The sequence below is a fragment of the Facklamia sp. P12932 genome (assembly GCF_050409545.1).
Classification (GTDB): Bacteria; Bacillota; Bacilli; order Lactobacillales; family Aerococcaceae; genus Facklamia.
The window spans coordinates 115,344-172,842 of sequence record NZ_JBNUPG010000003.1 but is presented as its reverse complement, the minus strand read 5'-3'; the positions used below and the strand labels follow the sequence as shown (position 1 = coordinate 172,842).

At 36.8% G+C, this 57,499-nt stretch carries 48 protein-coding genes and 1 pseudogene (1 of these 49 running past the window's edge); 3 read left to right on the top strand and 46 right to left on the bottom strand.

The window, feature by feature from the left end; genetic code table 11:
• Positions 1-209: 209 nt before the first annotated feature.
• From ACQV2P_RS02435 to ACQV2P_RS02395, 9 genes are all read right to left on the bottom strand, one after another.
• Complete coding sequence (locus ACQV2P_RS02435; protein ID WP_428894585.1) at positions 210-893, bottom strand: response regulator transcription factor; 684 nt, start codon at positions 891-893, stop codon at positions 210-212.
• Positions 893-2,293, bottom strand: coding sequence for a sensor histidine kinase (locus ACQV2P_RS02430; protein ID WP_428894584.1), 1,401 nt, complete (start codon positions 2,291-2,293; stop codon positions 893-895). Before ACQV2P_RS02430 ends, ACQV2P_RS02435 begins: the two co-directional genes overlap by 1 nt.
• A 41-nt stretch (positions 2,294-2,334) precedes the next feature.
• The gene (locus ACQV2P_RS02425) at positions 2,335-3,786 is read right to left on the bottom strand and encodes an alanine/glycine:cation symporter family protein (RefSeq protein ID WP_428894583.1); all 1,452 of its coding nucleotides are present in this window, start codon (positions 3,784-3,786) and stop codon (positions 2,335-2,337) included.
• Positions 3,787-3,801: 15 nt separating this feature from the next.
• Positions 3,802-4,551, bottom strand: coding sequence for an alpha/beta hydrolase family protein (locus ACQV2P_RS02420; protein WP_428894582.1), 750 nt, complete (start codon positions 4,549-4,551; stop codon positions 3,802-3,804).
• A 16-nt stretch (positions 4,552-4,567) separates the two neighbouring features.
• On the bottom strand, positions 4,568-5,836 hold the full coding sequence (glyA, locus tag ACQV2P_RS02415) for a serine hydroxymethyltransferase (protein WP_428873663.1): 1,269 nt from the start codon (positions 5,834-5,836) through the stop codon (positions 4,568-4,570).
• A gap of 185 nt (positions 5,837-6,021) precedes the next feature.
• On the bottom strand, positions 6,022-7,224 hold the full coding sequence (locus ACQV2P_RS02410; RefSeq protein ID WP_428875860.1) for a M20 metallopeptidase family protein: 1,203 nt from the start codon (positions 7,222-7,224) through the stop codon (positions 6,022-6,024).
• 12 nt (positions 7,225-7,236) lie between these two features.
• Positions 7,237-8,346, bottom strand: a complete 1,110-nt coding sequence (locus tag ACQV2P_RS02405) for a M20/M25/M40 family metallo-hydrolase (protein ID WP_428873661.1) — start codon at positions 8,344-8,346, stop codon at positions 7,237-7,239.
• A gap of 13 nt (positions 8,347-8,359) precedes the next feature.
• The gene (locus tag ACQV2P_RS02400) at positions 8,360-9,025 is read right to left on the bottom strand and encodes a hypothetical protein (protein WP_428894581.1); all 666 of its coding nucleotides are present in this window, start codon (positions 9,023-9,025) and stop codon (positions 8,360-8,362) included.
• Between the two features lie 20 nt (positions 9,026-9,045).
• Complete coding sequence (locus ACQV2P_RS02395; RefSeq protein ID WP_428874755.1) at positions 9,046-9,747, bottom strand: DUF5058 family protein; 702 nt, start codon at positions 9,745-9,747, stop codon at positions 9,046-9,048.
• Between the two features lie 191 nt (positions 9,748-9,938).
• On the opposite strand from ACQV2P_RS02395, the gene ACQV2P_RS02390 reads away from it, so the two are divergent.
• On the top strand, positions 9,939-10,862 hold the full coding sequence (locus ACQV2P_RS02390; RefSeq protein WP_428881831.1) for a LysR family transcriptional regulator: 924 nt from the start codon (positions 9,939-9,941) through the stop codon (positions 10,860-10,862).
• 64 nt (positions 10,863-10,926) lie between these two features.
• Here ACQV2P_RS02390 and galU read toward each other — a convergent pair whose 3' ends face one another.
• The 28 genes and pseudogenes from galU to tig all read right to left on the bottom strand — a co-directional run bounded on the left by galU (position 10,927) and on the right by tig (position 45,352).
• The gene (galU, locus tag ACQV2P_RS02385; protein ID WP_428894587.1) at positions 10,927-11,799 is read right to left on the bottom strand and encodes a UTP--glucose-1-phosphate uridylyltransferase GalU; all 873 of its coding nucleotides are present in this window, start codon (positions 11,797-11,799) and stop codon (positions 10,927-10,929) included.
• A 26-nt stretch (positions 11,800-11,825) separates the two neighbouring features.
• Positions 11,826-13,328 (bottom strand): lipopolysaccharide biosynthesis protein, encoded by a 1,503-nt coding sequence (locus ACQV2P_RS02380; RefSeq protein WP_428894580.1) that lies wholly within the window; start codon positions 13,326-13,328, stop codon positions 11,826-11,828.
• Positions 13,312-14,763 (bottom strand): O-antigen polysaccharide polymerase Wzy family protein, encoded by a 1,452-nt coding sequence (locus ACQV2P_RS02375; RefSeq protein WP_428881833.1) that lies wholly within the window; start codon positions 14,761-14,763, stop codon positions 13,312-13,314. Before ACQV2P_RS02375 ends, ACQV2P_RS02380 begins: the two co-directional genes overlap by 17 nt.
• Positions 14,763-15,776 (bottom strand): glycosyltransferase family 2 protein, encoded by a 1,014-nt coding sequence (locus ACQV2P_RS02370; RefSeq protein WP_428894579.1) that lies wholly within the window; start codon positions 15,774-15,776, stop codon positions 14,763-14,765. Before ACQV2P_RS02370 ends, ACQV2P_RS02375 begins: the two co-directional genes overlap by 1 nt.
• A gap of 24 nt (positions 15,777-15,800) precedes the next feature.
• On the bottom strand, positions 15,801-16,826 hold the full coding sequence (locus ACQV2P_RS02365) for a sugar-transfer associated ATP-grasp domain-containing protein (RefSeq protein WP_428893108.1): 1,026 nt from the start codon (positions 16,824-16,826) through the stop codon (positions 15,801-15,803).
• A gap of 13 nt (positions 16,827-16,839) precedes the next feature.
• A complete protein-coding gene (locus ACQV2P_RS02360; RefSeq protein WP_428894578.1) occupies positions 16,840-17,847 on the bottom strand; it encodes an ornithine cyclodeaminase family protein in 1,008 nt (335 codons plus the stop codon).
• Positions 17,848-17,861: 14 nt separating this feature from the next.
• Positions 17,862-19,103, bottom strand: a complete 1,242-nt coding sequence (locus ACQV2P_RS02355; protein ID WP_428894577.1) for an ATP-grasp domain-containing protein — start codon at positions 19,101-19,103, stop codon at positions 17,862-17,864.
• A gap of 20 nt (positions 19,104-19,123) precedes the next feature.
• Entirely contained in the window at positions 19,124-19,714 is a 591-nt protein-coding gene (locus tag ACQV2P_RS02350) for a sugar transferase (protein WP_428881839.1), read from the bottom strand.
• Positions 19,715-19,719: 5 nt separating this feature from the next.
• Positions 19,720-20,952, bottom strand: coding sequence for an ATP-grasp domain-containing protein (locus ACQV2P_RS02345; protein ID WP_428894576.1), 1,233 nt, complete (start codon positions 20,950-20,952; stop codon positions 19,720-19,722).
• Between the two features lie 2 nt (positions 20,953-20,954).
• Positions 20,955-22,148, bottom strand: a complete 1,194-nt coding sequence (locus ACQV2P_RS02340) for a DegT/DnrJ/EryC1/StrS family aminotransferase (protein ID WP_428894575.1) — start codon at positions 22,146-22,148, stop codon at positions 20,955-20,957.
• Positions 22,149-22,270: 122 nt separating this feature from the next.
• On the bottom strand, positions 22,271-23,248 hold the full coding sequence (locus tag ACQV2P_RS02335; protein WP_428894574.1) for an acyltransferase: 978 nt from the start codon (positions 23,246-23,248) through the stop codon (positions 22,271-22,273).
• Between the two features lie 28 nt (positions 23,249-23,276).
• Positions 23,277-23,858, bottom strand: a complete 582-nt coding sequence (locus ACQV2P_RS02330) for a YdcF family protein (protein ID WP_428892012.1) — start codon at positions 23,856-23,858, stop codon at positions 23,277-23,279.
• Positions 23,859-23,890: 32 nt separating this feature from the next.
• A complete protein-coding gene (locus tag ACQV2P_RS02325; protein ID WP_428894573.1) occupies positions 23,891-24,223 on the bottom strand; it encodes a hypothetical protein in 333 nt (110 codons plus the stop codon).
• 8 nt (positions 24,224-24,231) lie between these two features.
• Positions 24,232-24,531: pseudogene (locus ACQV2P_RS02320) on the bottom strand (DUF3307 domain-containing protein); the annotation flags it as partial.
• A gap of 73 nt (positions 24,532-24,604) precedes the next feature.
• Positions 24,605-25,267, bottom strand: a complete 663-nt coding sequence (locus ACQV2P_RS02315) for a SatD family protein (RefSeq protein ID WP_428893114.1) — start codon at positions 25,265-25,267, stop codon at positions 24,605-24,607.
• A 284-nt stretch (positions 25,268-25,551) separates the two neighbouring features.
• On the bottom strand, positions 25,552-29,457 hold the full coding sequence (addA, locus tag ACQV2P_RS02310) for a helicase-exonuclease AddAB subunit AddA (RefSeq protein ID WP_428894586.1): 3,906 nt from the start codon (positions 29,455-29,457) through the stop codon (positions 25,552-25,554).
• Entirely contained in the window at positions 29,453-33,055 is a 3,603-nt protein-coding gene (locus ACQV2P_RS02305; protein ID WP_428894572.1) for a PD-(D/E)XK nuclease family protein, read from the bottom strand. Before ACQV2P_RS02305 ends, addA begins: the two co-directional genes overlap by 5 nt.
• A 72-nt stretch (positions 33,056-33,127) precedes the next feature.
• Complete coding sequence (gene pepT / locus ACQV2P_RS02300; protein WP_428873639.1) at positions 33,128-34,354, bottom strand: peptidase T; 1,227 nt, start codon at positions 34,352-34,354, stop codon at positions 33,128-33,130.
• A gap of 14 nt (positions 34,355-34,368) precedes the next feature.
• Positions 34,369-35,172 carry a Nif3-like dinuclear metal center hexameric protein gene (locus tag ACQV2P_RS02295; RefSeq protein WP_428873638.1) on the bottom strand — a complete coding sequence of 268 codons (804 nt, stop codon included), beginning with the start codon at positions 35,170-35,172 and terminating at the stop codon, positions 34,369-34,371.
• A complete protein-coding gene (locus ACQV2P_RS02290; RefSeq protein WP_428873637.1) occupies positions 35,153-35,896 on the bottom strand; it encodes a tRNA (adenine(22)-N(1))-methyltransferase in 744 nt (247 codons plus the stop codon). The genes ACQV2P_RS02295 and ACQV2P_RS02290 overlap by 20 nt, the downstream gene beginning before the upstream one ends.
• 62 nt (positions 35,897-35,958) lie before the next feature.
• The gene (locus ACQV2P_RS02285) at positions 35,959-36,654 is read right to left on the bottom strand and encodes a YjjG family noncanonical pyrimidine nucleotidase (RefSeq protein WP_428894158.1); all 696 of its coding nucleotides are present in this window, start codon (positions 36,652-36,654) and stop codon (positions 35,959-35,961) included.
• Positions 36,655-36,837: 183 nt separating this feature from the next.
• Positions 36,838-37,680, bottom strand: a complete 843-nt coding sequence (locus ACQV2P_RS02280) for an aldo/keto reductase (protein ID WP_428892007.1) — start codon at positions 37,678-37,680, stop codon at positions 36,838-36,840.
• A gap of 124 nt (positions 37,681-37,804) precedes the next feature.
• Positions 37,805-38,947 carry an RNA polymerase sigma factor RpoD gene (rpoD, locus tag ACQV2P_RS02275; RefSeq protein ID WP_428873634.1) on the bottom strand — a complete coding sequence of 381 codons (1,143 nt, stop codon included), beginning with the start codon at positions 38,945-38,947 and terminating at the stop codon, positions 37,805-37,807.
• Positions 38,948-38,959: 12 nt separating this feature from the next.
• On the bottom strand, positions 38,960-40,801 hold the full coding sequence (dnaG, locus tag ACQV2P_RS02270) for a DNA primase (RefSeq protein WP_428894571.1): 1,842 nt from the start codon (positions 40,799-40,801) through the stop codon (positions 38,960-38,962).
• A 34-nt stretch (positions 40,802-40,835) separates the two neighbouring features.
• Positions 40,836-42,092, bottom strand: a complete 1,257-nt coding sequence (locus tag ACQV2P_RS02265) for an MFS transporter (protein WP_428873632.1) — start codon at positions 42,090-42,092, stop codon at positions 40,836-40,838.
• An 11-nt stretch (positions 42,093-42,103) separates the two neighbouring features.
• Entirely contained in the window at positions 42,104-42,697 is a 594-nt protein-coding gene (yihA, locus tag ACQV2P_RS02260; RefSeq protein WP_428894570.1) for a ribosome biogenesis GTP-binding protein YihA/YsxC, read from the bottom strand.
• Positions 42,698-42,713: 16 nt separating this feature from the next.
• Entirely contained in the window at positions 42,714-43,958 is a 1,245-nt protein-coding gene (clpX, locus tag ACQV2P_RS02255) for an ATP-dependent Clp protease ATP-binding subunit ClpX (protein ID WP_428875885.1), read from the bottom strand.
• 113 nt (positions 43,959-44,071) lie between these two features.
• A complete protein-coding gene (gene tig / locus ACQV2P_RS02250) occupies positions 44,072-45,352 on the bottom strand; it encodes a trigger factor (RefSeq protein ID WP_428884808.1) in 1,281 nt (426 codons plus the stop codon).
• 210 nt (positions 45,353-45,562) lie between these two features.
• Between tig and recU the strand changes: the two genes are divergently transcribed.
• Together recU and ACQV2P_RS02240 are read left to right on the top strand one after the other, a co-directional pair.
• Positions 45,563-46,165 carry a Holliday junction resolvase RecU gene (gene recU / locus ACQV2P_RS02245; RefSeq protein ID WP_428873701.1) on the top strand — a complete coding sequence of 201 codons (603 nt, stop codon included), beginning with the start codon at positions 45,563-45,565 and terminating at the stop codon, positions 46,163-46,165.
• 29 nt (positions 46,166-46,194) lie between these two features.
• On the top strand, positions 46,195-48,666 hold the full coding sequence (locus ACQV2P_RS02240) for a transglycosylase domain-containing protein (RefSeq protein ID WP_428884809.1): 2,472 nt from the start codon (positions 46,195-46,197) through the stop codon (positions 48,664-48,666).
• Positions 48,667-48,783: 117 nt separating this feature from the next.
• On the opposite strand, the gene ACQV2P_RS02235 is transcribed toward ACQV2P_RS02240, so the two are convergent.
• From ACQV2P_RS02235 to der, 9 genes are all read right to left on the bottom strand, one after another.
• Complete coding sequence (locus tag ACQV2P_RS02235) at positions 48,784-49,512, bottom strand: DnaD domain-containing protein (RefSeq protein WP_428875889.1); 729 nt, start codon at positions 49,510-49,512, stop codon at positions 48,784-48,786.
• A gap of 19 nt (positions 49,513-49,531) precedes the next feature.
• Positions 49,532-50,830: an asparagine--tRNA ligase gene (gene asnS / locus ACQV2P_RS02230; protein WP_428874784.1), complete on the bottom strand. Its 1,299-nt coding sequence runs from the start codon at positions 50,828-50,830 to the stop codon at positions 49,532-49,534.
• A 15-nt stretch (positions 50,831-50,845) separates the two neighbouring features.
• Positions 50,846-51,322, bottom strand: a complete 477-nt coding sequence (locus ACQV2P_RS02225; RefSeq protein ID WP_428873705.1) for a hypothetical protein — start codon at positions 51,320-51,322, stop codon at positions 50,846-50,848.
• A 36-nt stretch (positions 51,323-51,358) separates the two neighbouring features.
• The gene (locus ACQV2P_RS02220) at positions 51,359-53,893 is read right to left on the bottom strand and encodes a 3'-5' exonuclease (RefSeq protein ID WP_428884810.1); all 2,535 of its coding nucleotides are present in this window, start codon (positions 53,891-53,893) and stop codon (positions 51,359-51,361) included.
• 26 nt (positions 53,894-53,919) lie between these two features.
• Positions 53,920-55,134, bottom strand: a complete 1,215-nt coding sequence (locus tag ACQV2P_RS02215) for a CCA tRNA nucleotidyltransferase (protein WP_428894569.1) — start codon at positions 55,132-55,134, stop codon at positions 53,920-53,922.
• Positions 55,135-55,138: 4 nt separating this feature from the next.
• Positions 55,139-55,669 carry a YpiB family protein gene (locus tag ACQV2P_RS02210; protein ID WP_428873708.1) on the bottom strand — a complete coding sequence of 177 codons (531 nt, stop codon included), beginning with the start codon at positions 55,667-55,669 and terminating at the stop codon, positions 55,139-55,141.
• A 33-nt stretch (positions 55,670-55,702) separates the two neighbouring features.
• On the bottom strand, positions 55,703-56,899 hold the full coding sequence (locus ACQV2P_RS02205) for a tetratricopeptide repeat protein (protein WP_428873709.1): 1,197 nt from the start codon (positions 56,897-56,899) through the stop codon (positions 55,703-55,705).
• Positions 56,900-57,059: 160 nt separating this feature from the next.
• A complete protein-coding gene (locus ACQV2P_RS02200; RefSeq protein ID WP_428873710.1) occupies positions 57,060-57,335 on the bottom strand; it encodes an HU family DNA-binding protein in 276 nt (91 codons plus the stop codon).
• Between the two features lie 132 nt (positions 57,336-57,467).
• On the bottom strand, positions 57,468-57,499 hold the 3' end of the coding sequence (gene der / locus ACQV2P_RS02195; RefSeq protein ID WP_428873711.1) for a ribosome biogenesis GTPase Der. Its footprint extends 1,282 nt past the window's final position; the window shows 32 of its 1,314 coding nt (coding positions 1,283-1,314); the start codon falls outside the window, past its right edge; the stop codon is at positions 57,468-57,470.

The window sequence follows — 57,499 nt, the reverse complement described above, 5'->3', positions numbered from 1 at the left end:
TAATATTTTTCATGGGAGCTTCCTTTCGCTAAGTTGTTTGTATATCTTTAGTGTAACAGAAGCTCCCTATTTTTATTTGTTTTATGTCACATATGTATTATCGTCTAACAAAAAGCGAAGAATTACGATAAAATACTTTAAGACAGAAATTTAGATAAAACTATAGATGAAAACCTTCCTATAAAACAAAATTTTATAAGAAGGCTTATCTAAAGTGATTTACGATATGTTGAAGGAGTTATGTGATTGAGTTCTTTAAACTTACGATAAAATACAGTTTCTGACTGAAAACCAACCGAATGAGATATTTCGCTAATTGACATATTAGATTCTTGCAATAGATCCTTTGCCCTATTAATTCGTTGAGATGTAAGATAGTTCATTATAGTTTGATTTGTATGATTTTTAAATAAGCGACAGAGATTGCTAGCTTTCATAAAATAACGATTGGCTAAATCAGTTAAATTTAAATCAACTTGATAATAGTTTTTATTCAAATATAGTATTAAATCGTCGACAATTTCATTTCCATAAAGATTCATATTAAATACCCGATTTACAGCTGCAACAAATTTTTTCCGATCAATCGGTTTTAATAAAATGTCTTTAGCATTTAATCGCAAAGCTTCTTGAGCATATTCGAATTCATTATAAGCAGTGATTACAATGTATTGGAATTCAGGATAAGTCTCCATAACTTCTAAACCTGAATGATAGGGCATACGAATATCAACGAAAATGAGATCAAAATTTGCATCTTCTAACAATTTCAATGCATGTTTACCATCGCATATATATGCATCCACACTCATAGGTAATTTTTCCATCTCGATAATTTTACTAATAATATGATATACAGATTCTTCATCATCAATTATTGCTACAGAAAGCATTACATTACCACTTCTTTCGGAAAGCGAATAGTCATTTGAGTAAATTCTGGATTGGATTGTAACGACATAGTAAAATTTTTTTGAAAATTATTATAGAATTTCTGATATACCAAAGATAATCCATTATCAGTACCTATCGCTAAATTAGAATTAATATTTCTTACGCCGTTCATATCTAGTGTATTTCCATTATTTTGCACGATTAATTCAATTTTTTCTTTATTTATTAAATGTATAACCAAATTAATAATTTTTCGTCCATCATAATTTATAAAACCGTGTGAAAAAGCATTCTCTACAATAGGTTGTAAGCAGTTTATTGGAATTCCATTTTGTAAAACAGTATCATCAACTTCAATATTAAATTCAAAATTAGGATATCTTGATTTTTGAAGCTGAATATAAGCGTTTAAATACTCAAGTTCTTGACGAATTGAAATTAACATACCGGAATTATCTGATGTGTATCGTACCATATCAGCAAAGAGAACAATCAAATCATACAAACGGACATTGTCTTCTTTGATCGCTAAGTTAGCCATGTAATTTAAGGTGTTGAACATAAAATGGTTATTAATTTTTAAAGAAGAACTTTTTTCTTTTTCAAAATTTAATTGTTGAGCCATTGTTTTAATAATATTTCTCTTATTTTCTAACTGATGTATACTATCATTTAATTTCTTTTTTACAGAATGATGGATTGCGTAGCTTTCAATACTATCTATTAAACTGTTAAAAAAATTAAAGATACTCTTTTTTGTTGAGGTTGGCATTTCATCTATCAATAAACTTTCTGAATTAAAAATTATGATCCCCAGCACTTCATCATGAAAAAAAATCGGAAAAAGAAAATACTGCTTAAAAGTTGTTGATTGACCTGGCGATAAATTTATACTGTCTATTAATTGAAAAATAGAAGTTAAATCGTCGTATTTGATGGGTTTATTACTACAATATTTGATATCCTTAACACCATTGATAATACAATAATCTAATATAACTTGATCCTTCATTTCAATAATAATACTTTCAATAGCCTCACCTAATAAATCTTTCGAAATAGATGTGGATTGTTCTTTTGTATGATTAATATAGTTATTATTCGATAAACGAGGAATCGAAACCACCAAATCAACTAAAGGTTCATCCATATTATTAGTTGTCGAATGAATTGAATTATATGGAAATAATAGATAATCACCAGCTTTTAATTGAAAAGTTTGGTCATTTACTTGATAAGCGCCTTCTCCACTTATAACATAGATAAATTGTTCGTTTTCATAATGGATATGTGGTTTTTGATATGTATGTGGGTTGATTAAAGAAATACCAATATTGATATTATGGTGTAATCCATCCAGCCATTGTACTTTCCCCCAATAAAATTCTTCAATTTCCAATAAATCACCTACCCTCAACTTCTATTATGATTAACTAACTTTTAATTCTTGGCATTTTGCCAGAGTTCTGCACCTGAATGAATACCAACTGATCGAGGATCAAATGTTGGATTTTGAATACCTCTATTCAATTGATCTGTATAGTCATTAAGGATTTTAACACCTTTGTGACCGATAAATATTAGAGCAATAATATTGGTCCAAGCCATTAAACCATTTCCAATATCAGCTAATGCCCATATTGTATCAGATACTACTAAAGTTCCGCCAAAAACTGCTCCTAAAAAAACAACTTTTAAGATAGTATAACCTGTCTTATTATCACCTATAATATAAGATAAACTACTCTCTGCATAAAGATAGAAAGCCGTTAAAGCAACAAATGCAAAAACTAAAATAGCTAAAGCTATAAATATATTACCAAAATTAGGAATAGGAACAACTGATTGAATAGCATTAGCTACAAAAGGATTACCATATTCTAACCCTTTGACCCCTTCAAAAACTATTTCTTTCTGGTCATTAATAACATTATAACTTCCTGTCATAAGAATCATAAAAGTAGTTGTTGTACAGACAAAAAGCGTTCCAATATATACACTCATACCACCTAAAAGTCCTTGTTGAGCGGGATGAGAAACTTGTGAAGTCGCAGAAGTGATTGCGGAAGTACCGATACCAATTTCATTCGCATGAACACCCCTTCTAATTCCCCATTGAAGAGCACTACCTAACATCGCTCCAAAGACTGCATCTTGACCAAATGCTGAACTAAAGATTAGACTTAACGTTTCACCCAATTTATCAATATTCATTATTATGACAATAATTGACATGATCACATATAACAAACCAGCTACTGGAGAAATTTTTTGACTTGTTCTTCCGATACGTTTTAAGCCTCCAAAAATCACAATGCCTAAAATTAATGTAAAAATAGTGGATAATAGTATAACTGGTAAGTTCATGGCCGAATGTAAACCTTGAACAATATAATAAGATTGTACGCCTGACATCAACACAGTTAATGAGACAGTAGTTATGATTGAATAGAGAATAGCAAAAACGCGACCTACTTTTCGGTTTGAAAACCCTTCAGCCATATAATTGGCAGGACCACTTTTATACTCATTATTAATGACTTTTTTATAAGTTTGAGCTAATGTTCCTTCAATAATAGCAATACTAGATCCAAAAATTGCTAATACCCATAACCAGAAAATAGCTCCGGGACCACCAAAGTAGATACCAGCCGCCATTCCAGCAATATTACCAACGCCCACTGTACGAGCAGCAGTAAAAATAAAAGATTGAATGGGAGAAAGACCTTGTTCCGACTCTCCACGCTCTTTTAGTAATCGCAACATTTCCTTAAATTGAGTAAATTGTGGAAACTTCATAACGATTGAAAAATATAAACTAGCTAATAAAATCATGAAAATTATTGGTAAGCCCCATATCTTACCAGCAATATCATTTAATATTCCAGACATTATTCTCAACTCCTTTTAAATTTCTTTGAGGTATTCAATTGTTTTAGCGAAAAGATCTTCTTGAAGAATGATATCATCGTATGTATGTCCCGCATTTTCTACGATATGAATTTTTCCATCTTTGGCAAAATGATAATACAACCATCCATTAATAGGTAAAACATCTTGATCGTGCGAACCATGGATGACACGAATAGGAATATTTAATTTTTTAACTATTTCTAAAGGATGTATCTGATCGATATTTTCAAAGAATTTCGGACTGACTTCATCTCCTTCAATAGATATATAATTACCTTGCATTCCGGCTTGAAAACGTTCTGAACCTAATAGATGTTGAAAATTCCACAGCGGATCAGATACTGGTGACCAAAGTACTAGACCATCTGGATCAATCTCATTACTGAGTAGGGTAGCAGTTGTCCCGCCCATACTGTAACCTAAGAGAATGATTTTTTCCCAGCTATATGACTCTTCTAAAATTTCAAATACTTTGAGATAATCCTTAATTTGATCTTCGATTATCATATAGTCTTCATTTCCCTCACTGTCTCCGGATCCAATGCAATCCGTTCGACAAACAGTATACCCCAACTGAGTTAATTGCTGTGTTAATTTAGGTAACATCCGGTGAGGTGTAATCTTGTGCCCCACAAAACCGTGACAAAAAAAGATTAATGTTTTATTATCAATCGATACTTCTGGAAAGTGAATGATTGACACAAGTTCTAGTCCTCTGCTTTTAATTACCTTTGCTTCTAACATATGCGACTCCTTTCAATTATTTCCCGACTATGTATTCAATCTCTTCTTTAGAATATAAAGGGAATTGATTGACTAATTCTCTTACTTGTTTTTTTAATGATTCAAAAGATTTTTCATTTATTAAACATTCAGCCGTTTTATTCATAAGTTCAGCTATGAATAACATCTCATCTTCTTTCATACCACGCTGAGTTGTTGCCATTGTTCCTATTCGAATTCCGCTTGTTTCATTTGGACCTAAAGGATCTGAAGGAATTTGATTTTTATTTACAGTAATTCCAATCTTATTTAAAGCTTCATCCATTTGCTTTCCAGTAATATTTTTTTGTCGTAAATCAACTAAGAGCAGATGCGTATCTGAACCATTTGCAACAAGACGGAAACCTTTATTCTCCAAAGCTTTAGCCAAAGTTTTAGAGTTCTTCACAACTTGTTGCATAAGGGTTTGATACTCTTGACTTTGACAATGCTTGAACAACCAACATTTTGCTGCCATGGTTGTTAAATGCATTGATCCCAAAGCAGCAGGAAATACACCATGATCAATTTTTTTAGCATGTTCTTTTTTGCATAATATGATTCCAGATCGCGGTCCTGAAAAGGTTTTAGTGGTTGAAGCGGTAATAAAATCAGCATATGGTACAGGTGAAGGAATCACCTTAGCTGCAATTAAACCAATAATATGTGCAGCATCAACCATCAAATAAGCATTTACTTTATCAGCAATAGCTCTAAATTTTTCATAATCTAATAAACGGGGATAAGCCGATCCACCAGCGATAATTAACTTTGGCTGATGCCGAACGGCTAACCTTTCAAGTTCGGAATAATCTACTTGCTCATTTTCATTATTAAGAGGATAGTGAACAAAATTATAGAATTTATTCATAAAATTAGCTTTTGATCCATGAGATAAGTGACCGCCTTGATCTAGCTTCATTGATAAAACCGTATCTCCTGGTTCAAGAACAGCCGCATAAACAGAATAGTTAGCAGTTGTTCCAGAATAAGGTTGAATATTCACATGTTCACATTTAAAGAGTTCTTTTGCACGTTCAATGGCTTCTATTTCTAGTACATCGGCACATTGCGCTCCTTGTTGATAACGTTTACCAGGATAACCTTCAAGTGTCTTATTGGTGAATATAGAACCCGATAATTCCATTATCTCAATAGGAACAGTGCTTTCTGACGCGATCATTTCAATATTTTTCTCTTGTCTTTTTAACTCATCAATAACGATTTCATAAAGTTTAGGATCTGATACTTTCGTCTTATTTAACATATAAAACCCTCCTTATTTCTTCGTAAGCGCTTACTAATTATGTTTATTTTAAGAAAAATTATTTCAAAATTCAATCAACTAAATTATCTATTTTATGCTAAAAATTATCATTTATATATTAAAATTATAATAATAAAAAATTGTTAATACAAAAAACCGGTGAAAAATCACCGGTTTTAATCATTCTATTGTAAATAATCAAGGGTTGCTAAAATAAAGGCCTTAAAGGCTAAGATGAGCTTGCTTTCATCGATATCGAATTTAGAAGAATGGTGACCATGGAACTGGCCTTCAATCTCTCTTGGGTTGGCTAAAAATAAGAAAGTTGCTGGAAGCTCTTTACCATAATAGGCAAAGTCCTCAGCCCCCATTAAGGCCTCTGCTGATGGAATAAGGTAATCATCGCCTAGTCCTGCTTGTAAAGCTTTAACAGTATCTAAAGTAGAGGCTTGATCGTTTACTAAGACGGGGTATTTATACTCATAAGACAGGTCAATTTTTACATCATAAGCGACTTCCAAACCTTTGGTAATCTTATCCATTCGCTGATGAACAAATGCTCTCAAATCATCATTTAAAGTCCTTACGGTGCCTTCAATGAAGACTTGATCAGGGATAATATTTTGATTAAAGCCCCCTTCAATATGGGTCACAGAAACGACTACTGGATCACTGGCTTTAATATTCCGACTCTTAATGGTTTGAAAGGCCATTATCAATTCAGCAGCCACTGTAATCGGATCTTTGGAAGATTCAGGATAACCGGCATGAAAGCCAAAGCCTTTGATTATAATCTGAAAACGATCCATCGAGGCCATCATAGGACCAACACGATAAGAAATATGACCCGGAGCAATTGCTTTATCTAAATGACCGATATGAAAACCTAATACCCGTGTTACATCCGGATTTTTAAGGACACCTTCTTGAATCATTGGCTCTGCCCCTCCGGGGTATTCTTCACCGGGTTGGAAGATTAGTTTAACCTTACCTCCAAATAAATGACGGTGATGGGATAAAAAGTCAGCGACGGCTAGAAGCGTAGCCGTATGTCCATCATGGCCACAAGCATGCATATTACCGTTTCTCGAAGCAAAAGACAAGCCCGTTTCCTCTTGGATGGGTAAACCATCCATATCGGCTCGAAGTCCCATTACTCGATCATTTGGACTCCCTTCTTTGCTTCCTTCTATGACGACAGCCAAGCCATTTCCGTTGACATAATGGTCTTCAACCGAAAGACCCATTCCTATGAGTTGACTGCGAACATAATCCACTGTCTTAGGCAAATCTAAGCCTAACTCAGGAATCTGATGTAAATCACGTCTCCATTGAATGATTTTTTTTTCGTATTGATCATTTCTTTCAAATAGTTCTTTGCTTGGCATTAAACCACCTACTTAATCTTTACTTAAATAATTGATCAACGCTTTAGTCGTTAGGATCATTTCATCCGTATCTAGGTATTCTTCCGTCGTATGAACCAGCTCCATTCCCACACCGACAATGGCTGAGTTAAAACCTTCTTCGGCAAAAAAGTTGGCATCCGATCCTCCACCGATAATTTGAGGCTCTGCTTTGACACCGACTGTTTCGTAGGCTGCGACAATTTCTTTGACGAATTTGAGGTCATCTTGACTGGCAAGGGCTGGGTAGTCACGACGCGTTTCGATGGTATAGTCGTTTGTATACTGCTGGATAATGCCTTCGTAGGCTTGTAATAATTGGTCGACCTTTTCTTCTTGATGCGAGCGGATTTCACCGGTAAAGATACAAGAATCTGGCACCACATTATTAGGGAAATCAGAAGTAATTTGCGACACATTGGCGGTTGTTTCGTCATCAATCCTTAAGAGCGGCATTTGGCTAATGACTTTGCTCGCTACTTGGATGGCATTAATGCCCTTTTCTGGTTCGATCCCCGCATGGGCCTTACGCCCTCCAATGGTGATCTCAAAGCGGTAACAAGTCGGTGCTTGGTAGGCGACCTTATTGGCCTTGCCGGCATTGTCAGCTACAATTAAGTTTTTAGCAGGATTGATATGCTGGTAGACACTTTCCCAATTAATATTCCGCGCACCTAACATCCCCTGCTCTTCACCGGGAGTGACGATTACATAAATATCTTGGTGACTAATCTGATGCTTAACAATGTATTCCACAGCGGTTAAAATAGCGGCCAGACCGGCCTTATCGTCCCCACCTAAGGTCGTCGTCCCATCTGAGGACCAAATATTGTCCTTTTTAACGATTTTTAAGTTTTTATTGGGCTGAATCACATCGGTATGAGCATTTAGTGACACGCCCTCGCCTTCTATGTCTCCTTTAATTTTCGCAAAGATAACTGGCGAATTGCCACCGTAGGTATGCTGGCTTTCGTCAAGATGAATCTCGGCTCCAAGATTTTCAAGAAATTTAATGACATAATCTGCCATTTCTTTTTCCTCTTTAGAGGGCGAATGAATCATCAACATTTCTTCAAAAATTTCTAAATTACGTTCAGCAATCATAGTATACCTCCTATTAATTTAATTGACCTTTTTCTAATTGTTTACGCGCAAATAAAATAGTAGTAAAGATAGATGTTAAAGTAATAACAAAAGATGGATTTCCTGGAATGAACTGAACAATGTAGATCATAACGGTTGAAATCAACAGTGCAAAAAGACCGGTCTTGTATGACTTGACCATAAATTGGCCAAAGATTGCCCCATAAATGCCTGGAATGATTAGCTCAAAATACTTCGCTAAGTCGGCAGGTAAGGTAGTAATCACCGTTTGTCCTAAAATGGTCGCAAAAATCACAAAGAAAACAGCCACATAGATGGATACAGCTAAACCGATTGTCCCCATCAAAGCCCCTTCATCTGTCCCTTGCTTGTAGCCTGAGGCTTCCGATGAAATGGCTGCGGCAGGAATCTTCATATTGACCCCATTACCTGATAACATGGTTAAATATAAGCCTGATGTACCAACAATTGGGAAGTAAGTTAAAGGTTCACTCAGATAGAAAGCTCCAGAAACAGACATTTGTGAAATAGCTCCGGCGATGATGGCGGCAAAACCTGGATTATAACCAAAGACAAAGGTCATGGTTAGAGGGGGTAGTAATACGGAAATCACTCCCAAGACCATGGTTAAGCGACCAAAATTAGTTATACTTTTGGTGAATTTTTCATAGGCTCCCATTCTTTTTCCTCCTTATAGATCTATACAAAGAACATGCCACATAAGGCACCGGCAAACATGGCAATCGTTAGTGACCAAGACTTTAACCATTCGTATTGGTCGCTTAGTTTTTGGCAGATAATCATAATCACTAAAGCCGATAAAGAAGCGACGGCGTAGGATGGATTGACATTAATTTTTACGACATTATTCATGACAAAGTAGGCAAAAGACCCTAACATGGCACCGACACTGACTGCTGGTAATAAGGCCTTTCGTCCACCTGTCATAAAATCATTAATAACATTCATGCGATGGCCAAAGAAGAAGGTCACAATTAGCCAAGGGATAACCCCTAAAGCCGGCGTCCATAAGGCATTGGCATACACCGTTGGATCCATCATTGGAGAGAGTTCTCCGCCTGCTGCTTGCGCACCAAAGGTGGCGGCCATGGTTTCATAGTTGGTACCTCCAATAATTGACATCCGCAAGGCTGAAACTGGCGCACCTAATGAGACAATCAAGGATAAAATACTCCCTACAATCCCTAAAGCCGGTCCAATACTGGCCATGGCTGCGACTCGTAGGCCTTTTTTAACGCGCTGTTGATCCATATTTAATTCTTTGGTTGCCTTCATCGCTTTCTTTAGGATGTAGGTCCCTTGAATCAACACTAAAGCAATACCAATTCCACTAACCAGATACATCAAAGGATGGTTGGCAAATTTTAGATGGTCTGACATACAGATTCCTCCCTATTAAATTTTAAAAAAAGACTTCAACTATGATAAACTTATTGAGAACCGTTCTCTTTTAAAGATAGCGCTTACATCTTTAATTAAATTTTACCATCATCCTCTAGCAATTAAAAATAGATGATAACAATACCACCTATCCTCATTTACTTATAATCAAACTATTAGGAGCCTAGACCATGGACATTCATCATATTCAATACATTTTGGAAATCGCTAAGACGGGTTCAATCAGCAAAGCTTCTCAAAATCTTTTCGTTTCACAACCCTATTTGAGTTCAATATTAAAAAGGTTTGAAGAATCGATTGGTTTTACTATTTTCGATCGTACTCACAAAGGGGTTCAACTAACGAATGATGGCCAGCAAGTTCTTAATGATTTGGAAAAACTCGATGCCCTTTATCAGTCAATTGAAACCAAATATCTAACACCGACTAATTACTTCTCTTCGCTTTCTATTTCTGCCAGGAGGTCTTCTTATATTGCTTTTGCAATCGCCAAAATGATCAACCGCCTGCAAGAGGAACATCATAACTTATCGATCAAATTTTCTGAAACAACCAACTTACAAGTCATCGAGGATGTTAATAGTGGCAATGCAGATATTGGTATTATTCGTTTTTATACGGAGAACAAGGAGCATTTTGAAAATCAATTAAAAGCGCGTTATATTGAGTGGAAGCAGCTTTCCTCCTTTCCTCGAGTCGTTCTGATTTCTCAGCAGCACCCACTGGCTAAAAAAGAGCATTTAGCACTTAAAGACTTAGAACCCTTTACAGAAATTATCCACGGTGATTTTGAATGGGATGATTATACTGAGGCCTATTTATGGCAGAAAAAAATTAATTCCTCAAAGAAATTAATCCAAGTTTATGAGCGAGGTTCACTGCTTGACTTTATCGCCACCATTCAAGGCAGTTACACTTGGACCACAGCTACCTACCCTACCATTCTGGATAAATACAAGCTAATTGAAAAAAGCGTCTTACCGAGTCATTCGGAATGTTTAGATTATATTATTTATAAGGCGAAGCTTGAAAAATCAGTCATCCTTAAACTAGTCGAAGAGAAAATCGATGAAACGATCCAATTATTTAATTAATAAGTAGGGCGAAAATAAAAATCCCTAGAGCTAACTTCAACTCTAGGGGGTTAATCTATTCATCTTATTCTTCCAACTTCTCTCGCATATACTGACGGATTTCCTCAGCGAATTCGCGGTGGAGGGCGAAGTCAATGGTGGTCTTAATAAAACCGATTTTCTCCCCGACGTCATAACGAATGCCTTTGAAGTCATAGGCATAGACCGGTTCGACTTGGTTTAACATTTGAATGGCATCAGTCAGTTGGATCTCTCCGCCGGCGCCGACTTGTTTCTTGGCTAGAAAATCAAAGATCTTAGGCGTTAAAACGTATCTTCCCATAATGGCTTGATTGGAAGGGGCTGTTCCTTGCTTAGGCTTTTCAACAAAGGTTTTGACCTTGTATAAGCGCCCATCTTGTTCCAAGGGATCAATAATACCATAGCGATGGGTTTGGTCTTGAGAGACCGTCTGGACACCGATAACGGAGGAGCCGGTTAAATCGTATTCGTCCATTAATTGTTGAATGGCTGGTTGATCACCCTCTTCTGATACCACAATATCATCACCCAGAAGAACGGCAAAGGGCTCGTCACCAATAAAGCTTCTGGCGGTATAAATGGCATCGCCCAAACCTTTCATTTCTTTTTGGCGAATAAAGTAGACGTTCGCTAGGTTGGAGGCCTTTTGAACCGACTCTAACATAGCAATCTTCCCCTTGTTCATCAGGTCTAATTCTAACTCGGTATTCTTGTCAAAATGGTCTTCAATGGCTCGTTTAGACTTCCCTGTAATGATAATAATATCCTCAATACCTGCTGCCACTGCTTCCTCTACGATATACTGAATGGTTGGTTTATCAATAATCGGTAACATTTCTTTCGGCATGGCTTTAGTAGCTGGTAGAAAACGCGTTCCATAACCAGCTGCTGGAATAATGGCTTTACGAACTATTATTCATAATATTCATCCAAAATATTTATTTATCTTTTTACGAAGCCAACAAGATTTATAATTAGCTTTTTCTCATAATCATTCATAGTTAAATAACAATTGATTAAATAAAACGAAAGAAATAATACAAGCTTTAGAATAAAATTAAATAAAGAAAATTCATCAATTATTAAATTTATCAAAAACCCAACAAGCACCGAAGGTATTAAACGTATCGTAATAAATATAATTTCCTTCCAAAAACGGATAATATCTAATTTAACAATGGAATAATAATACCAATTTAAAATAAATCCACTTGTTATTAGCATTGTAATTCCCGTTGAAAGCGCAGCACCGAGCGCTCCCATATATTTAGATAAAACTAAAGTGGATAATATATTAAGTATTGCTGAGAACAAATATATTTTAGCTCGAAAACTATACTTATTAATTACTTGTAAAATATTTAAACCTATATGTTGAACAATATCTATAGTAAAAGGAATCATAACTATGAGTGCAATATAGTAAGATTCTTCAAAATTAGATCCAACCCAAATATGAATAAATTCTTTTCCAAATAACATAAACCCAATAACAATCGAAAACAATAAATAATAAGAAATCCTTCCAACTTTTATAAAAAGATTAGACATTAATTGTATTCCATCACTCTTCTGATTCAATCTTGATAGTTCAGGGTAAAAAACTGTAGATGCTTGTATCCCTATTAGCATGTAATTATAGTAAATTTGAGAACCAATTGAATATACAGCGACGATAGTAGGTGAAAACATACTACCTAATATTAACTGATCAGTTTTCCAAAAAATCTGATCAGCTATACTAGATAACAATATGCTAGTTGAAAAAAACAACATACTCCTTAATAAAGTAGGATTAGAGATCTTTCTAGGAATAGTAATCCTTATATGTTTTTTGAAATATAAATATCTTAAAAGACATAAAATTAAATTTATGCATAACTGAATAACCACTATTGTAACTGCATATGGAAAGATTTTTAAAAAAAATGAATACATCAGAGGTTGAATAAGTTTTGAGACGATTAAAATTAATCTCAGAAAGGTAAACTTTTCATAAGAGGTAATAGCAGCTAAATAAATTGAATTTGATAAAGAGAATATTAAGTTTAAAAAAAGGAGTATTATCATTATTAAACTTTCATTCATTTGACTATGTAATAATGATTCCTCATAAAAGAATTTAAATAACGTTAAAAAAAGAACACAAATTAGCACTAAAGCAAAAGATAAATATCTATTTATTTTTCGCGAAATTGATAAAACAATCTTCATATCTTGTTGACTTTTTTTGGCTACAGCTTGCGAAAAATATTTCAGTGTTCCTCCTGAAATACTTGTTTCAAAAATAGCAACGTATGAAATTAAAGCTCCTACAATTTGATAGACACCGTATTCTTCTTCACCAACAAATTTTAAAATTATAGGCACACTAATAAAGCTAACAAATATATGAGTTGCCATATATATATATGACAATGTAACCCCTTTAATTCTTTCTTTCATAGGAATTTCCTTTTAAAATTATTGATCTGTAATTATTCTTACTTAATATTTGCCCTAAATATTTTACAAACAAATATATGAACAATATGTATATCACATTGGTAAAGCTAAATGTACTTGATATAAAGGATAAGGCGGTAGATCTTGGTGCATAAAAAATTCTAGATAACATGAAAAAAGAGAAATATGACAAAACAATATTACGACCAAAGTTCATATCATTATATCTTAGTACTAGACCATAAATAATATTTATAAAATATACCCCAAATAATCCTAATGTGTGATAGGCCTCTGCAATATAATTAGAACCTAAACCTCGTCCTAATTTGTAAGTATAAGGTAATACTAAATATGATATAGAGTCTCCAAATGAATTTCCCCAAAAAGCTGATTCAATTGTTTGAGGTTTATAATAAGTAAAGTCAAAAAACATCTTGGTTATTTCATTGTATTTTAAAAAATCAATTATCGGTCCGAATAAATAAGGTTGATCAGGTAAAACATCTTGAAAGTATTTCCCATATTGAATAACAGTAATGCTAACCCCCTGATCTTTAAAGAAAGACAAGAACGATTCACTCAGATCAAAAGAAAGTGGCTCTCCATTTCTAAAGTTACTTATATTATATAAAAGCAATATAAGTAAAGGAAAAGATAAAACAGCTGTTATAACAAACTTTTTAGTAATCCATTTTTGATTGTCATCTATAATATTTCTTATTAATATATAGAAGAACACTATCATAACAGATAACATAAAATCTGTTCTCCTTCCAGATAATAAAGATACACTTCTTACTAATAGGAAGACAGTTGAAATAATCAATACATTTTTCTTTTTAGGAAATGTTGATAGATATAAATAGAAACTCATTATAAAAAATTGAGATAATCTAACCAATATACTGTTAAACGAACTTCCACCTCTCAAGTAAAGCGACTCATATGAGTTTTGAGAAACAAATTCTACATTTTCTCTTATTAGTAAGATCATAGGTATTAAACCAATTGTAAAGAAAATAATAGATATTAATCGAATGAGATTTAAAGAGTTGATATTTTTATTTGGAGCATTATTCTTTCTTTGAAAGTTGAAAATAGCATAACTTAAATAAACAGTAAATTGCGAAATGAGTAGTAGTATATAAGTGTGTAATAGAATATCTTCATTAAAATTGTATAAAGGTTCTTTTTTAATAATGTAACTAAGTATGCTCCCTCCATATAAAAATACAAACGAAGTTATTTGATAACATAATAAGCTAGGTTTTATATTTTTTATAAAAATTGAATAATAAGAGACCATTAACCACATTACAAAAGAAAAAAGAAAAACATATAAAGAATTTCTTAAAAGATAGGATGATATTCCAGCGAGAAAGACACTAGTGCATAAAATATTAAAATATAAATTTTTTCTATCGAAGTTCATTATAACTTCTCCTTCAACTTAATATACAAATATATAATCAAATAAAAATTACTTCTCAGTATCAGATAAGATATACCTATAGTTCTAAAACCTTTTGAAATATTAGTTAGCTCATTCATTTCTTTCATAAAAGAATCTACTATAATATTTTTTAATAATTTCTTTTTTTGTTTAAATTCTTTGACACTGAATATGATGTTTTCACATGCTAAATATGCATAAACATAAAATTTATAAGACAAATCTTCTTTAAGTAATATATCTTTCTTATCTACTGAAAATCTTATCAAATCTTTAAAGATTTCTTTAACGACATCCCAATAATTCTCTGTATATGTATGTGTAATCGAGGAATGAACTTGTCTGTAAACAGAAAACTTTTTACTATACATAACATACATATCATTGATATAGTAATGAACTTTAACTAAAAACTGAAAGTCCTCTGATCTATAAACATTCTCATCAAAAAACAAATCATTATCTATGATGATACTTCTTTTAATCAATCGAATGAAAAGATAAGATGGTACATTAAATTTAGTATTGGATCTAACCATTTTTTCCAAGAACTTTCTTGAGTCTTTAGAATTATAGTGCCCCTCTTTTATTTTAAAAGTCGTATTAATTTTATTGTTTTTTCCATCTATACTAAACCCGAAAATTATCATTTCAGGCAAATAATCATAGATAATTTCCTCTAAAGTCTTCAAAGAATAGTCCACTAAATAATCATCCGAATCTATAAAATATATATATTCTCCTTTTGAATATTTAATTCCCATATTTCTTGCTGCACTAGGTCCTTGCTTTTTACAATTATAAACTTCAATTCTATCGTTATTATTAGCTAATTCTTCAGCAATTATTAAAGTATTATCCACAGAATTATTATCGATCAAAATTATTTCATAATTTGAGAAATTTTGTTTCGTAATACTATAGACAGTTTCCTGAATATATTTTTCGCTATTATACATTGGTATTATGATGCTAATTAAAGGACTATTCATTAAAACTGCTCCTAACTAAATCTTTTAATTAATATATTTTTTATAGTCTTCCCACTTTCCAATCTGATCCGGCATTTGAGTGATATCAGGATCAGAAGCACAGTTCCCCTCAATGATACAAATTGTTCCATCCTCTTTAATAGAGACATCCCAACCTATATATCTAATCTCAGGATTAATTAAGGCTGCATTTTTTACAGTAGCTTTTACTTTCGTCCAATAAGGTATATGAAATCCTATAATTTCTTTATGTGAATAGGGATGTACAATAAATTTTTCATTCAATTTATTAATACCTTGAGTATAAACAATACCAAGCTCGATATCTATTAAAGCTGCTATTCCTAGATGATGAAAATTATCTGTAAAGCCTTTACCAGATCCAGCCCTAAACACAGCATGTACTATTTCCACTTCTTCGTTATTAACCACCGTAACGAGTCTTATTGTGTTAACTGATGAAGGATTGAATTTTTTCATTTCGGAATGTTGATGGATGATTTCCTCAATTATTAAATTATTTTTTTTGAAATCCAAAAAATCATTAATTAGACTTTTACTCTCTTGACTTTTATATATACCTATACCGTTGCCACCACTTCCTACTTTGATCTTATAAATAAAAGTAGGATGTTTTTTTACAAAATCTAAAAATTCTTCTTCACTTGCAATACTAGTATCTAACCAATCACGTCCAAGAAAATTATCGTATAATGAATTAAAATGACTTTTATCATCTATTAATTCATTGGTCAGACTTCCGTTAAACTTCTTCACCATATAAAGCCATTTCCTTCCAACAATAAAACGTTTACGATCATTATATTTTCGATAATAGAAATTATATTGAAAATAATCATTTATCCCAGCGCCTAGGAAAATTACAGAAAAAATAAAATCAACTGCAATATGCAGTCTCTTTAAAAAGCTCATTTCACTATCTATAAATCGATCAATCAATAAATTATATTTTTTAAAACGACTTCTTAAATATGAGATGCCTTTATCATCATTATATCCTGTAATTCTAATATGATCTTCGTTACTCAACTACTCTCCCTCCCTAGCTATCTTTAAATTGGAATTTAAATGCATCTTTTTTATCCCTATAGCACTCGTAAACATAGTTGGCTATCATAACATCTATGTATGCTAAACCAACAGAATTGAAATAGATAAACTCATCTTCATTCTCTCTTCCAATTTTTTTACCAGCTATAATTTCTGATAAATCAGCGTATATATTTTCATCAGTAAGCAAGCCACTCTTGTACATTTTGCTTATTGTCTGACTTCCTCTGTGCTTCACATTTTCCCATTTATCGCACACAATTTTTGATGCCGATAACGCAACATTATATTCATCTTCGTAACCACCTACATGAACATAGGTAGCGCCTGATTTTATCCAACTCTCTTTAAGTAACGGTTTTTGAGCGCTTGTAGCAGTGACAATAATATCAGAATCAAAAACTGCTTTTTCGAAATTATCTTCGCAATTAATATAATTTACATTTGAATATTGCTTTCTAACATCTTTAATAAAGTTTTCATTTGATTCGAAAGAATTTGAGGATACAAAACAGCTAGCAATAGTTGGAAATAAATCTTTAATAATTTTAAAATGTGCTCTTGCTTCAGCGCCTGACCCTATAAAGCCAATGGAGTCAGGGTTTTTCTTTGATAAATATTTCAAAGCGCAAGCTCCAACTGATGCTGTTCTTATACTGGTTAAAGCTGCACAATCCATAACTGCGATTGGTTGTCCAGATTCAATCTCGGATAAAATCATTAATCCATTAACATTGTCTAATCCATACATAGGATTATTAGGAAATACAGAAACCCATTTGACACCGGCGACCTTCTCTTCAATAAGTGTAGCAGGCATACAATTAATTCTGTTTTGGATCATCTCATCGAAAATTTGTGAATTTTTTTCTGGAAGAATGGTTTTTCCTTCAGTATATCTCAAAAAAGATTTTTCAACTAACGAAATTAAAATCTCTATATCATTTAATACCTTAGTAACTTGATTATTTGTTATTAAAATTGTATCTTTCTTTTTCATATATTATCTCCTATTTAGATAATTCTAAATAACATATCGTCATTTTCTGTATTTTTTACACTAATATGATTGAGAATATCATCAATAATTGCATTAATTTCACCTTTACTATCAGCTAACAAATGTAAATAACAAAAAACTTGGTGGACATTTCCTGAAGATTCAATCAAGTCTCCCTCGACATGACATTGGGCAAGTGCGTGAAAGCCATCTATTTGATTTAAATCATCTAGTCCACTTACCTTCATAATTGTACCGGGATATATATGAATAGGAGCTATACAATAAATCTTATTCGTATTTTTCAAATCATATTGAAAAGATTTTTCTGAATTATTAAGTGTATGATTTATTAGTAAACTTATTTGATTTAAACCAGTAAAATATTCTACTGGATGGTAGGTCATTGAACCTCCAAACCGATAACCCATCTCATTAAAAATTAAATCTTTTCCATCTGAAAAAGCTTCTATCCATATCGGTCCATTTTTAAAGCCTTCAGATTCCAACATATATGAAACTTTCTTTTCATATTCATTAAAGAATAATTTTTGATTGTTGGATGGGAAATATTGGAGTGCCATAACTGGGGCTCCCTCAGAACTGATTTTTCTTGAAATTTTATCAGACATTCCACTAAAATATGCCTTACCATTAATCATGGTATAGTGGATAATAGTACTATCCATATTTATATATTTTTCAACAAGCACATCATTTGAAATAGAATTATTATAAGCCTTCATAAAACCCGAAATAAATTCTAATGAGTTATTACAAATAGTTATTCCAGTCGATCCATTATTATCTACTGGTTTAGTCACAACTGGATAAGGTATTGTATTAGCTTCGCTGAGATAGTTTTCTATATTAATATTAAAAAAAGGAGTAACATTTATTTCATATTTCATACACATTTCTTTAAATACTCGTTTATTTGTAGCAATATTCCAAAGTCTTTCACTGCAATAAAAAGGAATATTAAATTCTTCACTTAGTTGTATAGCTATTGGCATATTAGTTTCACTCGCTCCAACATATATACCGTTAATACTCTCATTCAATATAATTTCACTTAAAGCTTTATAGTCTTGTGTACTAATTTCAAAGGATTTATTTGCTATATTTTTGCATATTGCATAGTCTTTATTCTTTTGATCAATTGCTACTGTATAAATATTGTTAAAGTTTGCATACTCATATGCATCTTTGAAGAAAGGCGATGCACCAAGAATCATTAATTTGTTTTTTGCCATTTAAAACATCCTATCTTTTTCTAATCCACAAAAATATTCGATTTTTTAAAAACGCTCTTTATTGTTTGTATAAAAATTTTTAAGTCAAGCATAAGGCTTAATTCCTCAACATATTTACCATCTAATAAATATTTCTCTTCTTGAGATATCGAGTTTCTATAAAAAGCTTGACTATACCCTGTAATTCCTGGTCTAACTTTTAATCTTTTTTTTCTAATTTCATCCATTTCTCTATAATCTTTTGAGACTATAGATGGTCTAGGCCCTATAAAACTCATATCCCCCTTCAAAACATTGAGGATTTGTGGAATTTCATCAATAGAACTTTTTCTTAGCAGTTTTCCAAATTTAGTCAATCGATTATCATTAGAACTATTAAAAGTAGACCCATCTGGATTTCTAATATCAGGAGAGTCAACATACATTGATCGAAATTTGTACATAGAAAACACTTTGCCGTTCTTTCCCCTTCTAAAAGCGTTGTAAAAGATCGGACCCGGATCATCCAAGTAAATAATTGTCCCAATAATAATAATTAAAATAAAGACAAGGGGTAATAACAAAAATGCCAACAAAAAGTCTAAAATATTTTTAAAATATTTTTTATACATTTATATCATTTCCTTTGTTTATCAACATCTATTTTTAGATAGTTCAAAGCTTTATCACAAATATCATTTGCTTCTTGACTAGTCTGAGCTTGAGCTATTACAAAACCAATTCTGTCAACGCTGTTAGAAACTTTTTTTACTTCTTCACCAATACCCCTTAGAATATTAATCTGTATAACACCTTTTATGTTTTTTGCAAGTTCTAAACCACTTATATTTTTAACAATACCACTCGGTACCTCTATATACTTAATGGCAGAAGCTTTTTTAAAGCTTACATTAATATCTACTTGCTCCCCAATTGCAAGTCTAATAGTGGCTTCAACCATATCTACACCTGTAGATAAAGGAACTAAATGAGTACCAATATTATCCCCACCCAATCGAGCTCCAATCTCAACTATTTTAGGCCCTTGATTTGTCACCATAATTTCTGTATGTGAGGGACCAAATTTAATCCCTAAAGCTTTATTGGCTTCTTTTGCTAAAGTAATGATCTTTTCTTTTGTATTTATCGGCAATTCTGAAGGCTGAGAATGACCCATTTCAACAAAGTTGGGTGCTCCAGTTGTTATTTTATCAGTAATTTGAATAATATGACAGTCTCCATCAATAGAAAAAGTTTCTACACTAACTTCTTTACCCACCATAAATTCTTCAATAATTACTTCTCCAGTCCTTGAAAAAGATGAACTATATTCAAATGCTTTTCGACAATTTTCATCTGAGGTGTCTTCTAATAAGAATACACCCCTACTACCCGAACTATCTACCGGTTTAAATATAAAATTTTCAATTAAATTAGTATTTTGATGTACAATTTTGATGGATTCTTTGGCTGAATTAGCAATAGCAAAAAATGGTATAGCCACATGATGATCCTTCAAGGTAGTTCTCATATGTTTTTTACTTGTAGTTTTTAATGCAGTATCTTCGCTAATTCCGTTCAAATTCAGTTTCTTAGCTACATAAGATACTGTTCTCATGGGCATATCACTCGCTAGTGTCATAATTCCATCGATATTGTTTCTAATAGCTGCTTCATAAACAAGCTCTTTATCGATTGTACTTATAAATTCCTTTGTTATACCCTTAATTTTAAAACCTACTGCATTTGGGTTCATATCAACGACAACAACATCTAAACCCATTTTCATTGCTTTTAAAATAGCAGGTAACTGTAAAATACTAGCACCTAAAATCATAACTTTTTTCTTTTTTATTATACTAAATGTCATAATTATAAATATTCCTTAAATGTATCAATGATATATTTGACTTCACGATTCTTTAATAAAGTATGAAGTGGCAAGGTTATTTGATTCTGATATTGTCTAAATGCATTAGGATAATCATCAATTTTAAATCCTAAATTTTTATAGGCAGTCATCATAGCTAGCGGCTTATAATGAACGTTAGTAGCAATTCCTGCTTCTGCCATTTTTACAATTAAATTATTTCGCTCTGATTCTTTATATCCATTTACTCTAACTAAATACAAATGGCGACATGATTCACTTTCTCTATTTTCGTGTGACAGAATTTTAACTGGTAAATTGGCTAAACCCTTATCATATATTTCAACGATTTTCTTACGACGGTTTAGAAGTTCAGGATATCTTTTTAATTGAGCTAGCCCAAGAGAAGCACTAATATCTGTCATATTACATTTAAAATAAGGCGCTACTATATCGTATTCCCATGAACCTAATTTAGTTTTAGCCAAAGCATCTTTATTTTGTCCGTGAAGAATTAATAACATAAATTCTTTATAAATTTCGTTTTGATTTATTGGGATATCCTTTCTCCAAGTAAGCGCTCCGCCTTCACCAGTTGTGAAATTCTTAACAGCGTGGAAAGAAAAGGAAGTAAAGTCAGCAACTTCTCCAGCATTCTTTCCTTTATAGGTTGATCCAAGTGCATGTGCTGAATCTGCTAGTATAACCACACGATCAAAAACCTCTTGCTTAGTTCCTTTAGAAGGACTAAATTTATGTTTTTGATTTTCAACAATTTCATAAATCCGATCATAATCACACATTACTCCACCTAAATCTACCGGAATGATAACTTTCGTTTTCTCGGTAATAGCAGCTTCTAATTGATCATAATCCATTTCAAATGAGTCTGGAGCAGTATCTACTAGCACTATTTTAGCACCAACATGATCAATTACACTTGCTGATGCTGTATAAGTATATGCTGAAGTTATAACTTCATCGCCTGGTCCCACACCTAACAACCTTAAAGTCATTTCCATGCACGCTGTTGCCGAATTCATAACAACCGCTCGATCAGTATTACAGTATTCTGCTAATTGAGATTCTAATAATTTTGTTTTAGGACCAGTTGTTATCCATCCAGATCGTAATGTATCAACAACTTCTTTAATTTCAAGTTCTGTAATATCCGGAGGAGAAAATGGGATTTTCATAATATCGCTCTCTTTCTATAAGTATATGATGCTTTATATTCACCGTTAAAAGTATAACACAAGAAATCTCATTTTGAAGGCATTCTTCGTTTTTCTTTCAAATATTACATTTATTACATAACCTAGCTAAGCCAGCGTTTAAAAGGCTCACGGTCGACAACTTTTATTAAGAGATAAAGGCATATTAATAACCCACTTCCAACCACACTAACATAGATAAGAGGGGGCATCGATAAGCCAATTTTTTCAACCGTCCCTTCAAGTAATTTCAAGAAAAGAACATGAGAAAGATAAATTAAGAAAGAATACCGGCTAAACCATAGGAAAAGCTTCTCAAAAGGCAACCTATATAACATAAAAGTCAAGACCAAACCGATCGAATAGAAAGTAACCAAAGGTCTTGTATTGGCAATCACTGCTCCCCCACTTAGATAAGATTCTTCAATCAACAAGCCTAGCATTATTACCGTATAAATCAAGATACCATAACGATAAACTTGAAAGCTTTTAAGCTTAGCTTGAAAGTCCCGGCTTAACCAAATGCCAAAGAAGAAGCAAAAAGCATAGCTATAATAGTCTTGGACCTTATCATAAGGAATATAGCCTAGTAGGTGATCACTGACATCTTGGAAGATGAAAAGACCCACGAAGGCTATGGCTAAGTACTTGTTATCGGCAATTTTAGATAAAAGTGGGTAAAAGATATAAAGTCCCACAATTAATGGAACAAAATACAAGTGATAGGAAGTCTTCCCTAGCAAGAGAAACTGCAAGAAGGTCAAAAGACTCAATTCTTCACCTACCAACCAGAAATTAGCCCAAGCATAGATTAAAGACCAGCACAAATAGGCCGGGATAATTTTTATGAGGCGGTCTTTTAAGAAGGCGGGGTAATCAAGTTGTGAATCCAAAGCATCGGTCCGATCCAAACCCCAACCTGAAAGCATTAAAAAGACAGCTACCGCAAAGCGTGTCGCTTGATTAAGGGCTAGGATCCATAATTTATTTTCTCCTAATAAAGGGGCTGTAAGATGAATCAAGAGGACCGCTATCGTTGCAAGCCCTCGTAATAAATCAAATGGAATAAAACGTTTTGTCATTTTTGTCTACCTTTTCTAATTCAATTATTTATTGGTCAATCCAATAATAGAGTTCTAGATAATAGCCGATGTATTTATAGACTTCAGAAGCCATTATCCTTAAGGCCTGGCGACTGTCTTGATAAAGGACTTCCTCACCCTGAGCATTCTTTAAATAAGCACTGACATAATAAAAGTGCATATCCTTTCCCCGACTCGCACGCTCAAAAGCCAATCGAGTGCGCCGGCTATGATAGTCGGTCGTAACTACTAAGGCCGTTTGCCATCCCCTTTCTTCCATGATGGCGATAGAATTGGTCGCATTGGTCCAAGTAGAAGTTGCTTCTAATTCTCCAATCACTTGGTCTTCCGATAAACCGGTGTCAGTTATAAAGTCAATTAAGGGTTTGGTGCCGATAAACTCATTTAAGGGAGAAACAATCATTGAGTGTGATGTGACATAGCCTTCTTGGATTAATTCAGCTGCCTTCAAGGGACGAACTATTTCCCCACCTGGTACAATCACCACCTCAGCTTCAACCACTTCTTGACCAATGTCTAAATGATTAGCCAACCAGACTAGATAGGTCACTAGCGCTACAAGAAGGATAAATAGAATCTTTACTTTCATGTTTGGGGCCTCCTTTTTTCATTTAATAGCTGCTAACTAGCTAAGACTAAGAAATAGACACACAGGGCATACAGAATACTGTATAAGCTTCCCATCAAATAATACTCCGCAACCCCCTTGTCTTCTTCTAAACGTTTGAAACGCGCAATGGATTTGGCCGTATAAATTAAACCAATCGCATTCACCTGGCCCATGCCTAAAAAGATCAAGGAACGAATCCGCTCCAAATGACCGATTAAAGCGCCCACCCCTTGTAGACCTTCTTGCTGAACGGCCTGACTTTGAGGATAAGGACTGAAGGCTAGTTTAAATAAAACATTAGCCAGCTTGCCGACCAAAAGGATCGCTAATAACCCCGTCAGCATTTGACGGTTCAAAACGCTGAGAAAACAGACCCTGAGGAGTTAGTAAAAAACACTTGGCCTAACAGAATGATGAGGACAATATGTAGGATTTGATCAATTAAGAAAGTATATAAGCGATAAGAAGGCTGAAGCTTGTCAAAGCCACTCTTTATACAGTCGATCAGACTGTAACTAATCCAAAACATCAGATAAGCATAAAAGGCCGGCCAAAAGACTTGATAGTATAAGCTCCGGATTAAGGGATAGAAGAAAAAGAGGCCATGAATCGCTAAATGAGTTGCCAAGGCTTGCCTGTTAGGCTGCTTGTCTACAGCTAATTGAGGACTTTATAATTGAAAATCACCTAAAAAGTGCAGGATTAAAATCATGATTGTCCATTGATTAAAGGGACTCATGATTCCCCTCCAAAAATTCTGCAATCGTTTCTCGACCCCTCAAGTAGATCTTAATATTACCCAGTGATAAGCGCTTGCTCAGACTGCTCTGACTGATTTGAATCGTTTGGGCAAAATGGGCCTGATCAAATTCCGCTTGGTAGATCCCTTCTTCAAGCATCAACTTGAAAGTCTCCCGTTGCAAGTCGGTCCATTGGCTTTTCAAGGTTTCACTCAAGAGAAACAGGCTATTGACCATCTGATTAATCGAGTCGTCTTGGGTCCTGAGCGCCAGATGACACTTGTTACCATAATGATTACGGTGGACAGCTTCAATCGCCTCCCGCGCTCGCCAAAAGGCTGGACCATCGGCTCCGATACTTCGTTCAGGATCGATGGCCGTCGTGATCTCACCGATACCGATTCCCAGCCGAAAAGGATGGGGCAATGTGACGTATAAGTCATCTAAAAAGTTCAGCCAGTTTGAATCCAACTTCATAATCACTTGAAACTCATCGCCAACTGTTAAGGTCAATTGAGAAAGCAACTGCTTTTGATACTTCTGATTAAGGCGCTTGAATATGTCTTGCACTTGCTTTTGGAATACCTTGCGTTCTTTGATTTGCTTAGACTTAATAAAATCCCCGATAATAACCACATCCGTAGCCATCGAACTCCTCCTTCCTGCCTACTGCCTACTTACTTCATTTTTTTCCATTGTTAGAAGAAACTTACGATCATAACTGGTTAGGTTCCCCTTTCCTTGAGGAAAGTAATTGATATTTCTTTCCTCATTCAAGGAAATTTATTAAATTTGCCTTGTTTAGGGAAAGTTTACCCTAAACAACCTTTAAAAGCAAGCGATTCCTTGCGAGCATTCATCTGAAAAAAAGCATCCGCTTTTGGTTTAGGTCAAAAGACCCATGCTTCTTTTGCGAATGCTTAATAAAACGATTACTGATTCATCTGTTCATCCATCGCAACCACCTGGTCGAAGCCTAAGGCCACGATATAAGTACCGATATTAGGTAGTTTAAGGTGGCTAGCTAAGGCGTCCTTGTAAAGATTCAACTGGTAGCGATACTTGTCTTTTAACCCTTCCAATTGTTCTTGTTTGGATTGACTCAGATGCGGACGGTAGCGGTCCGTCTTGAAGTCAATCAAGACAAAACCTTGATTAGGTATCACATAATAGCTATCAATTACGCCGTGAACCAGAATCGAATCTTGCTCCATCTGCATACTTTGCTTGCTCTCAGTCAGATTGGCGAACAAGTCCTTAGCCGGTACCAGGTAAGAAAAAGCTTGTTCCCGTTTAAGTTGATCGCTGTTTTCTATCATTTGTTGGCCGATCGGACTTCGGAGGAAGTTAAGAATTGTTTCCAGGTACAGATGTGGCCGATCTTCTGCTTCCATCAAACCTCGCTCGATCATCGATTGGATCTGGTCTTGTAAGATCTGGTTATAATCGGCTGGGTCAGCTAATTTAAAGGGACCAAAGTCCACCTGCTCCATCAGATAGTGGTTCAAAGTTCCTATCCGAGCTGCATCTAGCGTTTTGGACTGCATAAAGCTTGGGGCTTCAAAGGTATCTTGCGTATAGCGAATCCCTTGAATCCCTTGATCTATATCAATGGATGCATCTAGCTCATGCATAGATTCCTTCCGCCGGTCTGTATAAAAAGAAAGAGCTGGATGCGGTGGTTCTTCGAACAAACGTTTTAATTCCGAAACAGATTGATAGGCAGCTGTCTGACTGGCTAATTGATAAGGGTATTGAGCAGTTAGCAATTCTTCAAGCTGGTTGATCCTCTCATGCTTGTGCTTGGGTTGATCGAAAGCTTCGCCCTTTTGTAGCGCCTTCAACCAGGCCGGCGGGCTGGCTATTGGATGGCTAGCCGTCACGCTAGGTACATTGGCTTGAATTTGGTCTTCAGTATAGATACGTGTGATAAAGTCTTGAGCAGTAATTGTGGCGAGTGATTGATGGTTTCTTTGAGCGAGGGAAGTCGCCTGATGAATCCAATCCAAGAAACTATTAGCTTGTGATCTGAGTTCTAGGGCCACTTGCAAGCTGTCAGGGTCAGTCATCATTTGATAATGGTCGCCCTTTTCTTGCCATTTTTCCCTACTCTCAATCGAACCCACTATCATTAATTTCTGCTCGGTTCGCGTCAAAGCTACATAGAGTACCCTTAATTCTTCGGCTTTTGCTGCTTGATCTAGAAGCATTTGTCGCGAGGTTTTACTGATGGATTGATAATAGACAAAGTCATCCGTTTGGTAGTGGTTCATACCCACTCCATAATGCTTGGTCGCCACAATAGCTTTTTGGCTATCCATTAAATTAAAGCGGTGATTACTGTTAATTAAATAGACAACCGGGAACTCACTCCCCTTAGAAGCATGAATGGTCATAGCCCGCACCATATTTTGATCCTTGTCTAATTGTAGGGGTTCTGCCAAGTCTTTGTCTTGTTCTAAAAGAGTCTCAATATAGTGGATAAAACTTGCTAAACTGCCTCCTAAACCTTGATTAATGGTTTGAGCTTTTTGATAAAAGGCATGAAGATTAAGCTGACGTTGGCGCCCCATATCTAAGCCCACCACATAGTCTAAGAAGGAAGTGTCTAGATAGATTTGCCAGATGACTTCATCAATAGCCTGGTGGCCAGCAAAGTCACGCCATTTTGCAAGTTGGGTAAAAAAGTTTTGCACTTTCTTTTGTATGGCTAATAATGGCTGATCCTTTTCAAATGCTTGACTCAATAAGCCTTCTACCGCTTGATAGAAGGAAGCTTGTGGATGATTAACCCGAATCAAGGCTAAGTCATTGTCACTCAAGCCTACAAAGAAAGACTTGAGAATAGCGACCAGAGGAATATCCTGCATGGGATTATCGATTAATTTTAAGAGGGCTAAAATTAACTGAATCTCTTGTCGCTGGAAATAAGTCTCAATGGCTTGTGAAGTAAAAGGTAGCTGGTAATGGCTGAAGGCTGCCTGCAAATTGGCAAAGCTGGATTTGGTAGAACTTAGCACCACAATATCCTTAAAGGTCATCAAACGATCCTTACCCAATTCTTTATCATAGATTTGATAGCCTGCGCGCAACTTGGCTTGTATATCTTGAGCAATTAGATGGGCTTGGTAATCAATTCCCTTGTCTATTAATAAATCAGGACGATCTGCTTGCATTTGATCTTCTTCGTCTGAGCGTTCCTTGCTATGTAAGAGCAATTCAATGGCATAGTGGTCTATTTCCTTTGCAACTGTGAAGTCCTGGTTGCCGGTCATCAAACGCTCATTTTTACCATAGGTCATTTCTCCAAAGGATTCATCCATCAAGCGTTCAAACAGATAATTGGTAAAGTTTAGGACTTGGTCCCTTGAGCGGTAATTCTTATCCAAGATAATCAAGTGACCTTGGTCACTGGTTTGGTAAGTACGGTATTTTTGGAGGAATAGGGATGGTTCTGCCATCCGAAAGCCATAGATAGACTGTTTGACATCTCCTACCATAAAGAGATTGCCTTTGGTCGCTTCCACCCTTTCACGTGATAAGTAGGATAAGATGGCTGCTTGGATTTCGTTAATGTCTTGATACTCATCCACTAAGACTTCTTCAAAGAGGGCTTGAAAATATTCAGCTGCCACCGATGGCTTACGTTTACCTAATTGAGCATTATAAGGCGCTAAAATCTGCAAAGTTAAGTGCTCAAGATCTGAATAATCAATCCACCCTTCTTGAAATTTATAGTCTTGCATGGCTTGGTAAAATAATTTACTTAGATCGCTTAATTTTCTTAAGTAGGGTTGAATCGCCGCTTCGACTTCCTGCATAGTTTGGTAAGGATAAGGAAAGTAAGACTGAATCTTAACTAAAGTATCCTTACTAGCCTGACGGTATTGCTTAATTATTTGCAGTGTTTCTAAGTCTTCTTCATGGGCTTTTCCTCTTGAACTCGGCCAGCGGCTAAAGCTTAGGTTATCTAAAAGTTGACTAAAGTGGGCCATATCGTTTTGTAAGAAAGCTTCTGTTAATTCGACCACGCGCTGGCCTTCTGCAGATAATACTGGTTCAAACTTATCTAGCGTCGGCCTTGAACAAGAAGCTAAGAGACTCAAGCCATCTTGATAAGAACGATCAGCAAGCTTTAACTGTGCTTGAAGTTGGATTTTTAGACTTTCTTGATAGAGTTCACTCTTCCAAAAGCTTTCCAAACCATCGGTCTCAGCCACCATTTGGTCCAACCAGATTAAGGGTTCCGGATTGGCGCGGGCAAACTCATAAATATCTAAAACAATTGAACGCAAGGCTTGATCATCACGACCACTGGTTAAACGAATTAATAGGTCTTGATAATCGGCTTGTGTGACTGCCAGTTGAGAATCGGCTTGACTAATTTGATCAATAAGCTTGTCCCAGACTTCTTCCACCATGACTTGCTTTTGACTTTCATCACTTAAGAGGTTGAAGGCTGGATTAATAGCTTCCAGATAGAAGAAGTTTTGAATCACAAATAAACAAAATGAATGAAGTGTTTGGATGTGGGCACTAGGCAGCTGATTAATTTGACTAAGCAAGTATCGCTTTTCTTCCCCGTCTAGCGATTGGTTCACCGCTGATTTTAACCGTTTCTCCATTCGTTCTTTCATCTCATTGGCCGCAGACTCAGTAAAGGTCACGACTAAGACTTCTTTCAATTCGGCATAACGTGTCAGTAGATGATTCATAATCCGTTCGATTAAGACCGTGGTCTTACCTGAACCCGCTGACGCAGCGACTAAGATATTATTTCCCCTTTGATGAATAGCCTGCCATTGTTCGTTGTTAAATTTACTATTATCCGGTTTAATCGGTAGGGTTTCTATGATGATCGCCTCCTTCGCTTGCTGCTTTGTTAAGTAATTTTTCCTTCATATGAGCCAAAACTTCTTTTTTATTGACTTGTTTATGGCGGTAACGGTGGAAGGATTGTGTTCCATCGAAGCCTGTAATCACTCGGTATTGAGCATTTAAGGAGAGGGTATAAGGATTTTCGTAAAAAGGAGCTAAGGCAATATCACCACTTTGAATAGCCTCAGCTGCTTGTTGGAATTGATAATGCGTATAATCTAAGAGTAAATCGACTTTTTCTTTAGTAAAGAAAGGACTTCTAGCATGATAGCCCGTCTTGGTATAAGTCACCGGATAAATGCGACTTTTACTAGCTTGGTGATCAAAGGATTCAACTATTTGTAAGTCATCCGCCTCAATGGTTACAAACCCTCTCAATGTTCGTTGACTTAAAAGCGTCTTAGTCTGTTGATCAACTTCTCCTTGGGCATAATGTTTGTCCGCTTTATAAAAACTTGGTAAAAGATGCTGGTAAAAAGCACCCAGAGGCTGGTAATCAGGAAAATTTTTCAAAGCTACTGCTAAATAAGTTAATAATTGTAAGTCTAAGCCATAATAAGCATCCACTAAGTCAAAATCTTTTTTACCTGACTTATAATCGACCACTTGTAACAGTTTCTGCTGACCTTTTTGAATACGATCTAAACGGTCGATCTTCCCTCTTATGCTTAGCAATCCTCCCGCAGCCAATGGGTATTCAAAGCCAGCCACTTGACTATTGCCCCCTGTGCCAAAGACTAATTCTGAGGCTAAGGGTTGGTAATGAGTCAAATTGTTTTGTTCTTGCATTAATTGGACAAAATAAAACAGGCGTTGATTTAATAGATGATGAATCGCCTGCATCCGCGGATGTTTGCTGAGCACTTGGTAATTAGGATCTTGGTTTAAAGCGTCAATCACTCCACCTAATAAGTCCTTAACTTCTTCTTCTGACAAGTCAGCTAAAGATTTCCCTTGGGCTTGTACCAATTGATTGAACTGGTCTAAGGCCTGGTGGAAGTAGTCACCTGAAAGCGCAGCATCCAGTTCAAAACGTTCTCTTTCCTTCAATCGTAATCCATAGCGTAAAAAGTGGGAATAAGGGTCAGCAAAAAATTGTTCAATCCGAGACACCGATAGTGATAAGTTGCGACCGAAGAGTGCTAAGGCTAAATCGCTATCAATCTTATCCGGTAGGTCATTAAAATAAAAGGTTTGAATAATTAAGTCGACGATGCCACTTGCTTTAAGGCTTGCTTTGTTTTGCCTTTCATAATCTACCATCAACTTTAATAATTCTAAGAAAGCGGGCTGAGGGCTTTTACCCTGCATAAAGTCTTGATGGATTTGATATAAAATAGGGGCCTTGTTACTGGCATACCGTCCAAAATCGGCTAGTCTTAAAGGCGTTTCTAAAGTTAGATCCCTACTATAGTCAGCTTGGTGAATCAGTTTAAGATTGGCGATGTCTGCCGCTTGTTGCAACCATGGTGAAAAGTTACGGACTTGGTCGCCTTGATGAATGGCATAGGAAATAATCAATTGATCCGTCGCTAACAGTAAGACTTGATAAGCTAATAAGTATTCCATTTGATACCCTTGATGTTCCTGATCGGATAAATATTGATGGGCTAAAAGTTCTTGATTGATAGCTTGGCGATGACTGGGGGTCAACAAACTATCCCTAGCCTGTTTAGCTGGCAAGGCTTTTTGATCCATACCAATCACAAAGGCAATTTTACAAGGTTGAACTTGAGGGGACAAAATATTTGAAATCATCACTTGGTCCAAAGTAGGTGGAATGATATGATAGGTCGCTGCTGAAAGACCAGCTTCTAGGATTTCAAAGAAGGTGGCTAGGTCTAAATCTGCTTGTCCATAGATTTGGTGGTATTCATCGAGACTATTGACCAATACCTGCCAAACTTGTTCATCTTGGCGCGATTGTTCAATCTGACCCTTTTGAAGTGCTCGGTCCCTTAAATCCATAAGAGCTTGCCTGATGCCGATTGCTTCTAATTTTTGATAGAAGCTAGCGGCTAATCCATTCTGGCCTTTGCTGCTTTTTAGGGCTTTTTTATTAAATCCAAAGTGTTCAACCAGATAGGTCCTAATCCAGCTAAAAGCCTCAGCCAGTGTAAAATCATAGACCTGTCCTTCAGCTGAATGAAAAAAAACATCTTCCGTCATAAAGAGCCAGTCATAGGATAGATTAGCAAAGCGATAACCCTCATACTGATAGGCTATTAAATAATTCTCAAAGGAATAGACCAAGCGCTCTAAGTCTTGGTCAGCTAATTCAGCAAAAGCCGAATGAAACTGCCCCAGCCTTACCAAAGGAGATTTTAAAACTTCTAAAATATCAATCAGTCGCCAGTTATAGCGGTCCAGGCGAATGAGATGCTGGATAAGGGTAAAAAGTGGATGGTCGGTCATAGCCTTAGCATGGTCAAAGAAATAAGGAATTTGATTGGCCGCTAGAATCGGAGCAATCATGGATTGATAGGCTTCTAAATCTCGGGTGTAGACTTGAATGTCTTTATAACGGTAGCCTTTTTTTGTAACCAGATAATGAATGCGGTTGGAGACATACCGTAATTCACTCTGGATGGAATCAAATTGTAAAAAGCGGTGGCTGTTAAAGTCCCTATCAGCTCTTTGGTGGGTAGCTGATGGCAGTAAGTCTTGTTGGGCTTTAAAGGCTTGCGCTAAGCTCAAAATCGAATCTTGGTAGTTAAAAGCCTGGTCTTTAATTTCCCAATCGGGTTCAATCGCTAGTCCCATCTGCTGAGCTAAACTGCGAATGCGGTAGTAGGTTGCATAAGGTAAGGCGGTAGTCATCAAGGCTTGATTAGCCCTTAATTCAGCGCTCTTGATGGGTAAGACAATCTTAACTTTACAAGCATGCTTAGCCAAACTTAAAAGTAATTGCATTTCCTGGCTATTAAAGTAATAGTAGTGGTCCATTACAAAGAGATACTTATTTAAATTTTGATGGTTGATATAGTCCATCAAGTCTTCCTGCTTGGCAAAATTATCAATCCGAAAATCACTCAGTGCCTTTAGAAAGGCTTGATAAAGCATTTGTAATTCTTTTTGCTTTTCTATTTCCAAATCCATCCAAGTAAAATCTTGCGCTGGCTCAACTTGCAAATCTTCCACTTGAATATTGCCTTCGATAAATTCTTTAAAAAGAACGACTAAGTCTTCGATAAAACCTTGATAGTGAGCCTGCTTTTGGTAAACCACTAAGTTTTCCCGGTATTGGCTTAAGACTTGCCGTACAATCATCGACAGACCTAAGTCACTAATCTCATGACTGGGCTTTTGATCTTTCATCAAGAACCAGTTTAAGCGTGAAAAAGAAGCCACCTGCAAATTAAAAATAGAGCTGGCTTGGTCCACTTGATGGTCACGGATTTCTTCTAAGACAAACTTTTCCATTTCAAATTTCAAGTGTTCTGGCACGATATAATAGACTTTTAAGTCAGGTGTTTCTTTCAATTGGTCCATGATGGCTTGAATAAGAAGGCTTTTTTTATTTTGACTCAAGTCGCCGGTAACAAATTGAATCGTCACGCTATCTCCTCCTTTAGGTAGAAGAACAGGCTGGATCCCTGCTCCAGCCTGTAATTATTATTTAACTTTTGCTTATTGGGCATTTAATTCCGCAATTTTGATAATTACTTCTGTCGCCTTAACCATGGATTCAACTGCTACGAATTCAAAGCGTCCATGCATGTTTTCGCCACCGGCAAAGATATTTGGGGTTGGAATCCCCATGAAGGAAATCTTCGAACCGTCGGTTCCACCACGGATAGGCACAATGTTAACAGGAATATCTAAAGCTTCCATGGCTGCTTGGGCTAGGTCAACCGGTGTCATATCCTTTTCAATGATTTCAGCCATGTTGTAATATTGGTCTTTCATTTCCAATGTGATAGGTGGTTCAGCATATTCTTTGTTGATGTTAGCAACGATTTCTTCCACCTTGGCTTTACGCTTTTCAAAAAGATCACGGTTGAAGTCACGAATAATTAGCACTAATTCTGCTTCATCGACCGTCCCTTCTACACTTAAGACATGATAGAAACCTTCGCGGCCAGAAGTTTGCTCTGGTACTTCTGCTTGTGGAAGATCAGACATGAAGAGATTCATAATGGTTGTGGCATTAATCATTTTGCCTTTAGCAGTTCCTGGGTGTATATTTTTACCACGAATTTTCAATACTGCTTGAGCCGCGTTAAAGGATTCATATTCTAACTCGCCAACCGGTCCGCCATCCATGGTATAAGCAAAGTCTGTCGCAAAACCTTCTGCATCAAAGTGATCTGCTCCACGTCCAATTTCTTCATCCGGACCAAAGGCTACACGGATTTTACCGTGTTTGATTTCTGGATGTTGGATTAAGTATTCCATGGCGGTCACAATCTCAGCAATACCGGACTTATCATCAGCCCCTAACAGAGTAGTTCCATCAGTGGTAATGAGGGTTTGACCTTTATAAGGTGGTAGGTTAGGAAATTCACTAACTCTCATTACCCAATCTTCACTCAAGTGCAGATCTTTACCGTCGTAGTTTTCAAAGACTTGTGGCTGCACATTTTCAGAATTAAAGTCGGCTGTATCTACGTGAGCAATAAAGCCAATGCTGGCTACTTCTTTATCAGTATTAGCCGGTAAAGTAGCTGTGACAAAGGCATTTTCAGGATTTAACACCACTTCTTCCATACCGATTGCTTTTAATTCATCGACCAAAAGATTTAAGAGGTCAAATTGAATGTCAGTCGATGGAATGGTGGTTGAATTCTCATCCGAGCGAGTATTAATCTTAGCGTAACGAATTAAACGTTCTTTAGTTTTTTCAAATAAGTCCATAATCATTCTCCTTTTTATTCATAAGTAAAGGGATCAGTGGAAACTGTGGAAGCAATCACTTCAAGATCCCAACCCTTTTGTTCGATAGCTTCTTTTATTCTGGCCACTTCGACCTCAATAAATAAATGCTCAATATAATGACTGGCATCAATAGTCATAAAGGGCTTTTCATATAGATCATGCCCTGTGTGGAAGCTGATATCTCCGGTAATAAAGACATCGGCTTGGACCTTTTCGACCTGGTCCATAAAGCTGGCTCCGGCTCCGCCTACAATAGCAACTCGTTGATAAGTGGCTTGCGGGACTTTTTCAATCACTGTTAAAGCAGGTCGTTTGAAGACTTGCTTGACATAGGCAAAGAGTTCATGGCGCGTTAGAGCTCGAGGCAAGTTGCCTATCCGGCCAATCGCTACCTGTCCTTCTTCTAGATCGATTAAGGGTTTAATATCAGTTAACTTCATAGCTTGAGCCAAAATATCATTCATGCCACCAGGGGCGGCGTCATAATTGGTGTGCATGGCAAAGACATTGATACCTGCTTGAATGGCTCTTTGATACATTTTTATCTGGGGCTTAGACTGGTCGAAACGCTCGATTGCTTTGAAGAGGGGCGGATGGTGTAAAATCAAGCTATCTACATCTTCTTCAATAGCCTCTTCAACCACTTGTGGTCGCATATCCAAAGCGACCATCACCTTTTTAATCGCTTGTTCAGGATGGCCAAAGTGTAAGCCGACCTTATCCCACTCTTCGGCATAAGCCGCAGGATATTTTTGATCGAGATAAGCCATTAACTCTTTAAAAAAGAGCTTTGTCATAGTCTACCACCTCCTCTATTTTATCTATTTCGGCTTGAATAATGTCTACCTTATTTTTGCGGTCTTGGGCCATTTGCTCATATTCTACTCCATGAAACAACTGATTAAGAATAAAATGGTGGTGGTTTAATTCATTATGCCAGTAATCTTCAAAGATTGGCCCCCTTTGAGTCAAATGTATGGGACCAAACATGATTTCTTTATCAGTGTAAATTGCTTTTTCTGCTTGCTTTTGAGCAACCATTACTTCATAAAATTGCCCCTTTTCATCAATAAAGCATTCGTTAAGAATATGGTAATAATGATCTTGTAACCAGGCTCTGACTTTGGCAACTGCTGTGTTAGCTTGTAAGACTAAGAGTTTTGGTAATTTTCCTGCATGATAACCTGCTTCTAAGATGGAGACAATCAAACCACCTCCCATACCACAGATAGCTGCTGTATTAATGGCATCACTGGCTTCAACTGCCGCAAAGCCATCGCCAAGACGGACGATGATTTTATCTTGCAATTGACTTTCATTGACTTGTTTCACAGCCGATAAATAAGGTCCTTCCACTACCTCACCTGCCACTGCAAATTCTATCTGTTTGTTTTTAAGTAAATTACATGGTAAATAAGCGTGATCACTACCGATATCTGCCAACCGAATCGGCGCTTGACCATATTGAACGATATATTGCGCAACTTTTTCCAGTCGTTGAGATAGTCTTTCGATATTCATCCGATACTCCCTTTCATAAGTCTATTATATACTAGAAAAGCATTTTTGAGACTACCTATTTTTTATCTGTAGATGATTTTGGCTAAATCATTATAGTTATCGACCACATAATTGGCCGGTAAGTGGGACTGTTTGTTTTCATTCAAATGATTAAACCAAACACAATCAATCCCTGCGTTTAAGGCGCCTTGAATATCAGCACTCAAGGAGTCGCCAATAACGAGTGTCCTTTTAGAATTGAATTCTCTTATATTTTCAGCGACATAATCGAAAAAGCCTTTAGAAGGCTTCACATGGCCAATCTCTTCTGAAATAAAAATTGCTTCAAAATAAGGATTCAACTTTGCATGTTCTAAGCGCGCCCTTTGAATAGCAGAAATACCGTTGGAAATGGCAAACAGACGCTTACCCTCCTTAAGACAAGCATCGAGGAAGCTTCTTGCACCTTCAATTAGCTGGGCTTGTCTGCCTATACACTTTTGATAGGCTTGAGCCAATTCTACCCCGTCCCGCTGATAACCAAAGTGATCAAATAATAAGGCAAAACGACTAGAAATTAGTGTTTGCCGATCAATTAACCCTAACTCTAACTTGTCCCATAAAGAATGATTGAGCAAAACATAGTAGTCAATAAAACGAGGAATAGCTTGCTGGGGAACCCCTTCTTGGCTTAAGAATTCAAGTAAGGCTTGGTCTTGGGCTTGATTAAAATTAAATAAGGTGTTATCTAAATCAAATAATAATAATTGATAAGTCAATTGATCCTTCCTTCCATTCTTAAAGTCACTATTATGCGCTTATTATAAACCAATTTGTCGATAATATATAGCTTACTTAAGTAAATATTTAATAAATTTTTATTATTCAGCTAGACACACTCAATCATAAAAAAGGCCGGAAAGCTATTAAAGCTTCCGGGTCATCTGTTTAAAGATCCTTTTTTAAAAGTCAACTTGATCAGGGTCGCTTTGTGTTTTCACCCCCTCTAATTGATCCAACTTTTTGCGGTCTTCTGCTTCTAGCTCAAAGTCAAAAATGTCTAGGTTCGATTCGATATTAGCCGGTGTTTTTGATTTGGGTAAGGGCAGAAAGCCTTTATCAAGCGACCATCTTAGGGCAACTTGCGCAACACTTTTCTTATATTTTTTTGCTATTTCTTCGACTGGCACTTGCTTAAAAAGACTACCACTTCCTAGCGGACTATAGGCTTCTAGAACCATATCATGTTGTTGGCAAAAATTAACTAAATTCTCTTGCGTAGTTCCCGGAGCGAGTAAGACTTGGTTAACCATGGGCTTTATCTTGACAGAGGCTAGTAAAGCAGCTAAGTGATGAACCATGAAATTGGACACCCCAATGGCTTTTAGTTTTCCATCTTGATATAATTCTTCCATCAACTGCCAAACTTCTTGATTAGCTTGCATCCATGCCTTGTCCTTGCGTAAGTGAACGGGATTAGGCCAGTGAATTAACAAAAGGTCTAAATAATCTACTTGCAACTTTTGCATGGATTCTTCCACCGCTTGCTTGGCTAGACTGTAGGAATGCTTGTCATTCCAAATTTTAGTAGTTAGAAAGATCTCTTCACGTGGAATACCTGAATCTTTAATGGCTCGACCGACACTGGCTTCATTGCCATAGACTTGAGCAGTATCAATGTGACGATAGCCTACCTTTAAGGCATGAAGGACACTTTGATAGGCTTCTTCACCTTCTTTTAACTTCCAAGTACCAAAACCAATTTTAGGAATCTTGACACCGTTCTTTAATAAATAACTTTCCATTAATCTTCCCCCTTTTGCCTACCTTAAGTATAAAACGATTAAAGCGCTTTCGCAAGTAAAGGCTTAAACACGAAAAACTCCTTCCGCTCACTTAAGCGTATGAAGGAGTTTTTCTTGTCTTATTCTATTCGATAAAGTCTTTTAATTGTTTAGACCGACTAGGATGGCGTAATTTTCTCAAAGCTTTAGCTTCGATTTGACGAATACGCTCACGCGTTACACCAAAAACCTTACCGACTTGTTCAAGGGTGCGAATATTGCCATCATCCAAGCCGAAGCGTAAGCGTAGAACATTTTCTTCACGGTCAGTTAAGGTATCCAACACATCTTCTAACTGTTCCCTTAAGAGGGCTGAAGCCGTATGATCTTCTGGACTTAAGGCGCCTTCGTCTTCAATAAAATCACCTAAGTGCGAATCGTCCTCTTCACCAATGGGGGTTTCCAAGGAGACCGGTTCTTGAGCAATTTTTAAGATATCACGTACTTTTTCAGTCGGTAAATCCATTTCTGCTCCGATTTCTTCAGGCGTCGGTTCTCTACCCAGGTCTTGTAACAATTGTCTTTGGACTCTTACTAATTTGTTGATGGTTTCCACCATATGAACCGGGATGCGAATGGTTCGCGCCTGGTCGGCAATGGCTCGTGTGATGGCTTGACGAATCCACCAAGTAGCGTAAGTTGAGAATTTGAACCCTTTAGTATGGTCAAACTTTTCAACCGCCTTCATCAAGCCCATATTCCCTTCTTGAATGAGGTCTAAGAAGGACATACCACGACCCACATAACGCTTAGCAATCGATACTACTAAACGAAGGTTGGCTTCAGCCAGTTCTTGCTTAGCTAATTCATCGCCTTCTAAGATACGCTTGGCCAATTCGACCTCTTCATCTGCATTTAATAGATCGACACGACCAATTTCTTTTAAATACATACGAACAGGATCTGCTACCTTTATTTTTGAAGCGGCTGCTTTTTGGGCGGCTGTTAGGACTTCTTCTGGTTTAACGTCTTCTGCTCTAACCATTTGTTGCTTGGTTGGTCCACCATCATCACCTACTACCGCAATCCCTTGGTCTTCCACCTTTTGAATGAGCTTATCAATGCCATTGGCATCTAATTTATATGGAATGGCTAATTGATTGCTCAAGTCATCATAGTGAACTTGACCGAGAATTTTCTTTTCTTTTATCAGCTTTTCAGTGGCCTGGTCTAAAGTCAGCTTTAATTCATTTTTACTTGCTTTATTGTCTTTCTTTTCTTTTGCCATAAAGTAAGCCCCCTATTCTTTTGTCTTTAATTTTCTTTGCAACACCATTAAGCGATTAATCACCTCGGTTGCCTTATCGGCTTCTTGCTGTTGGTGATATTGTTTAAATTGGGTCTTTAATTCTTCTATTTCTTGTTCTAAAAAGGCGATTTGGATGGTATTTAAACAGTCGGTCATCGCTTGATCTTGATAACCAATCGGTTCAAAATCCCACATTACATTCGTTAAAAGACTATTGACTTGAACCTCTTCAATATTACCAACTATTCCTGTTAAAGGCAATTTGTTGCCTTGATAATAGTAATCCGTCAAGGCTAGAAAGGCCTTTTGTGAAAAGTCATGGTAGAGAAATGGCAGCTCATTTAATTTTTCTAAATAATTCCAAGCCTCTTGATAGTACATTAAAAAGCCTAACCATAATTTTTCACTTTGAAAGGCTTTAAAAGAATCTACTTTTAAGGCCTGCTGATCACTTTGTAATTGCGGAGGTGGTTGATGATGGTTGATAGCTGGTTGCTTTTTACCAGTCTTTCTTTGACCCCCACTCAAGCGCAACATTCGCTCTTGCAAGAAGCTTTCTGCTATTTGAAATTCTTCAGCAAGTTCCACCAGATACAATTGTTTCTCGACGGGTGATTGGATTTTGTTTAAATCAACTAATAAACGGTCGATATATTCCGCCACAGCAGCTTTATCATCCATTTGAAAGAATTGCTTGTGATAATTTTTGAAAAAATTAAAGGAAGTTTGTGCTTGGTTTAAAAGTGTTTGGAAGGATTCTTTTCCCCTGGCTTTCAACCACTCATCAGGGTCCATCCCTCTAGGTAAAAGGATTGATTTAAATTGGGCTTTGGGAAAATCTTTTCCCAATTCAAAGGCTTTAGCTGTAGCTTTTTGCCCTGCTTCATCGCCATCAAATACAAAGAGAATTTCATTGGCTAATTTGGTCAAATAAGACAAGTGATCATGGGTCAAGCTAGTCCCCATGGTAGCTACTGCCTGTTCGAATCCTGCTTCGTAAAGTGCAATCACATCCATAAAACCTTCACAAACTATAATTTGTTTTAACTTGCGAATGGCTGGTCGTGCCAAATCAAGATTATAAACCAGCTGACTCTTATGAAAAATAGTGGTTTCAGGCGAGTTAACATACTTACTCTTGCGAGAGTCCCCTGCTTGATAGAGGCGTCCAGAAAAGGCTAAAACCTTTCCTTGATTCGATCTCAAAGGGAAGATAATCCGTCCACGAAAGCGGTCGATAATGGCTGGACTATTTTCAGCTTGGTAAAAAATACCCGAAGTCAGTAATTCTTCTTCAGTGAAAGACTGATCCTTTAAATAAGTCCATAAGAGCTCAGAATTATCAGGCGCTAACCCTAAAGCAAAGGCGTTAATCGTTTCCTTCTTTAAGCCACGATCGCTTAAATAAGCATAAGCTTGATTACCATTTTCTGTAGCAGTTAAAAAGTAATGATAGAATTGACTAGCTTTTTCATAGATCGCATACAATTGTTTATCTTGATGAGGAATTGGACTATAATCATCTTCAGCTAATAAACTTGAATCCAAAGGGTAGTCTGCAAACTCTGCCACCTTAATAACCGCTTGTTTAAAGGGTAGCGATTCAATTTCCTGGATAAAACCAAAGACATTGCCCGCTCTACCACAAGAGAAGCATTTGAAGATTTGCTTTTCGGTATGAATGGAAAAGGATGGGTTATTGTCTTCATGAAAAGGGCAAGAGGCAGAGTAGCCTGGACCCCTTTTAGTCAGTTGCACATATTGACTGACAACGTCTTCGATTTTAACCGACTGCCTGATAGCATCAATCACCTCATTCGGTATATAGGCCATGGCCTGCCTCCTCTAATAAAATTTCAAGCTTGTTTTAAACAGCTTTAGTAATTGGCTTTTTAGCTTTCCACAGTAGGAAGGCACCCATCATAAATTGAATCACAATTACAAACAAGCCTTTGAGCGAATCGCCCGTTAGTTGGGTAATAATTCCCAGAATGGTGGTACCTAAAACTGATGAAAATTTACCGAAAATATTATAAATACCAAAAAGCTGGTTATTTTTCTCCAGTGGAATAATAGAACCAAAATAAGAACGACTAAGAGATTGAATCCCACCTTGAGCTGAACCTACTAAGATAGCGATGATCATAAAATCCACAAAAGAGGATAAGGATAAGGCCATTAAACAAATTAGAATGTAGGTCCCAATACCTGTAAAAAGCATAGTGCGCCTTCCCCAGCGTTTGGCTAAGATGCCATAAATAATCGAGCACGGAAAGGCAACTATTTGAACCACTAACAACATCAATATTAACTGAGTAGCTGTTAAGCCCTGGTCACTTCCGATGGAGGTAGCCATTTTGATAATCGTTCCCACCCCGTCTATGTAGAAGAAATAGCCGATTAAGAAATAAACAATCACCTTGTCTTTGGTTAGTTCCGTTAGAGTTTCTTTGAGAGAAGCTAAAGTTGAAGCGATAATATGGGGCTGCTTTGGTTGGTCCATATAGACCTGGTCGACATTTTTCCAATAAGGAATGGTAAAAACAAACCACCAAACAGCCGTTAAAAGAAAACCGATATTAACCACTACACCCTCTTTTAACCCACCTGAAAATTGTAAAAGCATAAAAATTAAGAAAGGAATCACACTTCCGATATAACCAAAACCAAAACCGGCTGAGGACACTAAGTCCAAACGGTCGCGACTGGTGACATCCATCAAGGAAGCATCATAAAAAATATTAGCAGTCGAAAAACCGACAGCTGAAAAGCCATAAAGTACCAATAGCCACTGCCAAGAAACTTGACCAATCAAAATCATCGATAGCACTGAGAAAACACCTAAGAGCGTAGCAGTGGTAAATAATTTTTTACGGTAACCAGGAAAATCTGCTAAAGTCCCTAAAAAAGGAGCCATCATAGCGACAGCGATCGTCCCGATAGCATTGGTATAACCAAGATAAGCTGTTGAATTAGCATCAGAGACCCCCGCATTGGTGGCAATACTCTTATAAAATATAGGGAATAAAGCGGTGGTGATCATTAAAGAATAGGCAGAATTGGCCCAGTCTTGTAGAATCCATGAAAATTCCTTCTTGGTATAAGTAGAACATAGCTTTTTCACTTTATTGACTCCTATTCATCCATTAATAAACTTTCAAACAAGTCTAAAATATCTTCGCGACCTTCTCCGGTTACCGATGAAAAAGTGAAAAGCGCATCGGTTGTTGGTAAATTTAAACTTTTCTTATAGAGGGATAAATGTTTATTCCATTGGCTTTTTTTGATTTTGTCCGCCTTGGTCAAACAAATGGCAAAAGGAATGTCTAATTCTTCGGCAAATTGATACATTGCTTTGTCTAATTGAGTGGGCTCGTGACGAATATCCATCAAGAGGATTAATAAACGAAGATTTCTTCTTTGCCGTAGAAAATTCAAATTCATCTTGGCCCAATTTTTACGATTTAGCTTGGAAACCCGAGCGTATCCATAACCGGGCACATCCACGACACGAAAAGCAGCGTCGTTTACCGAATAAAAGTTTAAAGTTTGGGTCTTACCAGGCTGTCCAGAGATCCGGGCCAACTTATTACGTTGGAGGACCTTGTTAATAAAACTGGATTTGCCAACATTTGACCGCCCGGCAAGGGCAATCTCAGGCACTTCATCTTGTGGCGCTTGGGACTCTTGAACAGCTGAAATTACAAATTTTGCTTCTTTAATGTGCATTCGTCTACCCCATTTTTTATTTGCTTATCTTGCGATTACTCTTATTATAATAAGTGGCGCGACTTTTGCCCAATACCGTGTCTTTTGTGACCTTGATGCGTGAAATATCTTCTCTTTGTGGTACTTCAAACATAATATCTAACATAGTGTTTTCTAAGATTGACCTTAAACCACGCGCTCCAGTGTCGCGAATAATAGCCTGGTGAGCAATTTCTTCCAAGGCCGCTTCTTCAAACTCTAGTTTGACATCTTCCATTTCTAAAAGACGTTGGTATTGTTTAACCAAAGCGTTCTTAGGTTGGGTTAAGATACTGACTAAATCTTCTTGTGATAATTGATCCAAGACCGTTAAGATGGGCAATCGTCCAATGAATTCGGGAATTAAGCCGAATTTAAGCAAGTCTTCTGAACTGGCTAATTGCATGATATTCTCATCACTATGTTGTCGATGAGTATCCGTACCAAAACCAATTACTTTAGAGCCTAAACGTTCTTTAATCGTAGTTTCAATGCCAGCAAAGGCTCCACCTACAATAAAGAGAATTTGCGAGGTGTCGATTTGAATATAATCTTGGTTAGGGTGCTTACGCCCTCCCTTAGGTGGGATATTGGCTACCGTTCCTTCTAAAATTTTAAGTAGAGCTTGTTGGACACCTTCACCTGAAACATCACGGGTAATCGAGGTGTTTTCAGATTTTCGTGCAATCTTATCGATTTCATCCACATAAATAATCCCTTTTTGAGCACGTTCAATATCATAATCAGCAGCTTGTACTAATTTCAGTAAAATATTTTCAACGTCTTCCCCCACATAGCCTGCTTCGGTTAGGGTGGTAGCGTCCGCTATGGCAAAAGGAACATTTATAATGCGAGCCAAGCTCTGGGCTAAGTAGGTTTTACCCGAACCGGTCGGACCGATAATACAGATATTAGACTTTTGCAATTCGACATCATCGTCATCAAGGGCTTTAAAGTTGATGCGCTTATAATGATTATAAACTGCCACGGCTAAAGATTTCTTAGCTTGATCTTGGCCAATCACATATTGGTTTAGTTGATCAACAATCTCTTGCGGTTTTAACACTTTAACTGGTTCTTGCTCTTTTTCAAAGCGCATCTCTTCTTGAATGATTGATTGGCATAAATCAACACATTCGTTACAGATGAAAACATCTGGTCCAGCAATAATCTTATCGACTTCATCTTGTGATTTACCACAAAACGAGCAGTAATAATCATTGATATTTGTAGTCTTTCCCATGTTTCCTCCTTTTTGGTCTTACTTACTTAAATAAGACTAAAAAGGGACGCAAAAGTCACTTTAAAATCAGACTGTTGCGATCCCTCTTTTGTTATTTCTTCTATTTTAGTATCCTATTTTTCTTCAACAGAGTCAACAATTAAGCTCATGGCTTTCTTCAAGCGAATATCAGACTTCAACATATCTTCAGTCACATATTGTTTCACTTGATCAGTTGGCATTCCGTATTGACTGGCTAATAATTCAATTTCCTTATTAACTTCTTCTTCATTGACATCAATCTTTTCTTTTGCAACGATTGCTTCTAAGACTAAGTTCGTTTTAGTTCTTAGGTCTGCTTCTTCTGCAAACTGTTCATGGAGATCTTCACGAGTGCTACCAGAAATTTGGTAATAGAGATCTTCGTTAATTCCTTGACGCTTCAAGTTGTTTAAGAAGTGATCCATTTGACGGTGGATTTCTTCGTGAACCATTGCTTCAGGCATTTCGACGATTTCAGCATTTTCAACCGCTTGACGTAATGCTAAATCTTCAATGACCTCTTTAGCTTGCTTTTCTTTTTCTTCTTCTAATTGAACACGTACTTTATTACGCAATTCGTCCAAGCTTTCTACCTCGTCATCTGCATCTTTAGCAAATTCATCATCGAATTCTGGTAATTCTTTTGCTTTTACCTCGTGAACACGCACTTTGAACATAGCGTCTTGACCAGCCAGTTCCTCCGCATGGTATTCTTCAGGAAAAGTAACTTTAACTTCTACATCATCACCAGGTTTAGCACCTACTAGTTGATCTTCAAAGCCAGGAATGAATGAATTGGAACCTAATTCTAAGGAATGGTTTTCACCTTTACCCCCTTCGAATGGTTCCCCGTCGCGGAAACCTTCATAGTCGATTACGACAGTATCGCCTTCAACCGCTGCATCCTCTTTAACAACTAATTCTGCTAATTGTTGACGCTTTTCTTCTAAGCGCTTTTCTACATCTTCATCGCTTACCTGGCGGTCTTGTTTTTCTACTGTTAAGCCCTTGTATTCACCTAATTTAACTTCTGGTTTTAAGGTAACTTTGGCAGTAATAACCCATGGCTTCCCTTTTTCCATTGATTCAATATCAATTTCAGGTTGAGTAACCGCTTCAATCTCTGCTTCTTCCACAGCTTGTTGATAGGCGCCTGGGATTAATTGGTTTAATACTTCTTCATATAATGAAGCTTCACCATAAACATTGTTGAAGATTTGACGTGGTACTTTCCCTTTACGAAATCCAGGTACAGAGATATTTTTACGTACTTTATTGTAAGCTTTATCTAAGCCTTTGTTGATATCTTCTACTGGAATTTCAAATGTTAAAACTCCTTCATTGATAGAGCTTTTTTCAAATTTAGTTGTCATAATTATTCTTCCTCCAAGACTAGTATATAATTTACATACCCATACATTTTAACGAAATTCCCTGCTTTTGTAAACACCAAATCAATATTACCAATAAAGTCTAATAAAATTCATTTTTTGTTGTTAGACTAGGTCTTAGAATAAGTCTGAATTGAAACTAGGTATCTGACTAAAAATTCGCTATAATAAGACTTATTGAGGAGTGAGTCCATGTTTAATTATCCTGCAGGACAAGGTCCGCGTTTTAAATTTAAAAGGAAAGAAATAACATCAAAACAAAAAACACAATACGGTAGTCGAGGGATGTCCTTTGAAGAAATGATCAATCAGAGTAATGCTTATTATTTAAACCGGCAACTGGCGGTCATTCATAAAAAGCCAACACCAGTGCAGATTGTCAAAGTCGATTACCCCAAACGATCAGCCGCCCGTATTACTGAAGCCTATTTTCGTCAGGCCTCTACCACTGACTATAACGGTGTCTATCTGGGCAGGTATATTGACTTTGAGACTAAGGAAACGCGTAACAAGACCTCTTTCCCTTTATCCAATTTACATGACCATCAAATCGAACATATGAAGCTTTGCTTCCAGCAAGGAGGCATCGTCTTTTTGTTGATCTACTTTAGGGTACACGATGCAATCTATCTGATTCCCTATCCCCTGCTTGAAAATTTCTTGCAAAAAAACCAAAAGCAAAGCATCCCTTATAGTTTTATTCAAGCCCATGCTTATGCTTGTCCCCAAGGCAAATTTCCTATTTCAGTCGATTATTTAAGTGCCTTGGATGCCTACTTAGAAGAAGTCAAATAAAAAGTCTCTAATAGAAACGAGGAATAAATATGGTGACAGGAAGTCGCGTAGAAAGAAAAAAATATCATCAACAACATCCCCCTAAGAGATCAAAAACAAATTTCATGACCTGGTTCAAGCGCATTGTCATAATAGGCCTGTCTTTAGGTCTACTTACTTTAATAGCTGGTGCTGGTCTCTTTACTTATTATGCCATGTCAGCCCCTGAGATTGACCAAGACGATTTAACTGGTCAAGTCTCTTCTAAAGTCTTTGATAATAGAGGTAATTTGGTCAAAACCCTAGGTGGTAAGAACCGCGATCTAATGACAGCCGATCAAGTCCCTGAAGTCTTAAAACAAGCGGTCTTAGCCATTGAAGATGCGCGCTTTATGGAACACAAAGGAGTTGACCCTATCCGAATTGTAGGGGCGGCCATAGCCAACCTTAGAGCGGGTGACATTCGCCAAGGTGGTTCTACCATTACTCAACAGTTGGTCAAATTATCGGTTTTTTCCACTAAATTTGAAGATCAAACCTTAGAAAGAAAGGCCCAAGAAGCATGGTTGTCCTTGAAGTTGGAGCAAGAATATTCCAAAGAAGAAATCCTCTCTCTCTATCTCAATAAATTGTTTTATTCTAACAATGTTTATGGGGCTAAAACAGCTGCTCGGTCTTTCTTTGATAAAGACTTAAAAGATCTGACTCTAGCAGAAGCTGCTCTTTTGGCTGGATTACCGCAAGCCCCTACGCAGTATGATCCCTATCTTTATCCTGAAGTCGCCCAAGAGCGTCGGGATACCGTCTTACAGGTCATGCTCAAACGTCAAATGATTAGTCAGGCTCAATATGATGAAGCTGTGGCTATTCCAGTGACTTCCATGCTGTCTCCTTTAAATGATGACACCCTTAGTGAAATGGACTTAATAGTCGATGCCTATATCGATGTCGTCGCTCAAGAAGTTCAAGATAAAATGAACTTAAATGTCTATACGGATGGTCTAGAAATTTACACCAATCTCGATATAGACGCTCAAAAATATCTCTATCAAACGGTTCAAGATGCTAATGGCAATCTCTTCCCTAATGATGAAATGCAAACAGCTGTTTCTATCATCAATGTCGATAATGGACAGCTCACCGCCCTATCCGGTGGACGTAACCAAGAAGTGGCTATGGGACTTAACCGCACAGCCACCCTTAACCGCAGTATCGGTTCCACTATGAAACCGTTAGCCGATTATGGACCAGCGATTGAATACCTCAATTATTCAACTGGCCAAACGGTCGTTGATGAACCTTACACTTATACCTCGGGGGATGAAATTTATAATTATGATAGAGACTACAAGGGAAAACAAACACTTAGAGAAGCCTTAGTAGGTTCACGTAATATTCCGGCCTTGAAACTCTTACAAGAAGTGGGCTTAGACAAGTCTTATTCCTTCCTACAAAAGATGGATATAAATATTAAGAACAATAACCAACGCGAATTAGTCGAATCCAATGCCATTGGGGGTGAAATGACGCCCATTCAATTATCGGCTGCCTATGCGACTATTGCTAATTATGGTAACTATCATAAACCCTATACCGTTAACAAAGTCGTTACTCAAGCAGGAACCATTCAAGAATTTCAAGCGGAAAGTCGTCAAGCTATGAAAGACTCTACTGCTTATATGTTAGTGGATATCTTAAAGGGTGTTCCTGGAACCTTTGCTGAAAAAGCGGGCGTCAATGGTCTCTACCATGCTGGTAAGACCGGAACAACCAACTATTCCGACCAACAAAGAACGGAAATTGGCATTGATCCACAAAGTTTTGCTGCACCCGATGCTTGGTATGCTGGTTTTACTCCGCAATATGCCATTGCCACTTGGGTGGGCTATGATGATCCTTATAAGGCTGGTAATCAATTGAGCTATCAGGATTCACTTATTCCACAGCTGATTTACAGCCAGATGATTCAATATCTGATGCAAGAAGTCCCGATAGCTGATTGGCAAAAACCAGACTCGGTCGAAGTAGCTGAAATTGAAAAATATACCCAGCCACTGCAAAAACCAAGTCCCCAAACACCTGCCAATATGCGGTCAAATGAACTCTTTGTAAAAGGTAGTCAACCGACCCAGATTTCACCTGTTTATAAAGTATTAGCTTCACCAAGTGGTTTCGATGCGGAATACAATGAAGAGACTGAAGAAATTGAAGCCAAGTGGGAACCATTAACCATTCAAGCTAGCTTTGAGTTAAGACTGAATGGTGAAATCGTCTATTCAGGAACAGATACTGAATTTAAAGTTCCAGCACCTGCTCCTGGCTATTATGAATTAGGCTTACGCATTGTCGATGGCCATTCTGCCTCTGATCAATTAATTATTACCTTTGATTTATCTGTCGAAGAAACGACTACTAGTGAAGAAACTACCTTAGAAATTAGCGAAACGACTCTGGCTCCAGATCCTAATCCATCTGATTCAGAAGACAAACTGAATACTGTCGAAAGTATTGGCGGACCTTAGAAATTTAGGCTCCTATTCAAAAGCTTCATCCTCCCTATATAGGAAGATGAAGCTTTTATTTGTACAAAATAAAGCCTAGCTGTTCGATAAATCTCACCGATCAGCTAGGCGGGTTCTTTAGTCCTTGTTATGCCATTTTAAAATGGGTATTTTAAATTTGGATGTTTGATTGGGTTTTTCTGATTGAATACTTTGATTACGGTGGTTGTATTGCTTGCTTGCCACTATAGCCTCATCTACAGTATGAATGTTTTGTTCTTGCCAATTCAGCAGTATGCGGTCAATATACTTTAGATTAAAGACTTGACGAATAGCCGCTTCTTTAAGTGCTTGATAGACTAGATCTGGCTGATAACCATCCTTTTGAATCCATTGGTAGAGCGTTTCTAATTCTACACTTGAAAGTGAACGGCCGAATGCTTCTTCAAAGACTTGAATCAATTGTCCGGCCTTAACTTTCTGGTCAGCTTGAACTTGTTTATTGGACAGAGCTTCTGTCTGACTTGTTTTTTGGTCAGCCACTAATTGATCTAACTTATCAAACAAGGGACGCAAGGTATAATGGTCCGTTTGTTTACCCTCTTCATCTGGTACTAATTCAATATTAAGATAGTTCTTATCTAACAAGGAATTGAGTGTTTCGTAGAGAAGGTCACTCTCCCAAGCAAATTGATTGGATAAGTTTATAATAGTATCTGCAGATTGGGACTGATTAATTTGCTTCAAGAGATAAGTAATAAATAAAAATTCATTTGAATTAAGGCCTAGTTGACCAAAGTGATCAATCAAAAGATTCGGTACCATGGTGTAACCCGTTTTCATCCAATCATAAACTGAGTTTGCCATTGGTCCAACTCCTTACATTTTATGGGTAGAGACGGTTTAACAAACGTGGGAATGGTGATGTTTCACGGATATGTTCAATACCAGAAATCCAAGCAACAGCTCTTTCAAGACCTAAACCAAAACCAGAACAGGGCACATTACCATATTTTCTTAGATCGAGATACCAGGCATAAACGGCTGGATCTAAATTAAAGGCCTTAATATTCTCTGCTAAAGTCTCATAATCGTCGATCCTTTGTGAACCACCAATAATCTCGCCATAACCTTCTGGCGCTATCATATCGGCACATAAAACGGTTTCTGGGTTGTCAGGGTTGACTTTCATATAGAAAGGTTTGATAGAGCGTGGCCAGTTGACAATGAAGACTGGTTGTTCATGTTGGTTAGCAATAAAAGTCTCGTGTGGTGAACCGAAATCATCGCCCCACTCAATATCATCAAAACCATTATCTTTTAATAATTGAACGGCCTCAGTGTATTCAATACGTGGATAAGGAACTTGAGTATACTTTTCAAGCACATCAATATCACGCCCTAGTGTTTCCAAGGCCATGCTGCAGTTGTCAATCGTATTACGTACCAAGTAAGCCACATATTCTTCTTGGACTTTTAAGCTTTGTTCGTGGTCGGTAAAGGCCATTTCAGGCTCCATCATCCAGAACTCAATCAGGTGACGGCGAGTTTTAGATTTTTCCGCTCTAAAAGTTGGTCCGAATGAGAAGACTTTACCAAAGGACATAGCGGCTGCTTCCATATATAATTGACCAGATTGAGAAAGATAAGCATCTTCTTCAAAATACTTAGTGTGGAACAGTTCAGTGGTTCCTTCCGGTGCTGACCCAGTTAGAACGGGTGGGTCAATCTTAATGAAGCCACGGTCATTATAGAATTCATAAGTTGCACGGATAATTTCGTTACGAATTTGCATAATGGCATGCTGGCGACTAGAACGCAACCATAAATGACGGTGGTCCATTAAAAAGTCTGTCCCGTGTTCTTTAGGTGTAATTGGATAGTCATGACTTTCGCCGATCACTTCCACTGAATGAACTAAAAGTTCATAGCCCAAAGCAGAACGGTCGTCAGCTTGAACAGTTCCGATTAGTTTTAGACTTGATTCCTGCCCCAAGCTCTTAACAGTATCGAATACTTCATCTCCCACTTCAGCTTTTAAGACGATTCCTTGGAAGTAAGTCTTGCCGTCACGTAGTTGTAAAAAGGCAATTTTACCGGAAGAGCGTTTGTTTGTTAACCAAGCGTTAATTTGTACTTTTTGGTTTAAGTGTGATGCCGCTTGGTTCATTGTGATAGTTTCCATTTATTTTCCTCCTACTTATATGTTTGATATGGTTTGAATCCACTTGCCGGTCTTGGCAGAGAGTAGAAAATAAGTGATGGTGTTGTTGTCATTCTTTAAAGTCATTTCCCAGACAGGTTCCGATTGATAAAGACCTAAGCGAGCTTGCATAATCTTTGGCTCTTCAATTTGGCTAGCTGTCACGGATTTTGCTTCTTCTTCAGTAAATAATTCGTTCACTGAATAGTAATGAATGTCTCCACCTTCTCGTTCAATAATAGCATAGTGTTGCTGATTATTCTCGTCAAAAAAATCAAGAGCAAAGGTTGCTTGATCAATGGTGGTCCAATAAAAATTATTAACCTTTTCTACCGCATAATCATATGTCACTAAAGCGATTGCTTCTTCTTGAGCCAAGTTATAAGCTGTCTGACTTTTCATAAAAACAGCTAATAAGGCTATCATGATTGACAAGGTGATGAATGTCAAGATTGAAACTGTCCGTTTACTCATAAGTTTCTATGCTTCCCCTCTAAAATATTCTATTCCTTATTGTAAATTAAATTCTACCAGATGTTCAAGCTTCTGTCTGATTTCTTTAGAATAATATTTGGTAAAGACACGATCGTCTAACAAACAGAAATTTTGACAGTTAAAGTGGCGGTCTAAATAGTCGAAAGCAATGGCAAAATCGACTAGCATTCGATCGATTAATAAGTGATCAAAGATTAGTTCGAACGGCAGATTCAAGTGGTCTGCTAATGCTAAAATATAAGCATCTTCTAACGATCTAAAAGGTAAGCGTAGCCAGAATATATGGCAAGGTCGCTTATCTAACAGCCAGTTTTCATTTAAGAGCGACTGCCATTGAATGACTAAAATGGTATCACAATCATCCATAGCCAACCGTCTGATTTTATTTAAGGATCCAGATACATGTTGACCCAACAATCGAACTTGTTCTTGATCTTTTAACTTGCCTTTTATTTGGCGATAAACATCAATAGCTTGCTGGCGATTGTTTACAATAATCAGACTTAAGGGTGGCAGCTGATCAGCTTCAATGCTTTCAAGCAAGTTTTCACCGATTAAGCGACCTTGCTCTTGATTTCTTTGAGAATCTTGACTTTTTTTAGCAATCCAATCGAATGGTACGTCAATGACTAACTTTTCCATTGGTTGTGGTAATTGCAAGTAGTTATATAGATCGAGTCCTAACTGATAATAACTCCCGCTATTTAAGCGAAAATGCAGATCCCCTGGACTAAAGAGTAAGACTTGTTGAAAGCTTTCAAAGGCATGTTGATATTCTTGAACTAAACGAATGGGTTTCCATGTCAGTTGGAATTGATAATAACGATCTTCTATTTGGCTGACACGAATAGTTAAATAACCTTCGGACTGACTAATTTTAGCTTGAAAGTTGTCTAAATTATTTAAAAAGGCCTGTAGGTGCAGCATTTTTATCTTAAGATGATGTGGCTTGCTTGCTAAAAGATCTTTTAATGCTTGTTCTTGAAGCAGTGTTTTTAAAGCCTTATGCATTTGCTGTTGAATGCTTAAGATAGCTCGAGTAGTTGACAAGGACACCTTGACTTCTCTGCTGGACTCCCGCTCAACCGCTCGGAAGTGGTGATTTTGAATTTCACTTTCTAAAAGATTCAATACTTGCCGGATTAGATTAATTAAATGATCCATTCTTAAGATTGAAGCTTGAATAGCAGCATGCGTTCGATCCTGATGATATAAGATATCCAAGACTTGTTGGCACAAAATTAAGAGTTGACTATAAGCCAACTGTATTTGGTGGAAAAAGGACAATTGTCTGCTTAATAGACTGAGATTATCACACACTAGGAGCTGCTGTTTACTAAAACTGCCCTCTTGACTCGCTTCTTCCATCAAATAGCTGGTTTGAGTCAGTACTACTGCTTGTTTATCATGATTGGATAAAGCTTTTTGGTAAAAATAGGAGGCTCGATAATTCGGATAAAGCCCATGATTAAAGCGATTAATTTGATCGCTAATCTTCAATTCTTGGTTCATTTCCATCAGTAAGCCTGTTTGGGTCTCTTCTAGCCAGACTAAGGTTGAAGCAATCACTAAAATTTCTTGCTGATTTAATTGAGAAATCACCACTTGATCAAGGTAGCGTTTAAAATGATCTAAATGTAAATATTGACTCGGTCTCAATAAGTAAGAAAAAGGGATTTCTTCTTGCTTGAAGAAAGTAGCCCATTCTTCGAGAGCCGATTGACTAGAAACAGCTAATACCAGCGAAGACTTATTTTTAGCTAAAACTTCAAGCAACCAATATTTTACCACTAGTGGATCAATTGGCCGCCATTGTCCTTCTACTACTAATCGATTTGTAGTCTGCATTTTTTCTAACAACCAATTAATTTGAGCTTTTGCTTTCGTACTTAGAAGATTTTCTTGATCAAATGGTGGTTTTTTATCTAATTGAGTGTCTGCTGCTTGATTGAGTATGAATTGCTGCGGTTGTTGAAAGAAAATAATTTCCTGCTTATCTAAAGCCTGAGCTAAATCCAATAAGAGGGTTTGTGTTTTACTAGGCAGTTGCATCCACTTGCTAGCCATCGCATTTAATATTTTTGCGGTTATTTTGGCATCTGCTAAAGCTTGATGCGCCTGGTTAAAGGGAATGTCTAAATAGAAGCTTAAATCTGTTAAATTGAATCCTGTGGCCTGAGGGAAGATAATTTTAGCTAACTTGACGGAATCGATGGCCAAAGGGTTAAAATCATAGCCACACGCTTGGAAATGGTGTTGCATAAAGGTCAAGTCATGGTTGAGATTATGCGCTACAAAAAGACAACCTTCTAAACGCTTGAACCATAAGTTTGCAACTGATTCAAAAAGAGGTGCTTGATCAACCTCTTCTTGTGAGATACCGGTTAATTGTTGGATGTTTTGTGGGACCTCACGTTCAGGATTAATCAGCATTTCATATTGACCAATGATTTGACCTTGATCAATAAGAACCGCCCCAATTTGAATAATTCGGTCTCCACTGTCTAGACGTGGTCCGGTTGATTCGAGGTCGACGATGGCATATTTCATGAAGTCCCTCCTCTCTTTTAATATATTTATTGGTCTTTGAGCCAGTCAATAATGGCAGCGGTTTGATTAGTTAATTCTCCTCTAATAACCTTTGCTTCGATTTGATCGAGCAATTGTCCAATCACCGGCCCACCTTTTGCCATTTTAAGTGCTTGCATAATTTGCTTACCATTAATGGCTAGTTCTTGCCGCTTTCTAATAGGTAAATTACTTATTAAAGCTTCTATTTCTTTTTTGGTAGCCATTTGATCAGTGATTTCTAAATAAGTATTCATTTGATCAATCACTTCTTGAGCATAGCCATAGACGGTTTCGATGGTGAAGGTCTGCTGGCTAATTTCATGGTCAAGCTTTAAAAAAGCGACTACTTGATCCATTAAACGATTAGATAAGGTCCACTGCTTCATCAAGTGTCTTTGAGTCTTTTCTTCATTAATTTCCATTCCCTTTAATAGCAAGGACCAAGTGATAAGTGGACTAAGGCCTGCTTGTCCTGTTGTTTGATTTACCAAGTAAGTCAAACCTTCTACATAATCAAATTGATTGGCTTGAGGGAAAGCTTGGTCTAGCTTAGCCTTTTTAAAGGATGAAATGGTTTGTGTTAAATAAGACCCTGCCATCATCTTTTCTAATTCAATGCGGATGCGTTCAATGGAAATTTTAGACAGATTGCTAGCTAATTGGCACATGGCTTGGAAAGTTTTTTCTTCTAATTGAAAGCCTAACTGAGAGGCAAAACGAATGCCACGCATGATTCTTAAGGCATCTTCTTGAAAACGTTCCAATGGCTCGCCGACAGCCCTCAGCAACTTATCTTTCAAATCTTGATAGCCCCCATGAAAATCATATAAATTGCCCTTGGCGTCTACTGCCATGGCGTTGATCGTGAAATCTCGTCTCAAAGTATCTAACTCAAGATTTCTGACAAATTCTACATGGTCGGGCCTTCGATAATCCGAATAAGTCGATTCGGTACGGAAAGTAGTTATTTCATAAGAGTTTCCTTGATATAAAACCACAATGGTGCCATGTTGGATGCCTACATCAAAGTGTTTGGGAAAGATGGTTTGAATTTCTTGAGGAAAGGCGGAAGTCGCAATGTCAATATCCCCTATTGATTTTTCTAATAGCACATCGCGAATGGCCCCTCCAACAAAATAAGCCTCATAGCCATGAGACTCAATTTTTTTTAATACAGGAATAGACGCTTGAAAAAGCGAATCCTCTAAAGATATTTGCATGCTATCACTCCAAACCGGATTGAAATTGATCAAGCCATTGCTCAATTTGATCGTAATTATTTGTTTCTAACGCACCGTCAATCTTTTCCATGATCATTTGTTTATAAGCTTGGCGACTAATTTGATGTAAGCTTTGATTGACTTGATCTAAAGCCTTCATTTGGATGGGGACAAATGGATTTTCTTTTAAAAGGCCTCTTTGCATCGCCTCTAGTTGATAATCGGCTAAATCAAACTCTATGTAAAAGCTTTGACCCTTTTTAAGTGAGTTCAACCGGAAATCGTGAAAGGCTTGATCAATCTGATGGTAGATATAATCTTCTTTATAATAGACCAAGGGGGGCTCTTGCAAGGGGGGATAGGATATCTTTATTCCTCTTGGAGCATAGATGACATCATGCGAAAACTCAACCCATTGCAGCTCACTAGGCCTCATTTGTAAATAGGCTAAAAAAATCATTATCTCGCGATTGGGATGAGGATGGTTGAGAATCATCCAATTTAAAAATAAGTGTTTATCTTGAATATTTTCCATGGTCTTACCTCCCTCATGAGTTTTTAAGATTGACTAGAGATTGGACAATTGCTGGATCATGTCAGGTAAATCTTTAGCAAGAACTTGTTGATCCCATGCTAGATCTAAATAAGCCTTAGCTTGCTCTTTTTGTCCTTGATGAAATAAGATTTTGCCTTTTAAATAGGCCAAGAGTGACTCGTCAATGGCTTGTAAATCAAATTTTTCCATAAACAAGTTTGCCTGTTGATAGTCTTTTTGATCAAGATAATAAGCCACATAGGCCGAGAGAACTAAGAATTGATCCTCAGCATTATCCAATAAAGGGTAGTAATCCTCCAATAATTGAATGAGCTTGGCTGTAAAGACTCCCATTCGATCAGCCAAACGCAGGCAATCCATAACCACTCCATCATATGGAGGTAGGCTTTTTAATAGTTGATCTAACTGATTGGCAAATCGGCTAGTTTCTTGTAGATAGGTTAAATTTTCTAATTGTAAGAGTCTTAATTCAAAATGGTCGGGATCGATTTGAAGGCCTAACTCGCAGAAATGATTTGATCGATTGAAATCATTAATTTGGGCATAAAAATGCGCCAATAAATAACATTCATCAGCTGTTTCAATCGTCAAATCTTCATTATCTTGATCAAATAATGCACTGATTTTTTCAGTGTCGATTCTCTCACTACTTAAATAAAGGGCTAAGAGATCTGTTCGCCATTGGCGCCTTAAAGAATCATCCTCTGAGATAAAATATTCCATTAAGGTCTCAAGATAGTAGATTGCTTTTTCATTAATAGCCTGCATGCGATAGAATTCACTCATTTGATGATAAGCTCGATAATCTCTTGGATGGTCGTTAATGATAGCTTGTAATTCTTTGCGCGCTTCATTTAAGTGTCCTAGCTTAAGATTGACATCCGCTAGCAATAAGCGACCTTCTAGGTCCAAGTCTTGCTTATCGACTTTATCCAACCATTGATAAGCCCTGTCATATTGACTAACTGCGGAATAACTATACCCTAAAAGAAAAGCTAACACTGAGGACGGAAATTTTTGATAAAGAGCTTCATAAGCTTGAATCTGCAGATGTCGGTAGCCTGATTGACCCCAAAAAGCCATTCGGTCTAATATTTGCGCTAAAAAAGCTTCATCCATTCCATCCATTCTTTTTAAATGGCGTTTAAAGAGCTTATATTGCTCCTCAATCTGATTAGTAGACTCCATTAAGCTGAAAAAATTATCCATTTTGGTTCCCTCCATGTCTAGCCTATTATACCATGCTAGACAAAGACAACCAAATAGATCATCCCTTTGAATCTATTTTCATATTACTATTAGAGGATAAAGACTGCTAAATAAAAAAGTGATGAAAGCCAGAAACTTTCATCACCAATCTAATGCTTAATTATTTAACTGCCTCTTTTAAAGCTTTACCAGCTTTGAAGCCAGGAACTTTAGTGGCTGCAATCTCAATTTCTTCACCAGTTTGTGGGTTGCGTCCTTTACGAGCTGCACGATCGCGAACTTCGAAAGTTCCGAAACCAATAATCTGAACTTTTTCACCTTCAGATAAAAATTCTTGAACTGATTCGAATAATGCTTCAACAGTGGCTGTTACATCTTTCTTTGTTAAGTTAGTTTTTCCAGCTACACGTTCTACTAATTCTGCTTTATTTGCCATTAATAAATCTCCTCCTTTATTTCTATAGATTGGAAAATAATCATCTGTTGATTATTTCTTGTATAGAATAACATAACATCAAGGTTAAGACAACGAATTGACCTTGATTTTACAACAAAATCTTCCTATCTCTTAATTTCGATTACGAATAATTAGATTGAGCG

Coding starts and splice junctions, on each gene's coding strand:
- ACQV2P_RS02215 (WP_428894569.1), bottom strand. CDS start 55,134: ATGCAAATATCTTTAGAGGATTCGCTTTTTCAAGCGTCTATTCCTGTA.
- ACQV2P_RS02220 (WP_428884810.1), bottom strand. CDS start 53,893: ATGAAATATGCCATCGTCGACCTCGAATCAACCGGACCACGTCTAGAC.
- ACQV2P_RS02280 (WP_428892007.1), bottom strand. CDS start 37,680: ATGGAAAGTTATTTATTAAAGAACGGTGTCAAGATTCCTAAAATTGGT.
- pepT (WP_428873639.1), bottom strand. CDS start 34,354: ATGGACTTATTTGAAAAAACTAAAGAACGTTTAATTCGTTACGCTAAG.
- ACQV2P_RS02200 (WP_428873710.1), bottom strand. CDS start 57,335: ATGGCAAATAAAGCAGAATTAGTAGAACGTGTAGCTGGAAAAACTAAC.
- ACQV2P_RS02290 (WP_428873637.1), bottom strand. CDS start 35,896: ATGAATATCGAAAGACTATCTCAACGACTGGAAAAAGTTGCGCAATAT.
- ACQV2P_RS02225 (WP_428873705.1), bottom strand. CDS start 51,322: ATGAGTAAACGGACAGTTTCAATCTTGACATTCATCACCTTGTCAATC.
- ACQV2P_RS02240 (WP_428884809.1), top strand. CDS start 46,195: ATGGTGACAGGAAGTCGCGTAGAAAGAAAAAAATATCATCAACAACAT.
- ACQV2P_RS02400 (WP_428894581.1), bottom strand. CDS start 9,025: ATGGGAGCCTATGAAAAATTCACCAAAAGTATAACTAATTTTGGTCGC.
- dnaG (WP_428894571.1), bottom strand. CDS start 40,801: ATGGCCTATATACCGAATGAGGTGATTGATGCTATCAGGCAGTCGGTT.
- ACQV2P_RS02370 (WP_428894579.1), bottom strand. CDS start 15,776: ATGAATAGTCCTTTAATTAGCATCATAATACCAATGTATAATAGCGAA.
- ACQV2P_RS02210 (WP_428873708.1), bottom strand. CDS start 55,669: ATGGAAAATATTCAAGATAAACACTTATTTTTAAATTGGATGATTCTC.
- ACQV2P_RS02235 (WP_428875889.1), bottom strand. CDS start 49,512: ATGGCAAACTCAGTTTATGATTGGATGAAAACGGGTTACACCATGGTA.
- ACQV2P_RS02355 (WP_428894577.1), bottom strand. CDS start 19,103: ATGGCAAAAAACAAATTAATGATTCTTGGTGCATCGCCTTTCTTCAAA.
- glyA (WP_428873663.1), bottom strand. CDS start 5,836: ATGTTAAATAAGACGAAAGTATCAGATCCTAAACTTTATGAAATCGTT.
- ACQV2P_RS02340 (WP_428894575.1), bottom strand. CDS start 22,148: ATGAAAATCCCATTTTCTCCTCCGGATATTACAGAACTTGAAATTAAA.
- ACQV2P_RS02390 (WP_428881831.1), top strand. CDS start 9,939: ATGGACATTCATCATATTCAATACATTTTGGAAATCGCTAAGACGGGT.
- ACQV2P_RS02425 (WP_428894583.1), bottom strand. CDS start 3,786: ATGTCTGGAATATTAAATGATATTGCTGGTAAGATATGGGGCTTACCA.
- ACQV2P_RS02360 (WP_428894578.1), bottom strand. CDS start 17,847: ATGAAAAAGAAAGATACAATTTTAATAACAAATAATCAAGTTACTAAG.
- ACQV2P_RS02315 (WP_428893114.1), bottom strand. CDS start 25,267: ATGGCTACGGATGTGGTTATTATCGGGGATTTTATTAAGTCTAAGCAA.
- recU (WP_428873701.1), top strand. CDS start 45,563: ATGTTTAATTATCCTGCAGGACAAGGTCCGCGTTTTAAATTTAAAAGG.
- rpoD (WP_428873634.1), bottom strand. CDS start 38,947: ATGGCAAAAGAAAAGAAAGACAATAAAGCAAGTAAAAATGAATTAAAG.
- ACQV2P_RS02395 (WP_428874755.1), bottom strand. CDS start 9,747: ATGTCAGACCATCTAAAATTTGCCAACCATCCTTTGATGTATCTGGTT.
- ACQV2P_RS02345 (WP_428894576.1), bottom strand. CDS start 20,952: ATGACATTTAGTATAATAAAAAAGAAAAAAGTTATGATTTTAGGTGCT.
- ACQV2P_RS02420 (WP_428894582.1), bottom strand. CDS start 4,551: ATGTTAGAAGCAAAGGTAATTAAAAGCAGAGGACTAGAACTTGTGTCA.
- ACQV2P_RS02405 (WP_428873661.1), bottom strand. CDS start 8,346: ATGATTGCTGAACGTAATTTAGAAATTTTTGAAGAAATGTTGATGATT.
- ACQV2P_RS02335 (WP_428894574.1), bottom strand. CDS start 23,248: ATGACAAAACGTTTTATTCCATTTGATTTATTACGAGGGCTTGCAACG.
- ACQV2P_RS02330 (WP_428892012.1), bottom strand. CDS start 23,858: ATGAAAGTAAAGATTCTATTTATCCTTCTTGTAGCGCTAGTGACCTAT.
- ACQV2P_RS02375 (WP_428881833.1), bottom strand. CDS start 14,763: ATGAACTTCGATAGAAAAAATTTATATTTTAATATTTTATGCACTAGT.
- yihA (WP_428894570.1), bottom strand. CDS start 42,697: ATGCACATTAAAGAAGCAAAATTTGTAATTTCAGCTGTTCAAGAGTCC.
- ACQV2P_RS02435 (WP_428894585.1), bottom strand. CDS start 893: ATGCTTTCTGTAGCAATAATTGATGATGAAGAATCTGTATATCATATT.
- ACQV2P_RS02325 (WP_428894573.1), bottom strand. CDS start 24,223: ATGCTGACGGGGTTATTAGCGATCCTTTTGGTCGGCAAGCTGGCTAAT.
- ACQV2P_RS02380 (WP_428894580.1), bottom strand. CDS start 13,328: ATGAAAGAAAGAATTAAAGGGGTTACATTGTCATATATATATATGGCA.
- ACQV2P_RS02295 (WP_428873638.1), bottom strand. CDS start 35,172: ATGACAAAGCTCTTTTTTAAAGAGTTAATGGCTTATCTCGATCAAAAA.
- ACQV2P_RS02205 (WP_428873709.1), bottom strand. CDS start 56,899: ATGGATAATTTTTTCAGCTTAATGGAGTCTACTAATCAGATTGAGGAG.
- ACQV2P_RS02350 (WP_428881839.1), bottom strand. CDS start 19,714: ATGTATAAAAAATATTTTAAAAATATTTTAGACTTTTTGTTGGCATTT.
- clpX (WP_428875885.1), bottom strand. CDS start 43,958: ATGGGAAAGACTACAAATATCAATGATTATTACTGCTCGTTTTGTGGT.
- tig (WP_428884808.1), bottom strand. CDS start 45,352: ATGACAACTAAATTTGAAAAAAGCTCTATCAATGAAGGAGTTTTAACA.
- ACQV2P_RS02410 (WP_428875860.1), bottom strand. CDS start 7,224: ATGCCAAGCAAAGAACTATTTGAAAGAAATGATCAATACGAAAAAAAA.
- asnS (WP_428874784.1), bottom strand. CDS start 50,830: ATGGAAACTATCACAATGAACCAAGCGGCATCACACTTAAACCAAAAA.